Raw genomic sequence first — 56,765 nt, 5'->3', positions numbered from 1 at the left:
TGCGCTCAAGCCCACGGAGAAAACCGTCGGCGTGCTACCAGTGTACAAAGCGCTGGCCGAAACCGGTGGCCTGAGCGCCCATGTCGCCGCGCTGCTGGTGGCCAATCCGAAAAGCGTACCGGCCGATCTCGACACGCTGGACAAGGTCCGCCAGCAATTCCAGGGCATCCCCAACCTGACCTTGCCCGGTATCAAGATCTTCGCCGACGGCGTGATCGAGTACCCGGCGCAGAGTGCGGCAATGATCGATCCGTACAACAACTCGCACAAACAGGGCGAACTGCTGATCGATCCGAAGCATTTCGGCGAACTGGTCAGTGCGATCGATAAACGCGGTTGGCTGGTGCACATCCACGCCATCGGCGACCGCGCGGTGCGTGAATCACTGAACGGCATTGCCCAGGCACGCAAGGATCGTCAGAGCGGTGTGACGCACTCGATCACTCACTTGCAAATGGTCAATCCAAAAGAGTTTGCGCGGTTCAAACCGCTCAATGTGATCGCCTCGATGCAACTGCTTTGGGCCTCGGCCGACGAATACACGCTGGACATGATCAAGCCTTACGTCAGCGCGCTCGCCTTCCGTTATCAGTACCCGGCACATTCGCTGCTCAAGCAGGGCGCGACCATTGCTGGCGCCAGTGACTGGGCGGTGTCTTCTCCAAATCCGTGGAACGCCATGGCCCAGGCCATCACTCGAGAAGGCCCACTTGGCGTGCTGAACGCCGATGAACGCATCGACCGCGAAACGATGTTTTACGCCTACACCCTGAACGCCGCCCGCACCATCGGGTTAGAGAAGCAAATCGGTTCGCTGAGCCCCGGCAAGCAAGCCGATTTCATCGTGCTGGACCGTGACGTGTTCAGCGTCGACAACAAAGCCCTGCACGACACCCAAGTGCTGCAAACCTGGTTCGCCGGGCGCGAAGTTTACGCACCGACCCTCTAAGAAAAATCACCTGAAACCACTGCCCGCCCCGCGCTCATCGCCGGGGTTCGGCGCAGCCTTGCCGCAAAAAAACTGCCCAAAACAAACCTGCCCTTAACAATAAAAAACAACGGGACGCACCCCATGAAAGCTTTCACCCTGTTCGCCCTCGGCTCCCTGAGTCTGCTTCCCTTGAGCAGCCAGGCGTTGCCCTTGAATGACGATTTTGCCGTGCTGGTCGACCTGACTCTGGCCAGCGACTACCGCACCCGCGGCATTTCGCAAACCCAGAACGACCCCGCCGTGCAGGCCGGCGTAACCCTGGCCCACAGCACTGGCTTGTACCTGGGCGCATGGAGTTCGAACGTCGATTTCGGCGGCGGCCTGAAAACCCGACAGGAAATCGACTACTACGCCGGTTGGCTCTGGCAAGCCACCGATGCCGTCAGCCTGGACGTCGGCTACCTCAAATACGCCTACCCAAAGGAAAGCCAGTTTAATCAGAGCGAGGTCTACGGCATTCTCAACGTCTATGGGGTGAAACTCGCCGCCTATTACTCCGCCGATGCGCCGGGCATCGACAGCAAACAGAGTTCGCTCTACAGCTACGTCGGTTACGAAACTGAATTGCCTTACGACACAGGCCTGAAACTGCGATACGGCAACATGGATTTCAAAGATCCGCATTTGTACGCGTCCAACGGTCACGCCGAGGACTCATACAACGAATGGGAAGTGAAGCTGACCCACGAACTGGCCGGGGTGATGCTGGGGTTGAGCTACATCGACACTGACCTGTCGCAAAGCCAGTGCATCAGCAACTGGGGGTTTGGTGATGTGTGCACCGCGACCTTGGTCGCAAGTGTCAGCAAATCCTTCTAGCCACCCCATCCCCACTGTAGGAGCTGTCGAGTGAAACGAGGCTGCGATCTTTTGACTTTAACTTTTAAAAACAAGATCAAAAGATCGCAGCCTCGTTTCACTCGACAGCTCCTACAGAGGATCAAGTTAGGCTGGAGAGACAGGGCCACGGATAGATTCCGCGCTCATGGCCATCGCTGACGTTCAGTTGCTCGGCGGGGCATTCAGCAAGCGTTAGTCGCGCTTGAGGATCTGGTCCATCACCCAATCGGTTTTCAATGCCTGCTCGGCCACCGCCGGGTGCTGCGCTTCACCCCGAATGTGCGCGTTCATGCCCAGCACGTGATGCCACTGAATGTGTGGGTGATTGTCGATGTGCAGGCTGAGGTTTTCATCGGCTGCAAGCTGGACCGGCTGCTCATCGAATACGGAAAAGGTAATCCGGCCTTTGCTGCCGATCAGTTCGACCCGATCTTCGCGGCGATCCGCCACAAAATTCCAGCAGCCCATGCCCAAGGCCCCGCAAGCAAACCGCCAACTGGCGCTGACGGCATCTTCAGCAGCATACAAACCAGCTTGTCGAGCGGTAAATCCGGCGACTTCGACGATGTCACCGAGCAGGTACTGAAACAGGTCGAAACCATGGCTGGCCAGGTCGGCGAAATAACCACCCCCAGTAATTGCCGGGTCAGTACGCCAGTTATCGGTGCCATCCTGATCCGCCACCGATGGCGCTTTCGTGAGGGTCCAGGTCAAGTGCCGGACTTCGCCAATCCGCCCCTCTTCCAGCCATTGCCGCACCTGCTGGAAGCGCGGCAGCGAGCGTCGGTAGTAAGAGACAAACAGGTGCAACCCTGTGTCGGCAAAGACCTTTTGCATTTCACGGCTTTGCCCGGCATTCAGCGACATGGGTTTTTCGACGCAGCAATGTTTACCGGCGGCGGCCACCCTCAAGGCGTAAGCGTGATGACTGTCAGGTGGCGTGGCGATGTACACCGCGTCCACTTCGGGATCATTGATCAGCGCTTCGACGTCGGTGTAGAACCGCGCGATGCCGTGGCGCGCGGCGTAATCCGTCACCGCTTCCAGACGCCGGCCCATCACCGCCACCAGCGCCGAGCCGGGAGCCTTGTAGAAGGCCGGCCCGCTCTTGCGCTCAGCGACGCTGCCACAACCGATCATGCCCCAGCGCACCACGTTCATATGCACTCCCTGATGGTTAGCCAACGCGCAGTGCGCGCAGGTCAAGATGACCGTCCTTGAGCGGCGGGCACCAGTAGTAGCCGCCGGTGATCGGCCGGCTCATGCGGTACAAACCGTCGGTGATGCCGTCTTCCAGACCGCTCATGCGCCGCAGTTGGGCTTCGAAGGCGTCGAGGGAGAAACCGAAGGCCAGGAACATCAGGCCGGCGCGGTCGCCTTCGATCCAGGGCATGGAACGGCGCACCACGAATGCCTCCGGGGCGAAGCTTTCCTGGGCGGTGCGTTTGACGTGAGCGGAGATCGGCGCGTCATCGATCTCTTCGTTGTCGCTCAAACGACGGCCCATGATGTTGTCCTTCTCATGGGACGGCATCGCGTGGAAGCCTTTCAGATCATGCTGCCACTGCTGGATCGCGGCGAAGCTGCCGCCGACCATGCCGTCAGCGCCGTCACTGACCAGCGCGGCGGCGACGGCGGCTTCATCGTGAGGATTTTCGGTGCCATCTTCGTAACCGGTCAGGTCATGGCCGGTGAGGTGGCGGAAGGTTTCGTTCATCTGCACCAGGCGCAGGGCGGGTGCCAGCGCGGCTTCGATGGCGTTGCTGCGATTGAGCAATTCGCCACGGTCGACACCATGCAACCAGCACCACAGGGCGTGCTGGGTCGACGGGTTGTCGACGCCGACGCCAGTCAACGCTGGAAAGGCGCGCAGGCCTTGGATCTGACCATCAAGTGCCTTGACCAGGGATTCACCGAAACCGACCACTGCCGACTTTCCGTCCACCAGTTGCATCAAGTTGTCGAGCGCAGCCGGCAGTGCAGCGGCGGATTCGAGTGCGAAGAACATATGACGGGCTTGAGGTGGAACTGGGGTGGCGAGAATGCCCGGCTGGTAGTAACTCATATGAACTCCTTTAGAAAGAGCGCGAAGTTTAACCGCAGCATCAGCCGTTGTGTGTTTTCAGGTCAAAAGATCACGTGTTTCTGGCGTGTATGAAACCCTCGATCCCGTTTCGATTTTCAAGGCCCTGCCCAAATGCGCTCAGTCCGCTAAAAAGCGCAAAGGGCAGGCGCAAGACGAGCCACAAAAAAGCCCACTGACCGTCACCGGTTCAGTGGGCTTTTCGATTACATCTCTACTTACAGAGCCATATCACTAGCAGCGTTAGCCTTCGGCGCCTTAGGCGCTTCAACCGGAGAAGCAGCCGGGGCCACTGCCTGACCCATCACCGGCGGCGGAGTCAGCTGCAACACCTTGGCGGTGTAAGCCCACTCCTGTGCAACCTTCTCAGGACTGCCATTGAGCTGAGTGCCATAACTCGGCACGATCTGGTGCAGCTTTTCCTGCCAGGCAGGGCTAGCAACCTTGTCCTTGAACACTTTTTGCAGCACGGTCAGCATGATCGGTGCAGCAGTCGAAGCGCCCGGCGATGCGCCCAGCAGACCTGCGATGGTGCCGTCTTGCGAGGCAACAATCTCAGTACCCAACTTCAGCACGCCACCGGCGGCTTCATCACGCTTGATGATCTGCACGCGCTGGCCGGCTTGCCACAGGCGCCAGTCTTCAGCTTTGGCGTTCGGGAAGTATTCTTTCAGGGCGTCGAGGCGGTCTTCATCCGACAGCATCAGTTGGCCAGCAAGGTACTCGACCAGCGGGTATTCCTTGATGCCGACTTTGGTCATTGGCCACACGTTGTGCGTGGTGGTAGTAGTCAGCAGGTCCAGGTACGAGCCTTCCTTGAGGAACTTGGTGCTGAAGGTCGCGAATGGGCCAAACAGGATGACGCGCTTGCCGTCCAGGACACGGGTGTCCAGGTGCGGAACCGACATTGGCGGTGCGCCAACGGAGGCTTTGCCGTAGGCCTTGGCCAGGTGTTGCTCGGCGATGGTCGGGTTCTCGGTCACGAGGAACGAACCGCCGACCGGGAAGCCTGCGTATTCCTTGGCTTCAGGAATGCCGGACTTCTGCAGCAGGTGCAGTGCACCGCCGCCTGCGCCGATGAACACGAACTTGGCGTCGGTTTCGGATTTGCTGCCGTCTTTCAGGTTTTTGTAGCTGACGCGCCAGCTGCCGTCGTCGTTCTTGGTGATGTCTTGCACTTCGCTAGACAGTTTCAAGTCGAACTTTGGCGTGGTTTGCAGGTGCGCAACGAACTGGCGGGTGATCTCGCCAAAGTTGACGTCGGTGCCGATCGGGCTCCAGGTGGCCGCGACTTTCTGGTTCGGGTCACGCCCTTCCATCATCAGCGGAACCCACTTCTTGATCACAGCCGGGTCTTCGGAGTACTGCATGCCGGCGAACAGCGGGCTCGCTTGCAGGGCTTCGTAGCGCTTTTTCAGGAACTTGATGTTGTCATCGCCCCACACAAAGCTCATGTGCGGCGTGGAGTTGATGAACGAACGCGGGTTTTTCAGCACGCCTTGCTGAACTTGCCAGGCCCAGAACTGACGGGAGATCTGGAAGGCTTCGTTGATTTCAACGGCTTTCGGGATCTGAACTTTACCGTTCTCGTCTTCCGGGGTGTAGTTCAACTCGGCCAGGGCGGAGTGACCGGTACCGGCGTTGTTCCAGCCGTTGGAGCTTTCCTGGGCGACGCCGTCGAGGCGCTCGATCATTTCCATCGAAGTGCCGGGTTCCAGCTCGTTGAGCCAGACACCCAGGGTCGCGCTCATGATGCCGCCGCCGATCAGCAGTACATCAACTTTCTTTGCCTCTTCCGCGTGAGCGGACGTGATCCCCATCGACAAAGCCAGCCCCAGCAGGGCCGTGTTCATTTTTTTAAACATGTGTAGCACCTTTGATAAAACGCCATCCGCCCTTCCATCTTCACTAACGAGCCCCTTGTTTACGGCATTCAGGCAGGATGTCGTGGGTTCTCGCACATGACGATTGGAGGGTGGGCACACAAGGCCGACGTGTCTCCATCGACCTCAGTTATATGTCCCTACTGAACTGACTTTTTATCTTTATTGGCTTCAGCTACTTGAGCGACAGTGATTCTGTTGGCGCGTCTCAAGGACGCGCAAACTGAATAGGTCAAAGCAAGTTGAGGCGAAGAATATCACGACCGGACAAACCCGCGCGTCTGTTGCCGACTTGATAGCCCGGGCACGGGCGCCGGGTCCACTATACTGATCCTGATTTTTCTCGATGAGCCGGTGAGGAGCAGTCATGAGCGACAAAGACGATTTGCGCAAATATTCCTCCCAAGTGGTCGACGGCGTGGAACGCGCGCCCGGCCGCGCGATGCTGCGAGCCGTGGGTTTCACGGACGAAGACTTCAGAAAACCGCAGATCGGCATCGCCTCCACATGGGCGATGGTCACGCCCTGCAACATGCACATCGACAAGCTGGCCATTGAAGCCGAACAAGGCGCGAATGCCGCCGGCGCCAAGGGCGTCATTTTCAACACCATCACCATTTCCGACGGCATCGCCAACGGCACCGAAGGCATGAAGTACTCGCTGGTGTCGCGTGAAGTGATCGCCGATTCCATTGAAGTCGTCGTCGGCTGTGAAGGCTTTGACGGTCTGGTGACCGTGGGCGGTTGTGACAAGAACATGCCGGGCTGCCTGATCGGTATGGCGCGGCTGAATCGCCCTTCCATCTTCGTCTATGGCGGCACCATCCGGCCGGGCGCCGGCCACACCGATATCATCTCCGTGTTCGAGGCCGTGGGTCAGCACGCGCGGGGTGATATCAGCGAAATTCAAGTCAAGCACATCGAGGAAGTGGCGATTCCCGGCCCCGGCTCCTGCGGCGGCATGTACACGGCCAACACCATGGCTTCGGCCATTGAGGCATTGGGCATGAGCCTGCCCGGTTCCAGCTCTCAGGACGCCGTCGGCAGCGACAAGGCTTCGGACAGTTTCCGCGCTGGCCAGCAGGTGATGGAGCTGCTCAAGCTGGACCTCAAACCGCGCGACATCATGACCCGCAAGGCCTTTGAAAATGCGATTCGGGTAGTGATCGCCCTCGCCGGCTCGACCAATGCCGTGCTGCATCTTCTGGCCATGGCGCATGCCGTGGATGTCGAGCTGACGCTGGATGATTTCGTCGAGCTGGGCAAGGTTTCCCCGGTGGTGGCCGACCTGCGGCCCAGCGGCAAATACATGATGAGTGAACTGGTTGCCATCGGTGGCATCCAGCCGCTGATGAAGCGCATGCTCGCCGCCGGCATGTTGCATGGCGATGCGCTGACAGTCACCGGCAAAACGCTGGCCGAAAACCTGCAGAACGTGCCCGATTACCCCGAGGGTCAGGACGTGATCCTGCCCTTCGACCAGCCGATCAAAAAAGACTCGCACTTGGTGGTGCTGCGCGGCAACCTCTCGCCCACCGGCGCCGTAGCCAAGATCACCGGCAAGGAAGGCCTGCGCTTTGAAGGCACGGCTCGTGTGTATCACGGCGAGGAAGACGCGCTGGCCGGCATTCTCAACGGCGAAGTCAAGGCCGGTGACGTGATCGTGATCCGCTACGAAGGCCCCAAGGGAGGGCCTGGCATGCGCGAAATGCTTTCGCCAACGTCGGCGGTCATGGGCAAGGGGTTGGGCAAGGACGTTGCGCTCATCACCGACGGCCGCTTCTCCGGCGGTTCACATGGGTTTGTGGTGGGGCATATCACGCCTGAAGCTTTCGATGGCGGACCGATCGCGCTGATTGAAGACGGCGACAAGATCACCATCGATGCCGAAACACGGCAGATTACGGTCGATGTCTCCGACGCCGAACTGGCCGAGCGCAAGACCCGCTGGGTGCGCCCGGAATCCAAGTACAAACGCGGGGTGTTGGCCAAGTACGCGAAGACCGTGTCCAGCGCCTCGGAAGGCGCCGTCACGGATAAATACCTCTAACGCCTCAAAGCCGAAACCGATCCACCGACTGCGAGAGTTTGCCCGCCAGGGTGGACAGCTCATCGGTGGTGGTGGCGGTCCGGCCAATGACCTTGCTGGTGCCTTCGGACATGCCGGCAATCATTTCGACCTGATGGGCGATTTCATTGCTGGCCAGGCTCTGCTCACCAATCGTGCGGGTGATGTCATTGACCAGCTGAGTGGTGTTCAGCGTGGCGTCGAGGATTTCGCGGATCGCGCGCTCGACGTCGGCGGTCACGGCCATGCCTTTGTCGACTTGCGCCACGCCCGCCTCCATGCTGGTCACCGCCTCGCGGGTGCTTTGCTGAATGCGTGAAACCATCGTGGCAATTTCCTGGGTGGAGGCGCTGGTGCGTCCCGCCAGGCTCCGTACTTCATCGGCCACCACGGCAAAACCACGCCCTTGCTCACCGGCGCGAGCGGCTTCGATCGCGGCGTTGAGCGCCAGCAGGTTGGTTTGATCGGCGATGCCCTTGATCACCTGGATGATGCTGAAAATCCCCTCGGACTCCTTGTCCAGCGTGCGGATCACCTGGGCCGATTGCTGCGCCGAACGCGCAATACCGTCCATGTCGTTGACCACCTGATGGATCACCCGACCGCCATCCTTGGCCAGTGCCTCGGCCTGGTTGGCCATGTTCAGCGCCCGCTCGGCGTGCCGGGTGATTTCCTCGATGCTCGCGGTCATTTCGCTGGCTGCAGCCGCCATGGTGCTGGCCGCTACGCTTTGCTGCTGGCTGCTACCGGCCACTTCGTGACAGCCACTGCTCAATTGCTCGCTCATGCCACTCACGCCGTGAGCGTTGCTGCGCACGACTTCGATCATGCCGCGCAGGTCGCGCTGCATGGTCGCAAGGCTGCGAATCAGTGCGCTGGCTTCGTCCTGCTGAGTGGGCTCGACAATCGATTCGCTCAGGTTGCCATGGGCGATGCTGTTAGCGATGCGGCTGGCGGTCTGCAACGGCCCCATGATGCTCAGAATTACCCAGCGGCCTTGGGCGAGCAGCAATAACAGGCTGGCAATCAGTACGCCGCCAAGGGCGAAGTTGGCATTGCTGATCGCTTGCTGAGTGCCTTGGCTGGTCTGTTGGGTGTTGGTTTCGATCAGTTCGCTGAGGGCGGCCATCTGGTCTTCCAGCTGGCTGAACGCAGTATTGAAGGTGCCCAGGTCTTTTTGAGCAGCCTCCGGATTTTCCAGCGCCAACCCGACAATCCGTTCGGCTGCGCTGATGTAGTTGTCGAGGCTTGGCTTGATCTTGTTCAGGCCCATTTTGATGGTGTCGTTGACCGGCAGTTTGAGGTTTTCACCGAGCATGTTACGAAAGTGCGCCGCATGTTCCTCGATGGAACTGCGCACCTCTGCTTTGCTGCTGGTGCTTTTGCCCAAGCCCACCACCATCGCGGACAGCACGTCGGCGCGTAACGCGTCGTGCATCATGTCGGCTTCGAGGTGATTGCGCAGCGCGGTCATACTGACCTCGTTGTCATTCACCGCTTCAGCCATCTGGGTGTTTCCCAGATAACCGACCAGGCTCATGATCAACGCGGTGAGCAGGCTGGTGCCAATCAGCAGAATCAAACGTAATTTTATGGACACTCTGTGGATCCTCTCTCGGCACGTTTGTCAGTTGCGTAATGCCAACTGCGGATTGGTTTGCTGAAGAGGCTATCGGCTGGCGCGAGCGGATATTTAAGCGAATTTCCATACGCGCATGTCTTTACGACATGCGGTATGTCTTGCCGGTGTTGATTGCGCCCTGATCAAGCAGCAGAGAAGAAGTATCGCGTGAGGTGAAAGAAGATCGGCGCCGCGAAGCAAATCGAGTCCATCCGGTCGAGCATGCCGCCGTGGCCTTTGATCATGGTCCCCCAGTCCTTGGCGCTCAAACTGCGTTTGATCGCCGACATGACCAACCCACCCAGGAAACCCATCACCACGATGACGAACGACATCATCAGTGACTGCCAGAAGCTGAAGGGGGTCATCCAGAACATGCACCCGCCAATCAGCGTTGCAGACAGGCCTCCTCCCACCAGTCCCTCCACCGTTTTCGACGGACTCACCAGCGGCGCTACCTTGTGCTTGCCGAAGAGCTTCCCGAACACGTACTGCAACACGTCACTCAACTGAACGACGAACACCAGGTAGAACAGCAAAAGCGCGTTTTGCCCCGTGAATCCTTCCAGATCCAACAGCAACAGCGCTGGCGCATGGCTGATGCAGTAAATGCAGATCATCACGCCCCACTGAATCTTTGCCGTCCTTTCCAGAAAGGCGTCAGTGTCCTGGCTCAGCACCGCAATCGCCGGTAGCAGCAGGAATGAATACACCGGGATCAGCAGCGTGAACATCGAATACCAGTGCGTACCGATCAGCATGTATTGCAACGGGATCAGGATGAAAAACGCCGAAAACAGGGCGTTATGGTCACCGAGCCTGGTCGGCGTCAGGGTGATGAACTCCCTGAGCGCGAACAGTGAGATGAAACCGAACAGGACGACCGTTGCATTGCCGCCAAGCAGGTAGGAAACGAAGAAGATGATGACCATCCCCCACCAGGCATTCACTCGCTGATTGAGGTTTTCGATGGTCGAGACAGCGCCTTCTGTTTTGGCCCGCAAGGCCAGCAGCCGACCGGCGAGCGAAGCAATCGCCAGCAAGCAGGCCAATCCAAAAAAGAACCACAAGAACTTACTTTCAAGACTCATTTCGACAGCCCCACAATGGCGTCACGCGCGCGCTCCAGGAACGCCTGTTTTTCCTCGCCAGCAATCCTTTCCATCGGGTTGCCGATACGGATTGTGCAGATGATAGGCAGAGGAACGTGTTTGCCTTTGGGCATGGAGCGATGAAGGTTTTCCAGGTAAATAGGCACCAGATCGACATCGGGAAAGGTCTCGCTTAACCGGTAAAGACCTGATCTGAATTCCCCGGGCAGTGCCTCGGATGACCGAGTGCCTTCTGGAAAGAAGATGATCGAATGGCCCGCCTGCACCACCTCAAAAATGGGCTCCAGCGCGTTTTTACCGGGCGCCGGTTTACGGTCAATCAGCACGGCATTGAGCCCTTTCTGCGAGATGTACGACAGAAACCGGTTCTTTCCCCAGTAATCGGCAGCGGCAATCGGCTTCACATTTAATCGTGCTTCGGGCGGCAGGGCCGCAATGATGGCCAAGGTGTCCATGTGACTGGTGTGATTGGCGAAGTAGATTCGCTGACGCGTGAGATCCGGTGGACTTTCCCACCTGGCCGTGACGCCGATAAGGAGTCGAAGAACAGAAATCAGCGCACTACTGATCCACATGGTCAACCCCCTTGAGCTGCCCGCAGATCACCAGCGTTCGCGTGATGCACGTTGCGACTGATCCAATGGCGATGACCGCCAGCGCGATCAACAGTACGTAATGAGTGCCATATACGCTGGCTTCGACGGTATTCAACAGCAGACCTGCGGTCATCACGGCCATTCGATGCTGCTTGGCCATGGGGCCCATGAAGGTCTGCTTGAGACCCATCGAGCCGCCGAACACCCTCACATACGCCGTCAGTGCAGCGACCAGGGCAGCAAACCACCCCAGGTCCGGGTGCCCAATGGCATATCCGAGCCCGACGATCAGCAGGCTGTCGGCAATCCGGTCCGGGAATTCGTTATAGAGACTGCCGATGTCGGACTTCTTGCCGCCCTCTATCGCCACCATTCCATCGAAGAGGTTGCACAGCAGGCGCAACTGAATGCCGACCGCGCAGCAGATCGACCCAATGACACCGTTATCAATATTGAGCGCCACGACGCCAGCGAGCGCGAAGACGATGCTGGCGACGGATATCTGATTGGGGGAAATGTCTCTTTTCACCAGAACGTCGGTGATGCGTTTTGCCCAGCCCGCAGAACGCGTCTTGATGGGCCGTCTGTTGTCATCCACTGTTTAATATCCCTATAAATGATGAGTTACTGCAGTTGCATTGTAGTGGCGAGTCGCGCTGACGACACCCGCAATATAGTGCCTTTGCTTCGGTCGGTTTTTTTGGGTTTTCCTTAAGCTGTCAGGAACCGTCAGCAATACCTAATTTGTCGATGCAGGCCTGCAGGGTCAGGGCATTGCCCAGTGCAAAACCGCTGGCGGTGTTATCGAAGATGCACCAAGTGGTGATCCCCGCCTGCGCCGAGTTTTGCATTTGCTGCGCCAACGCCTGCAATCGTTCCGGTTCATAGTCACTGTGATAAATACGCGGCGAGCCATGCAGCCGCCAGTAATGGATTCCAGGCCAGCCGCCCGGTGTCCCCCGCCTGTCATCGGCGACGGATCAGCCGCGACCCGCCCGACGCGCTGCTCGATCAACAAAGCGTCTGCGTTCAGCCAGGTTTCATGCCGAGGCTCAAGCACCAATGCCCCTGAGTAACGCTGCCGCAACGCCCTGAAAAATTCTGTGGCGATGCCTTCGTCGTAAGCCAGCGACGGCGGTAACTGAACCAGAAGACACCCCAACGAATCGCCAAGCGCCGTGCACTCGGAGAGAAACTCGTCCAGCAGCTGCTCACAACCCTGCAATCGCTGAACATGAGTGACGAGCTTGGGCACCTTGACCGAAAAACGAAACGGCTCCGGAACCGACTGCGCCCAGCGTAAATACGTTTGCAATCGATGCGGGCGATAAAACGAGCTGTTGATTTCTACCGCCGTCAGACGCGACGCATACCGCTGCAAATGCGTGCCCTGGGCAGGAAACATCGGCCAGTACTCACGAGGCAGATTCCAGCCCGCACAACCGATGTAAAACAACGAACCCGGATTCGACCCAGCCAAGCGTTTTCACCTTCATTTTTCGGAGCACCGTTGCGACCTCAAACTTCGAGATAAGCCCTCAACACAAGTTCGTTTTTTCCTCGCCATCACCGTGTCGGGTGACGTGGCGTTGGTCCGCCATCACTTCTCGGCACAATCGCCAAAGACACGCACCGCGGTTCGCCAGCATCTGGCTGGCGTCTTCCACCGCCTGGCCGGGTCTCAAGGAACCAGAAAACTCAGACCGCACGAGTCTCATTCATGGCCACTCCCTTTCGCCCCAGTTGCTTGACGCCATACATGGCCTGATCCGCAGCTTTGAGCAACGTATCGAGACTCTGGCCATGGACAGGACACAGCGAGACTCCAATACTGCACGATATTGATAGTTCTCCTGCGCTTGTCACGACTGTCTGCGCGATGGTTTCGAGCACCCTCGCCGCCTTCAGTTCAGCACTCTCTGGGTGAGTAAGATCGGTAATCAGAATTACGAATTCATCTCCGCCATACCGTGCGACGGTGTCACACAAGCGAGTGGCCTTTAGCATACGATTTGCGACCGCTTGCAGAACTTCGTCGCCGACCTCATGGCCGTACTTGTCGTTAATTTCCTTGAAGTGATCCAAATCGATCAACAGTACGGAAAACGGCACTCCTTTTACTTTCCAGTCGTTGAAGGCCTGGTCAAAACGATCTGCGAAAAGGTAGCGATTAGGCAGTTGGGTGAGCACGTCATGAGTGGCGAGATAGGTCGAGCGTTCGTGTTCGACCTCTGCCCTTTCAATCGCCTTGAAATGCCGAATCAATACCATCGGCATTAGTACGAGTACCCCTGCCAGAACAGCAAGGATTATCAATGTTTCCGCAGTCAGAACATCCCCTAAACGCAACTGACGCTCAAACAGCAAGGTCATCGGTTGTGAAACACTGCTGATCTCGACCCGATCAGCCAGACGCGGCAAGAACAGGCGATCCAGGAAACCGGCTTGCTGGGTCTGCGTTGAAAACACATTGCTTTCAGACCCTGCAGCGGTTTTCAGGACAGCACTGATGTGAACCAGAGGATCCACGTTCGCATAATTCACCGCATCCAGTAGCGCACCCGTCTTGATCAATAGCAGAGACACCATCGTGCTACCAAAAAAATTGGGGCGGGTGTTCGCTCGCACCTGTTCAGGCCGACTGACTGACTGCATCAGAATGTATGCGCTGCCACCCTCAAACATTGTGAAAACAGGTGATACGACGGGCTTTTGATTATTGTGGGTTCGAGCCAGCGCATAGGACAGATAGGCGACGGTTTCCAGCCTGACGCCATAGATCGAACTGGATTCCGGGAGTAACGGGTACATGAACAACACAGGCCAAGTCTCGCTGAGATAGACCTGATGTTGGGCAGGTTGTTGTGTGAGGCTCGGGAAATCCTTGAGTTCAAAGTCTGGCCGCCAAGTACGGCGCAACAGATCTTCAAAGGCAGCCTGCTCAGCGATGGGTACAGCCCTTGCCGCCTCGAGCATGTAAATATGAGGGTAAGCTGATAAAACGGCTGCCGCGTAACGGGCCGCCGCTTGCGTGTCGCTCTGATCGACGGCCTGGAGAAATGCTGAGAAACCCGCCAACACGGCTTCATTCGTATCAAGCTGATTGCGCACGATGCCGGAAATATTCTGCACGTATTCTGAGAAGCGCGTTTCCCTGCGTTGAGTCTCGGACTTCAGCAGCAACAAGGCCGAAAAACCTACCAGGCCGACAGCCAAAATAATGAACCCCACCAAGGAGCTGCGCCGTTTAGTAAATATCATCCTGATTTCCCGTTGCGCAAAGCGTGCGTAGAGCCTTGGCCAGCCTTTTTGACGTCAGCTGGTGTTGAGTCCTGTAAGACCAGTGTTGTAGATGACGCTAGCCCCAGCCTCACACCAATATTTCGGAATCAGAGTTGGGTCGGACACCCGATAATCAGAACTCATCTTCGGCAAGATTATAGGTGGTCATATTGCCGTTTTGGACCTTATACAACGTCAGTGTGAGGTCACTGTGTTTCGTACCTCGAGCAGTCTTTTTTTCTTCAAGCTTGAACGGTTCAGAGCGCGACAGATAGCCGGAGACTAGATCTCTATAACGCAGATCATAACGACCCGGTGTAACCGCTTTGGCCGTAAAACGTCCGTGTGCAGGAATGAACACGAAGCGGGCCGGCTTGGCTTGTTTTCCGTTTAGGGATACCAGCTTTACAAAGACGTCCGAACTGTTCTGTCCGTTGTCGATGGTGACGGTCGAAAGCCCCTTAGCGTTGGTTTGAGGGAGCCCCTTCAAATAAGAGGCCAACCTCGGCCAAGGTTGCCCGTTTGGTGCTTTCGGTGGTCTGATCCAGGCTTGTTTGACCACCGGAGTGCCAGCGTTCGTCGAGTCCCCCTGGGCCACTGGCTGGCGCGTTGAGCTTGTCCCGACCGCATTCGGAGAAGGTATTTCGGCAGTTGAAGTCTGCTTGCCGTAGTCGACATTCGCCGTAGCTTCAGCTACGTATGACTTAGGGTCTACCGGCGGAGCATAAGTGTTCGTCTGTGCATTCAGTAGTACTGATGAAATGCCAGCGGCCATTACAGCGACTGCCCCTAATTGCACAAAAAACCGTCGCTGTATGAGTTTCCACGCGTTCCTGAGGCGGACACTACTGCCGCCGAGCGCGTCTAAAAACGTTTCAATGTGTACGCGTAACTTGGCCCCTTCGTCATCGACGTAACTACCGTCGGAGTTTTTTTTGCGAGGAATTTTTTGCGCTAGGCCAAGCGCGTCCAAGGCCACTGCGCGCGCCATGTCGGGGCGGCCTGTGGCGGCGAAAAACCGGGCCTGTTGGGCAGCCAATCGCGCGTTAGGCATCACCGGTCGCTTGCCGCCGAGCATATTGACCCATAGGGCCTGGACGGAATAGATCGGGCCCCACGGAAAGCCCCACCACCCCAGGGCCCAGGTAATCGCGGTGGCCTGAAGTGCCTTTTTTTCGGCACAAGGGCTACAAAAAACCCCTTGGGTCATTGAGCGTACCGTGAAAACCAGGAAGCTCTTGGCTTTTAAGAAAATCACGTAACGAGGCTGGGCAGAGACTTTGCCGCAACATGAGCAGACGATGGGCTCGGGCGCCTCGACAGCTTCGGCGCAGACTTCCTCGGGTGCCTTTACCGACTTCGTGTCATATTCGGCTCGAGACGCTGGTTGGGAAAGTACGGCGTAGGCTTCAATGAGGTGCTGAAATTGGCTGGTCGCGCCTGCTGACGCGTTCCGATCAGGATGCAGTTCCATTGCCCGCCGACGGTAGGCGGCTTTGATCAACGCGCCATCAGCGTCGTTATCTACGCTGAGAATCGCATAGTAGCCTTTCGGATCCCTACTCCCCATAGCGTCTCGTCCCGGTCTTATTCCCATACTGCTTGCGTGCCTGATCTAACCCTCTATTGCGCTCGGGCTAAAATCCCGGCCTTTCGAGTGGTCACGTTTTTCAACGTTTGCAAGGTTTCGGACTTCGCTTGAAAAACAACAGAACGGGACAATTCTAGGGCAATTCGCCACTATTCAGAAGAGCAAATTCTACTCCCATGCCATAAGCCCAATTCTGCGCAGTCTGCCAATCAGAAAGTCGGGATTCATCGCGCCAGGTACATACCCCAGTTGGTTTTCCTCATAGAGGCTATTGTCTTCTACGGATGAGCTACCATAGCTACACCGTGTTTTCTTTCAGGGGAAGATTATGCATCGATTGGTGAAGCCGTCGGATTATGTTCTTCAGACTGCAATGGACAGAATGGTTTACATCCTTCCCTGGGAACGTCGACATTGTCCGGGAAACCCTACGGATGAACCCGAGCAAGGCGCTCTGCTCTATAACAAATACATCCTGAATTTCATACTTGGTGTAACACCGCGAGCACCCAGCGAACAAATAATTGAAATTGCGCAATGGTGTCTGGGGTTAGCCGGAGAGCCTGCCAGGGCGTTGGCAGATGATATGTCTGCGGCCTACCTCAGTCGATACAGCTTTGTGCTCGCTGACATTTCAAAATACGATGATGAATCGAAAGAGTTTCGGGGACACCTGGCGCTCTGGCCTGACGAAATTAAAAAAATGCCAGCGAATCTGGTGATGGCTCTACGAGCCCGGGCTGCAGGCCTTTTGTTGCGCTGACACCTGGGATAGCCAAAAATCGGGGCAGGGCTACGAATAGTTATATCTTGACCTGCTCACCCCTCATACGCCGACCGGCAATTGCAACGCTCCGCAAATCTGCGGCACGTTCTTTCTCACCCAATAATGGGTGGGTGGCCGTTGAAGTCTGACGCCAGCGAATTCCCCTCGCTTTCCCGGTACCTTGCCGAGCGTCTACCTTTAATCGAACCCCTCCTGACCAGATTGGTCTGCTCTTGTATGACATCTCTGGAATTAAATACTATGTCCGCGCACAAGAGCCTTGTTGTACTCGCACGGGGGGGTTATGCCGCTCGAGGCGTTCTTTATCTGATCATTGGTATCTTTGCTCTGCTGGCAGCTCTGGATTCGACAAAACCGAAGGATAGCCACAAAAGCCTTGAGGCATTGTTAAGCCAGCCATTCGGTTATGTTTTAGTCGGGCTAGTGGTGGCGGGTCTGCTCGCCTTCGCCTGTTGGCGAGTGTTGCAAGCAACGCGGGACGTTGATCACCACGGTAAAAAAATCAAGGGACTGGTGATTCGTGCAGGTTTGTTGGTCGGAGGCGTACTCAACGGCGCGCTAGCATTTTTTGCTTTGGGCCTACTCATTAGCGGCGTCAGAAGCTCGGGCAAATCCGGAGGGGAACAAACAAAGGATTTACTGGCGTATCTCTTGTCTTGGGAACACTCAAATGTATTGGTGTACCTAGTCGCACTCGTACCACTCGGCGTAGGCATCGCTCACATCATTAAGGGCTGGAAGGCGTCGTTCGAAAAATATTTTGAAGCCGACGAAGACGTTATGCGCTATGTACGTCCGGTGTCCCGGTTCGGCCTTATAGCCCGTGGAGTCGTCTTTATCGAGATTGCCCTGCTGTTGATAATAAGCGGCTTAAATTACAAGACCATGGATCCACCGGGGATGAAGGACGCCCTCGATGCCCTCCAGAACTTACCAGCCGGAGGTGTGGTTTTGATGGTGATGGGCTTGGGGTTGATCGCTTTTTCGGTTTACAGCTTGTCCGAAGCCGTTTGGCGCAAGATAAACATGGACGTGCCTGGAGTACCGAGATCATAGCTGCGTGATACGAATCACCGAGATGGGTTGTGGATTCAACCGGTCGATGCAACAGATTGGCTGAATCGTTCAGTGGCGCAAGGCGATCACGGCCGCTGCACTCGGCAACGCGATGGAGTGGTTCGATTTCGGCGTCTATGGTTTTGTCGCCTATGTTCTCGGCAAGGTATTCTTCCCCGGCGCTGATCCCGGGGTGCAGATGATTGCCGCGCTGGTCACCTTCTCGGTTCCCTTCCTGATCAGGCCTCTGGGCGGTTTGTTTTTCGGTACGTTGGGCGATAAGTACGGTCGGCAGAAAGTCCTGGCGGCCACCATCGTCATCATGTCGCTCAGCACCTTCGCCATCGGGCTGATTCCGTCGTATGCCTCGATTGGCATCTGGGCGCCAATCCTCCTACTGCTCGCTAAAATGGCCCAAGGTTTTTCGGTGGGTGGTGAATACACCGGTGCCTCGATCTTCGTCGCCGAATATGCCCCCGATCGCAAGCGTGGCTTCCTTGGCAGCTGGCTGGACACTCCCAGAAAACATTCGCTACCACATTATTCGTGAGCGTCATGAAACCGGGAATGACCTTCCTTATGTTCCCGAAGCAGCCCGCATTCTTGTCTCAATGGCTCAGGCTTGCGCGGAATTGGTCGGGGCAGCCGACGCAGCACCCGCTCAGAAAGCGATTGCGGGAATGAATCATTGGTACAAGGCCTACGCCGTACCGCATATGACTACCGCCATTGGGCTGGCAAAAAAACAGTCTGACGCTTAGTTTTAGGGGCACTCACCAGGCAGAGACGGATGTGTTTTCTCTGGTTTTGAAGTCATCTATGGGTCGTTTTATGCCGGTCGCGACAGGTAGAAATCGGCCATAAGCAGTCAGTGGACACACTAGGTGTAACCTGATTGCCGCGTTGCGCCATCGTTGTCGACCAACTGGACTGGGGGCAGTTGCTATGTATGGACTCGCCCCCACTGTCTACCCGCTTTTGAAAAAACCGTCGCCCCGTTGCATCTATGTATTAGGCCTATTCGTGGAAGCCGTCTTCGGCTTCTGGCCAAAATTGGAAAAGCTCGTGGTATGCCGATTACAGTCAGGCCTCGAAGGCCAGTAGCAGCTTAGGCATCAATCCACGCCGGTCTTACCTGGGGTCAATTTTCTTCAGCAAAGGGTCGGACAGTCAGTACCTCGGTGGCAGAACTCTGTCGCTCAGTGGCTCATCGTCGCTTGCTGGCCATCACCAGCGTGGCGACGATAAGTCTGGTCATTCTGTAGAAGCACCCAGACGATTCGCAGGTTGCGGTTGGCTAGCCTGATCGCAGCCTCCTTACGACCCAGCCGGCTCATCCAGCGCAACAAGCGGCGGTCATCGGGTTGCTGGGAATCAGGTCGTAGTTGTTGCAGCACCGCATGGGCTCCCTGGATCATCAGGCTGCGTAAATAAACATCGCCTCGCTTGGTCATGTCCCCCAGCCGGACCGTCTGCCCGCTGCTGTGCTGGTCAGGCACCATGCCAAAGTACGCGGCAAACTTGCGGGCATTGGGAAATCGCTCAGGCTTGGTTTCCTTGGCCACCAGTGCCGTGGCAGTGACTGGGCCGATGCCGCGCACAGTCATCAGTCGCTTCGCCGTCATGTCGGCGTTGGCGGCCACTTCCAGGCGTCCCGTCAGCACGCTGATGCGTTCGCCCAAATGGCGCCACTCGGCCAACAGTTCGTCGATCAGTTCACGCAGCAGGCCAGGCACCGGCTGGGTAGCATCTTCCAGTACCCGCGGAATTTTCTGGCTGATCGCAACATCGCCCTGCGCCAAGGCCACGCCGTGCTCGAGCAGCAGGCCGCGCATCTGATTACTTACCGCCGTGCGTCGACGCACGTAGCCCTGACGGGCGCGATGCAGCGCCTGCATTGCCAGCGCCGCAACGCTTTTGACCGGTACTGCGCATATCTTTTCATCGCGACCAGCCCGCAGAATCGCCAGCGCATCGTTGCGATCATTTTTAGGCCCGCTGCGGTGTGTGGCCACCAAACCGGCTGGAAGAATGCGCGCCAGATTGCCTTGGTCTTGCAGCTGCCGGGCCCAGGCTTGAGCGCCCGGACCGGTTTCCATCAAAACCACGACATGAGGCGGCAGCTGTTGAAGAAATTCATAAAACGCCTCGCGCGACTTGATCCGCTGCTCATAGCGCACCTGGCCGAGGACATCTTCACCGGCGACCTGAAAGACCTGCTTGGCCAGATCGACCGCCAAGGTTGTGCAGGCCGACAAATCGGAAGAAGACAGGGATTGATCAATCGAACTATGATTTTTCATGGACTCGCCCTCGCTGTCGTTGGCTGTTTAGACTGCCACCGTGGCGCATTGACGCCTCGGCTTGGGCGAGTCCATCCAATTACTCGTGCATAGGTCATTGCCAGTTTTTTACCGTTGTATTTCGTGTGCGCAATCTGCGCAGTTAGAACCAGTTGCCGCCCACAGGTGATGCCAGCCGCTCGACAGAAGTCGCAATTCAATCCCGAGCAATCTTGTCATTTGCCAAGGCTTAGGGCAGGGTCGATACCACTGACATCTCTGCCAAAGGAGTCACCCCATGTCAAAGCTATATCCCAGTATCGATCCTGAGGGGCTGGTCGAGTACTCAGTGGTCTACACCGACCGCTCGCTCAACCACATGTCGCAGTCATTTCAAGCCGTGATGAAGAACATTTCCAGGACCCTGAAACAGGTCTACAACGCCCAGGCTGTTGCGGTAATCCCGGGCAGCGGCACATTCGGCATGGAAGCGGTGGCGCGACAGTTTGCCACCGACCAGCAATGCCTGGTGATACGCAACGGCTGGTTCAGTTATCGCTGGAGCCAGATCCTTGAGATGGGCAACATCCCGGCGGCCACTACGGTGCTGAAAGCCCGACCGGTCGACACTGGTCGCCAGGCTGCCTACGCCCCACCCCCTTTGGACGAAGTGCTGGCAGCCATTCAGGCGCAGAAGCCGCAGATTGTCTTCGCCCCCCACGTTGAAACCTCATCAGGGATTATCCTGCCCAACGACTACCTGCGGGCCGTCGGCGACGCCGTGCATGCGGTGGGTGGCCTGTTCGTGCTGGACTGCATCGCCTCAGGCACGCTTTGGGTTGATATGCAGAAATGCGCAGTCGACCTGCTGATCAGCGCACCGCAGAAAGGCTGGAGCGCCTCCCCTTGCTGCGCACTGGTGATGCTCAGTTCTTGGGCCCTCGAGCGCATCGAACAGACGCATAGCAGCAGCTTCGCCTGCGACCTGAAAAAGTGGCTTCAGATCATGCAGGCCTACGAACAGGGCGGACATGCCTACCATGCGACCATGCCCAGCGATTCCCTCGCGCGATTTAACGAAGTGATGAAAGAGACGCAAACCTACGGTTTCGACAAGGTCCGCGGCGAACAACAGGCGCTGGGCGATCGGGTGCGCGCAATGTTGACCGGCAAAGGCATCAAAAGCGTGGCCGCAGCTGGCTTTCAGGCGCCTGGCGTAGTGGTGAGCTACACCGATGATGCCGACATCAAGAGCGGTAAGAAATTTGCCAACCGCGGCCTACAGATCGCCGCCGGAGTGCCGTTGCAATGCGACGAGCCGGCCGACTTCCAGACCTTCCGCATCGGTCTGTTCGGACTCGAAAAGCTGCACAATATCGAGCGCACGGTCAGCACCCTCGAGCAGGCACTGGACGAGGTGATGGTTAACTAAGCCCTCATCTTGCCCGCAGCACATACCGAACTTGTGAATTCCAGGAAGGCATCCTGCTCTGGGCACTGCCGGCCCATGGCGCTGATCTTCGACGAGTATGACGCTGGTCGTCCGGACGTCATGTTAGAACCACAAGGGAAAGCCCGTGCACGCGTCATACTGACACGTGCGCCTTTCAGCGCTATCAAAAAAAGGGTTCCAACGAAGCCTTTCACGGGGCGGATGATTGGCGGCTGTATGACTTGGATCGACCCAAAGCTGACTGTGGCGACGGGCAGAAATCGGCCATTTCCGGTCAGTCGTGGCAGATGTAAACTCGCCAGCGTGCCTTGCTGCGGATCCAGATCTTTGCCATGTGTGGGTACCCGAGCGTATCGGATTGACATCCGCTCCTTCTCAATGCCACATCTATCGCATTTCATGTCGCAGATAATTGAGCACCTGCGACAGACTCACGCGACATCGCGAAGCCTTTACCGTCAAGCGCGAGTGAGTCGCCGCATAACTTAGAATTAAAGCGACGACTGTGGCTTCGCGTGATCAAGCGAAGGTGCTATCGTACCAATGTGGCATATTGACATAACTTTTTTTTGGATTGTTATGATTGACTTTTTTAGTTTTGCAGTGTTTTTTCGCACGCAATAATTTTGATTTTAAATCTACCTTTAATTGAATTTATGCCTTCCAATCAATTGTTGTACCTGCTTTACGGTAATAAAACAGTCTACCGGCATGAAGCCAAATTTAGCATCCTATCTGCCCTCCGTCATCAGAAGAAGCTAGGCAGCTTCGTCATCACCTTGATGACAGACTCGCCTGAGCAATTCTCCGGCTGGCCTGTCAACATTGTCGCCCTAGACGAGCAAACTATTACTGCCTGGAAAGGCACTCAAGGGTACACTCACCGTCTGAAGGCTTGTGCCATTGAAGTTGGTTCAAAACTTGCCGACAAAACCATTTTTGTCGACACTGATACCGTATTCCTCTGCGACCCTGCATCGCTATTTGATCAGGTATCAGATCATAAATTCTTGATGGATCGATTTGAATTCACGTGGGAAGAGGCCATTAAGCGGCCCTCCTTCGCAGAGTTTTCGGCGGACGTTATTGTCAAGGGACAAGCACCAGCTGATAACCTGAAATTGTACAACAGCGGTATATGCGGCCTTACTCTTCAGAACTCTAATCTGATCAAGCAAGCGATTGATTTAATTGATGAGTGGTCTAGCTATGGCAAAACCCTACACACCATCGAGCAAATTGCGATTTCTTTCATGCTAGCAGATAAGCAGGTGAGTGAGTCGTATGGCAAAGTGAATCATTACTACGCGTGGAAGCGCTATCATCATGCGATGTTTGAAGTTTTTTTCAAAACGAACGGTGAGGATTATTCTTGGGCATTGCTACAGCGTAGTTATGAAGTCCCAAGCTTCAAGCCTCTCCCCTCTTATTTCGCAAGGTTCAAGGTCAAAATCCAGCTCCTGTCTGTCGATAAAGATCTATTAAAAGCGGCCAAGTGCTACTTGTACGGTAATGCCTTGCGGAATAGTCCGTATATGCATGTCTGTCGTGACATTTGGTGGCAGCGAGCATTGGAATCGATACGCAAAAGAAACCCAAGCCAAGCCAAACTTCGGCGGCTGGGTAATTTCTGGAACGGCAAAAACGAAAACTCTCGTTTCAAGGCGATGCTTGCGGAAAAGCTTAAGGTGGGTTGAGTCGCCCCTATTTTCTAGACGCTTTCACAGGCAGCTTAAAATCGAAAGCTACCAGGACATAGACGCGAGCCGACATAGGCGCGGTCAGTCTTGGCCGGATTTACCATAACTCCCGTTATGAGCAGTCTAGTACCCTCGCTCAGACCCGGTTGCCGCAGTCCGACAGCACCTTGTTGGATCGAGTAAATGGGCCACACATACCATTGCCGCCTGGTGGAAGAATTTCCGCTGACTATGACTGACCGGTATGGGTCGATTTTCGCCTGTCGCCACCGTCAGCTATGGGGCTTGGGGCTGGTGATCAGTTAAACATTGAGATTTTTGGATGGAGTGATGGTGTTAAAGCCAGTCCGCGATACGACTACCGTACCCTAATGTTTGAGGCTTCAATCGACACGAACCGGTCGGGTGACCCGCGGTAACCGAATGCGGTTCAACTCCAGGCGAGCGAGCCAAGTGAGAGTGCCCGCTTACATCGACTTGACCGACACCACTTCCACAAACCTGAATTTTTTTCTGGCCGTCTTAGTAGCTTCTTGCTCTGCAACTAGAGCGCTCAGCGTATCGGCCTCATTTACCATCTCGTGCATCTTGCCTTCAAATTCATTTCCCACCCGCAGCGTGACTCTCAGCCTGGGCGTGAAGTCTTTTGAGACTTTCTTTTTCTTCGCTGCCTTTACCGGTTGCACGAGCACGACATCCGGGGCGGAGTCTTGCACGTGTGAGTTAATTGCCGGCGCAGGGGACTCAGAATCACCGAATAGTGCCCGGCGCATCTCTTCTTCCGTCAATTCTGTATTCATACCATTTCTCAGAAGGGTGTTATCTATAACCTGACCGATTCTATCAGCATGGCCGGACTCAGTAGTAAAGCGCCGCTGGGTCAGACCTGAAGCGGTAGAGGGCCAGCAGATACCGGCGAGCGTCAGCGTCTGGCCAATAGCGGCCTGTAGGAACGGCGCTTTAATTTCTTGAAATCGTACCCAGTCAGTAATTAGGTTGTTCATTTTCCGGGAGCTTTGTGAATGCCAGTTTTTGAAATTTCCCCGCTAAGTGCAGTCGGCCCCGTGATGCTTGGCGCTTCTCGCGCAGCGGCAAGGGAAGCAATGTTTGTAAATGGGTACCCACTTGAGCAGTCCCATGGCGGCGTCGATTATTTCAGCAACGCGTCCATGCAGCTTTCGTACAGCCCATACGATGAAGTCTGGTTCATAGGCGTCTCGGGAAACTCGCCGATTACTTACGTGTTCAAAGGGGTCAATGTTTTTGCGGTCGCTGCGAGTGAACTGTTTTCACTGATGGCCGCCTCGGACGGTTCCGGCCCCCATGATTTCGACCGATACGAGTACTGTTTTCCGAACCAGATACTCACTCTTTGGGATGCGGATGAACAATATGACCGCCAAGGAGGAGAAGAACGAGAGGTGTGGGGGCAAGTCGGAATCGGAAATGATGCTTATGTGGCAGCGATTGACGCGATTGAGAAAAAGCTGTAACGGGTTAGATCGAACTCGCCGAGGGAGCGGGAGCTGGAAAACTCCTGCGGGCGCTGCCAACCATGGCAGGTAATTATCGGCCAAGAGCGGCCTTTGAGTCCAAGGCGCAGCTACCGGCCAAGAGTGGCCACTCAATCTGCTTTTCGGGCACCATAAAGCCGGGCAAAAACGAGCTATGAATATGAAACATGAACTTTGGCTGGAACCCGATGGTTGCCAGACTTTCTGCCTAGCTGGTGCTCACGGTGATGACGCGCGCAATCTTCTTTCAGCAAACTCCAAACTGATCTGGATGGTCGAAGCTGACAGTCACTTTGAAGCGATGACCAAATACTATTACTTCATGGCATGGGGTGAATACCGGACAGACTTCCCCGAACAAGACCAAATATCCTACGCAGAGCTGGGATGGGGTGAGTAACGGGTGCCAAGCGAGAGGACGGGTAGTCCACCGTTTTGAGCTCTAGACCCACCGTCCGCATTGGGTCAATTTCAACCAGTCGCGACAGGCAGAAAACGGCCAGAAGCGGACGTTTAACAAGACAATGTGAGGGCGACATTTGCTTCATCTGCAAATAGCGCAGCAGGCAACAAAAGTTCATTTCTGTGGTGCGGTCTCCCATCAGCCTTTAATTGACCACCCAAAACCTGCACAATTGTCGGCTTTTTTCGCGACAGGAAGTCCCCATGCAACGGATTGTAATTCTGGGCAATGCCGGTAGCGGCAAATCTACCCTCGCCCGCGCCTTGGGCAAGCGCCTCGGCCTGCCCGTGGTGCACCTGGACACCCTGTTTTGGGAGCCCGGCTGGGTCGAACCCGACGCCGAGCAGTTTCGCGCACGGGTCAGCGAAGCGATCGCAGCGGATGCCTGGATTTGTGAAGGCAACTATGCCCGGCGCACATTCGACCTCCGCCTGCCCCGTGCCGACCTGATCATTTGGCTCGATACGCCGCGGCTCACCTGCTTCACCCGGGTGATCATGCGCAGCGTAATGAACCGCCCTCGCTCAGACCTTCCAACAGGCTGTACAGAGAAGCTCGACCGGGCGTTCCTGACCTTCCTGAACTTTGTATGGAATTTCGATGGTGGCTACCGCCCAGGTATCGATGCGGTGCGCCAGGCCATTGGCCCGCAGATTCCTACGGTGCACTTGCGATGCAGGTGGCAGATTGGCGCATTTCTAGACAGCTTGCTCGCGACACCTGAAACCTGCCTTGAATAGATGGACACCAGTTTCAGCCAGCTAAAGCGGGCATGGTCAGAGCTGTTTGTCCCGCTGATTCCGGTCATGGTGGTGGGCTTCCTGGGGGTTATGGCGCTGGCTGACTTCATCGGTATTACGCTCTTGGTGGTACTTGGCGAACTGGCGCTGGCTGGGACCTAGCCTTGGATTCGGCGGCGGTCAGCAGAATCCACCCTAAACCCTTGTTGCTGCCGACAGAGCCATTTGTCACCGCAATGCGCGCCTTAGGGTTTGGCACCCCCAACGCCAGCCTTAGCATGTCGTTGTTTTGCTCGGCGCGCATCACTCTTCGTTTTGGATAGGGACGGTTAGCTCTTGTCGATACTTTGTCTCTGGACAGTATCGTAATCGAAGGGTTTAGTTCCATAGAAAGAATGGATTTCTGTTGCCCAAGACTTGTCGGCCATATTAGGCCAACTGTCCTTGTCAAAGCCTGGTGCATTTTCCAAGCGCTCTTTCTCTATATTTAGTACGAAGCGCTTATTGAGTGTATCGAGTGACAATGCATTCCAAGGTACCGCAAACAGTTTTTCTCCCATGCCAAGAAAGCCACCAAAGGATAGAACGGCATAACTCACTCTACCGCTGCGAACATCAAGCATGATTTCCTTAATATCTCCCAAGTCCTCTTCATTATGGTTATAAACATCATTTCCAATGAGCGTGTCTGCACCCATCAGGTCGGGCCCAGGCCCCTGTTCCTCGGAGCCGGCATCTCGTAGGAGGTTGGTTTTGTAAATGCCATAGGTATCGCGATCTTCATAGTTCATTGCTATCTCCTATCAACAATCAACAATCAATCAGAAAATGTATATGCAGCCTTTATGACTGTATTGATGAGAGTCACCCGCTTTTGAAAAGTTTGATTTTTTTTTCGCGTGACGACAAATGGTAGGTTGGAAATGAAACTAATATTTAATCAGCTTTTAATTAGGGTGCTACCCATGCATAAAATTGATGCTTTGTGTTGTTTTATATATTGGCATTCACCTACATTGCTTATCGTAGATACCTGAATAAAGCGATTTCCTGTTGTGGCAATTATGTCTCCAGCTTGCATATGACCTCATAAATATGACGATTAAGTTTTGCCCACAACTGTAACCGACCTCGGTCAGCGAGGCGAACTAATTGAGTAATAGTCCATATAGGGAACTACAGTAAAGTCCGGAGCAGGACATGAAAGCGGCAGGCGAATGTCCGCTTTTGGACCCAGAGTGTGTAAAAACGTTTTTCAGCGAGATTGGCGCCCAGTGTTGGAGTGAAAATCGCGTTTCTACGCAAAATCCAGATCGGCTGAGCAGTCGATAATTTTCAGATTTCGCATAGACGCGCAAACTTCAATTTTGACGAAGCGTTTTTTACACACTCTGGGCCAATAGAAGACATTCACACATCGCTAAACATCTTGAATAAACGACGCATTGAGAATGCATGACTCCCGAAAAGCCTCACGGCGGTGAGGCTCAATTGCGAGGAAATCCGATCAATCGTTTACTTCAGGTTGCTCTGAAAAAAGGTCGTCAGCTTGTCAAAGGGAATGAGATTGACGCGGTCATAGAGGTCGACATGGCCTGCGCCTGGAACGATGACAAGCTCCTTGGGTTGACCGGCCAGCTTGTAAGCCTCTTCGCTGAATTCCCTTGAGTGCGCATCTGCACCGGCAATGAACAACATCGGACGAGGCGAAATTGTCTCAATGTCATTGAACGGGTAGAAGTTCATGAACTTGATGTTGCTGGCCAGCGTCGGGTGCGTCGTCAGTTCTTTCGTCGAGTTGAGTGGCGTGTACTCGCCGCGCGGCGTGCGGTAGAAGGCATAGAACTCCCGCTGAATGGGATGCGTATTCTCATCCAGTTGATGCACCGAGCCACTGGTGTAGCGGGTTTCACCACCAGCGAACTCTACATAACGTTGCTGCGCGGCTTGCGCGATGATGTCTTCGCGTTGTTCCAGTGTTTGGGAATGCTTCAGCCCGTTGCGATTGGCTGCGCCCATGTCGTACATGCTCACGGTTGCAATGGCTTTCATTCGTGGATCGATCTTGGCCGCACTGATCACGAAGCTGCCGCTTCCACAAATCCCGATGGCTCCAATACGCTCCTTGTCTATGAAAGGCTGGGTGCCCAGAAAATCCACCGCCGCGCTAAAGTCCTCGGCATAGATATCCGGCGAAACAGCGTTGCGAGGTTGTCCCTCGCTTTCGCCCCAAAACGAGAGATCCAGGGACAGCGTCACGAAGCCCTGCTCGGCCATTTTCGTGGCATAGAGGTTCGCACTCTGCTCCTTGACCGCGCCCATTGGGTGGCCGACAACGATAGCGGGACTCTTCGCTTTGCGATCCAGATTTTTGGGCGTGAAAAGATTCCCGGCCACGTTCATTTGGTATTGGTTTTTGAACGTGACTTTTTGCACAGTCACTTTCCCGCTCGTGTAAAAATTATTGGCGCCGTTAGACATATCCGCTCCTATTGCTGAAAGTGAACTGACCAGAAGCGCGAGTAGAAGAATGATTTTTTTCATTGGAAACCCTGTTCATACGCAGAAATTAGTCTTTGGAAAACACAACCCGCACATCACGCGGACCTAGCGCCTGAGACAGGCCGGCAGGGTCGTCCACACGACCGATACGCGTGTACGAGTACGACGAGTTAAAGGTCAGATAGAAGACCACCAGCGTGTCCGTGCCATACAACACGAGATCGCCATTGCGCAGCGTTCCTGGGACACTCGCCTGGATAGGCAGCGCTTCAGGAAGACTGGCGAATTTCTCATTACTGTTGAGATCGCTCATCTCCAACGTCAGCGGCAGCATCGCGACAAATGCACGAGCGGAAACGGAGTCGGTCAAAGTAATGGCGAAGCGATGCTCGCCGACGTTCATCCACATGTGTGATTTCTCCGAGATCAACGACGCCGATGCGGCATCTTTCGCAGCTGTTTCATGTAAGCCAGATGCGGGATGTTGGCGGGTTTCGTAACCGCCGAGTAAAAGCATTCCATACAGCAATCCCAACCAGCGCAGGCCCCAGACTCGGCGGTGCCCGATTGCCGAGGCGAAGGTGCGCATTTCACAAATGGGGGCGCTTAAGTAGCTCATGGTCATGACGCGTCTCCTTGCTCTTCTCGCAGTTCAGGCGGTCCGGGGCGTCTTGGAGCGTGATGCCAGAACAGTCAGGAAAGCCGCAAGCAGAAGCACGGCGGCGCTCGCCACGAACGTGCTCTGGTAGCCGCGACTATCGAACAGCAGACCTCCAACGGTAGACCCCAAAGCGATGGCCAACTGAATCACCGCCACCATCAGGCCGCCTCCAGCCTCAGCATTCCTTGGCAGGACTTGCGCAACCCAACTCCACCAGCCCACAGGCGCGGCCGTAGCCACACCCCCCCAGAAACCGAGCAGCACAGCAACGGCAAAGACCGAGGTTCCGAAGGGGATCAGCGTCAAGGCGATCCCGGCCATCAGTAAGGGAATGGTGACGAGTGTCCGGAATAGCCCACGCCTCAGGAACGTTCCGATAATCAGGGTGCCGATGAAGCCTGCTCCGCCAATCACGAGCAAGATCAGCGACAGCGTGGTTACGTCAACTTTCGTCACCGTTTCGAGGAACGGCCGCAGATAAGTGAACAGAGCGAACTGCCCCATGAAGAAAGCGGCGCAACCGGCCATGCCCAGCGCCACGGACCGGTGCTTCAGCAGTTTGAAGACATTGCCGGAACCCGGCGTGCGCTCATCCGCCTTCATGGTCGGCAGGCTGGTCCATAGCCATATCAGGGCAATCGCCGCTACCGGCACCAGGCAGAAAAAGGCGCCGCGCCAACCCATGACCGAACCCAGATAGCTGCCCAGTGGTGCGGCAATCACAGTCGCCAACGCGTTACCGCCGTTGAAGATGGTCAAGGCCTTGGACAACTGGTTGGCAGGCACCAGGCGCATGGCCGTTGCCGCGGACATCGACCAAAAACCACCGATGACCACGCCGATGAGCGCACGGCCGACCATGTACATCAGATAATTTGGCGCCATCCCGACGACAACACCGGATAGAGCCATCAACCCGGTCAGCGCCAACAACAGCCTCTTGCGGTTGAGGGCTCCTGCCAGCCTCGAGATCGACAAGCTCGTCAAGACCGCGAATGCCCCGGAGATCGCGATGCCTTGCCCTATCAGCCCTTCGGTGACATGAAGATCATCGGCTATCGGTGTCAGCAGGCTGACGGGCATGAACTCCGACGCGATCAGCGCAAAAACGCAAAGCGTCATTGCAAAGACCCCGCTCCAGTAAGCGGGTTGCTCATTTGCCTCAGCTATCGGGAAAACAATGGCCATCGGGGCCTCACCTTCATTCAAATTCATGAATGGAATGGTGAGGTAAGGACTTTCCTCTGACTAGCTAATGAATACTTAATAAGGCTATAAGTAGAGCTAATCAATAGACTGCAAGGGCGGTTGCATTATGGTCAGAAGGAACCTCAACGATCTGCTGTCCTTCGTCACCGTGGCGCGCGAGGGCAGCTTCACACGCGCCGCCTCGATCCTGGGTGTCAGCCAATCTGCCCTGAGTCAGGCCATCAGCGGCCTGGAAGCGCGCCTCCAGATCAGGTTGCTGACACGGACCACGCGCAGCGTCTCGCCTACGGTAGCTGGCGAGCGACTGTTGCAGGCCATCGGTCATCGCTTCGATGAAATCGAAGCGGAATTGGATGTACTGACGGAATTGCGCGACAAGCCAGCGGGCACAGTACGAATCACCTGCGGCGATCACGTTCTGCGCAAAACGTTGCTGCCCAAGCTCACACCGTTGCTACACGAATACCCGGATATCGAAATCGAATTCGACGTCAATTATGGCTTCAGAGATATCGTGGCTGATCGTTTTGACGCAGGTGTGTGTCTGGGTGACACCATCGATAAAGACATGATCGCAGTACCCATAGGACTGCCGTTACGGATGGCTGTCGTTGCCGCGCCAACGTACTTTGCCACCCGTGGCATTCCCAAAAATCCGCGCGACTTGATGGACCATAGCTGTATCAACCAGCGCATGCAGACATCTGGCGGGCTTTACGTGTGGGACTTTGAGCGGCGCGGTAAGCAGTTGAACGTCCGCGTAACCGGACAGCTCACTTTCAATACGTCTGTTCACATAGTGGATGCAGCATTGTCGGGGTTGGGAATTGCCTACCTGCCCGAGGAGGAATTTGAACCCTATCTTCAGGAAGGCAGGCTGATGCGAGTACTCGATGACTGGTGCCCCCCGTTCGCTGGATACTATTTGTATTACCCCAGTCGACGGCAACCTTCTCCGGCATTTTCGCTTGTTTCCAATGCGCTGCGCGAAGGAGTCTAGAAGCGGAGAATTGCAGACTCAGTACCTGAGTAGAGCAGAATAGATCGTCCTTCTTCGTTGATGTCGGAGCATTTCTGGTGGCCGAGAAGACATAGTTCATGAGTGGGAGTATTTATGGCCGTTCCTCATGCTGGTTGAGCGCCTGGCTTATAAGCGCCTTTGGTTCGTCATTCTCCGGTGAGCAGGTCATGATCCTCCTTGGCTGGCATGCAAGGTGTGCTGGGCAGGTCTTACGAATGAGGGACTGGACGCTATGAGTCAGCCACTTTCCGCAATGGGTCCGATAACAGCGACAGGCCGAATTCGGCCAGCAACGGACGCGGCGATATCACTTGAATCTGACCGCCCGTTTGAATCATTCCGTCAGTTGTTAGCTGGCCTTAAAACATTTGTTACTGCACGACGGGGCAATCACCAGATGTCCTACCGGAAGCCTCACTGATTAGGGCGGCCAGGCGTTTTACATTGTCTTGATGAGCTATCACCAAGTCATCGATGGTGGGGCCGGATGACGAGCGGAGGGTCGTTCGGCAAGTCATCAGCGAGTTATTACTCTCACCTGTTTTGCGCAGTCGCCATTTGACGTCGATCAACGCGTATTGACCGGGAATGGAGTCAAAGCGCTGCACATCCAGGCGCAACGACACTCTGCGTTGCAGATTGCTATTGACCAGTTGATCGACCAGGGCGCTGCGCAACTCATCCACCAGACTCGCCGCCCACCATTGGGTTTCGAGGATCGCCAGGCCACTGTTGCCTTCACGAATGACGATCTGAGGGCGATCGACCTGGGGCGGCACCGTGATGCCTTCGATCGAAATTTCCTCACCGTTGCTTTGCGCCGTCGCCGGTTGTGCCGGGGTCAGCGTGTGAAATTGAATCGGATCACTGCGGCAAGCGGTGAGCAGTAACAGCGCGGTAACCACGGTGATCTTCAGCGGAAAAGCCATGGGGTGTTGCTCCTGTGGTCAGTTGCGCGGTGGCGCCTTCAAATCTATTGGCGCGGCATTGTCGGGACGACCACGAAGCAGCGACTCCGGATGCCGGCCCAGGTAATCCGAGAGTTCACGCAAGGAGCGCGACATGCGCCCGAGTTCATCCATGGTCTGGGTCAACTGCTCCCGTTGCGGCGAGTCTTCAGCGAGAGTCGAACTGGCCGATTGCAAGGTCTTGCTGACGTCCGCCAGGGTGGTCTGCACGCCGGGCAGGGTCTTGGCATTGAATTGTGTCAGGCCTTTGCGCAGTTCGACGAGGTTGCTGTCGAGGTTGCCGGCAATGCGTTCGATTGGCAGCTGGTTGATCTTGTTGACCATGCCCTCCAGTTTTTCCTGCAACTGCTCGAGGCTGCCAGGAATGGTGGGAATAGTGACGGGACGGGCAGTTGGATCAAAAGCGACTTTCGCTGCTTTGGGGTAGAAGTCGAGCGCGATGTAAAGCTGGCCGGTCAATAGATTGCCGCTACGGGCCTGGGCCCGCAGGCCGTTTTCGATGAAGGTGCCCATCAGCCTTATGCCAGCGGTTTCGTCCTTGGGGTCATGCTTCAAGACCTTAAGCATTTTGCCGTGGGCCTGGCCGAGGCGTTGTGGGTAGATCACGATGCCGACATTGAGCGGAAAACTGCGTTTTTTTGCGTCGAAATCCAGATTGACCGACACGACTTTGCCAATTTCCACGCCGAGAAATTCCACTGGTGCATCGATCTTGAGCCCGCGCAATGCCTGATCGAAACGCAGGCTCAAGTACTGCCCCTTACCGTTGGGCGGAGCGAGGGCGGTTTGCTGATCTTCGAACAGGTCGAAGGCTTTATCTTCGCTGGCCGACAAATCGTTGGGACTGTATTCCGGCGCGCGAAACGCGATGCCACCCACCAACAACGAAGACAGGGATTCGGTCTTCACCGCAAAACCATTGGCACCGACGCTTACATCGATACCACTGGCGTTCCAGAACCGGGTGTTTTCAGTGACGTAGGCGTCGTTGGGCGAATGCACGAAAATTTCGATGTTCACCCATTTGCCCTCGGCATCCAAGGCGTAGGTCACCACTTGGCCGACTGGAATCTTGCGGTAGTAAACCGGAGAACCGATGTCCAGCGAGCCCAAGTCTTGGGTGCGCAGTGTGAAGCGCTTGCCCGGCTCGCCATAGGTAATGGGCGGAGGGTTTTCCAGGCCTGTGAAATGTTTGGAGCGGGCATCAGCCTGACCGATGTCGGCACCAATGTAATCGCCTGACAGCAGGGTATCGATGCCCGAGACACCGCCGGCACCGATGCGTGGCCGCACGACCCAGAATTGCGAATCTTCACGGGTGAAGCTTTCAGCCTGTTTGTCGAGTTTGATCGTGGCGTTAACGCTTTTTTGATCGTCGCTCAGCTTTACTTCCGAGACATGGCCGATGACCACATTGCGGTATTTGACTTCGGTCTTATTGGCGGTCAGGCCACTGCCGGTCTTGAACATAATGGTAATGGTCGGCCCTTCCTGCATGAGGTTGTGCACCACCAACGAAATCCCCACCAACACCGCGATGATTGGAACGATCCACACCAGCGAAACGCTGAAACGGAGGGTCTTGATTGGGGCTTGCCCCGGGACTAGCGGCCTGTCAGTGACTCGCAGCGTCATTCGTTTGCTCCTTTTTTTGTGGGTTATCCCAGATCAGACGCGGGTCGAAACTCATGGCAGACAGCATGGTAAATATCACCACCAGACCAAAAAACAGAATGCCTGCGCGCGGTTCGATATCGCCCAGGGCCTGGAATTTCACTAGCGCTGCGACCAGCGCGACAACAATCACGTCGAGCATCGACCAGTAGCCGATAAGTTCGACGAAACGGTAAAGCTTCGACCGTTCCTTGCGCGCCCAAAGGCTGCCGCGTTGCACGGTAACCAGCAGCATCGTCAGGGCGACGAACTTGACGCCTGGCACTGCGATACTGGCAATGAAGATAATGAGGGCGATGTCCCAGGCGCCGTGCTGCCAGAACTCCAGCACACCGCTCATGATGGTGCTGTCGGACCCGGAGCCGAGCATGGTGGTATTCATCACCGGCAACAGATTGGCCGGGATATAAAACACCAGTGAGGCCAAAAGGTAGGCCCAGGTCCGTGTCAGCGAGTTGGCTTTGCGCTGGTGCAGTGGCGCGCCACAGCGTTCGCATTCGTGAGCGTTGTCCGTTATGTCGCAGGCCATGCCGCAGCTATGGCACAGGCACAGGTCGAGTTCGCTGGCGATCGGTGGTGTCTTCATGAAATGTCCCACAGCTCGCGGATATCGCGCCCGGCGATTCGGATCATCATCAAGCTGAGCACAGCCAGGGCAAACAGGCCGATGCCGGGCAGTACATCAAGCAAACCGGCGAGTTTGAACACCGCCACCATTGACCCCAGCAGACAGACTTCCAGCATGCTCCAGGGCCTGAGGCCCTCCAGCCAGCGCATGCACCACTTGAACGCCGGCGAACGTCGCTTCACGAGGGCGAAACTCAAGACCCACACTAATAACATCAGCTGAAAAATGGGGGCGATGATCATGGCAATTGCGGCCACCAGCGCGATGAAGGTGATGGGTCCCACGCTGAGTGCCAGCACCGAATCCCATAACGTTGCACTACTATTCAAACCTTGCAGACTGATGCTCATGACCGGGTAGAAGTTGGCGAAAATCCACAGCACTGCCGCGGTAAAAGTCAGCGCCAGGCGCTGTTCCACCGACAGACCGTTAAAGCGCTGAAGAACGCCATCGCAACGTGAACAATAAGAGGTTTGATAGTTGACGAGCGTAACTTTTTCATACACGCAGTCGCAGTGCTCACAGATGACCAATTGGTCACGATTCGCCATGGATCTTACTCGTCAAGAAGTCGAAGAATACCGAAGGTGTGCCAATATAGAGATGTTGGGGAAATGAGCAAATTTTATTGAAAAAATGACTAAACCTGTGAGTCGGTTCAACACAGGCGCCAGAAATTTTGGTATACACCTTGGCGCTCTAGTGCCTGATCATTAAAAATCAGGAGTGAGAAATACCTGCTTGCTTTTCATTTTTCAGGTTGACTGAGCGGCCATTGCCTCGCGACAGTCAAGGAGATTCAAAGAATGAGATTCGCGTTTTTGTTGAGTTCGCTCTGTGTTGTTTCCCTAACTATGACGGGGTGCGCGAGCAAGTTGAGTGAGCCTGATGAGTATTCCGGTTTTCTAAAGGACTACAGTCGACTAACCGAAGCTCAATCTGCATCCGGTGTGCCGGTTATGCGTTGGATTGATCCCAAGCTCGACCTGAATCGTTTCACCAGCTTTTATGTTGAGCCGAGCCAACTTTTCCCTAGGCCGAAAGCGACCGAAAAAATACCGCAAAGCACTCTGCAGGGCATCACTTCTTATTATGATCAGGCACTCAAACGTGAACTAGGGAAGTCGTTACCTGTGACGACATCGCCTGGTCCGAAAACGCTTATAGTTCGGCCTGCCATTACTGCAGTTAGTAGCAAAACGCAAGGATTACAATTTTACGAAGTGCTTCCGATTACCTTGGTAGCAGCTGCCGTCAGCACTGCCTCTGGCATCCGCGATCAAGAAACCAATATTGCGACTGAGGCTGTATTCCTTGACGGGGCGTCGAATCAGATCGTTGCGCAGGTGGTGCGTAAGGGGGCGGGGGCGCCATTGGAAAATTCCAGTCAAGTCATGAAAGCAACTGATATGAAAAAGGTGCTTGATGGCTGGGCGAGCGATTTGAACCAGACTTATGTAAAGCTCAAAGGAAATTGATCCCGTAAAAAGAGGGAGGCGAATTTTCCTTGAATCAGCACGTTTTTAGTGAGCTGATTCCGCTTCTCGCGAATCCAGGCAACTTTTACGAGTTGCCTGGATGTGTAAGGAGGACGCAGTCCAGTACAGAAATTCCTGTTTCTAAATCAGATCGCTTCTGTATTGCTAACCCGAGCGGTTCGAATAAATAACGCGCGCACCTTCTCCCAGAAATTACCCCCTAGTACGAAGAAACTGCCAATCAACATGGCATCGCCAAGCGCTTGAAGCTGCCAAAGGTTGGGTCTAAGACCAGGCCAAATGGTATCGATGTAGGGTTCAAGAAATGCGGAAATCAATGGCAAACAGAACATGACGATACCCACTCGGTGACGAACAGGACCTACGTCAAAATCGGCTTTTGGTGCAAGGTTGGAGACGTAACCGAATGCAGTGCGTTTCAGTTGTTGGAACCCTGACTTGCCCAGGATGGCGATGACTAGAATCAGCAGGATTTTGTTACTGATAAACAAGATGCCCGTGAATGCTGCGATCTTGGATCCTGGTACCCCGGTCGCTGCAAGAATGGGCACCATCAACCAGGAACCTGCCATTAAACAAATAATCGCAATACCCAATTTGAAACGCCAGCCGGCAGAATGAGGCGTCGCAGTGATCGGTGTGGAATTCATTAATGTTTTACCTTATTTATCATTTTTAGCGGATTTTACAGCGCCGAAGAGTAGCATCGGGCACGATAAAAAGAGTGCCTGTTTACGTTTTTCAATAGCGCAGATTGACAACTCCGCGTGGTGATGGACATTACTACACGCCCCAAATGGGCGGCTATGCACCACTGAACTTTTTATGGAAAAAACCAATGCTTTCACGTGCAGCCATGTTGATACGCCCAAGCCAATTTCTCTTGATGGGGGCTCTAGGCCTCAGCGGCTGCGTACAGCTTGGACCGAATTTCCAGGCGCCTGGAGAAGCATGGGTCGAACACTGGAACACACCCGCCCTCGAGCAATCCAGCCAGCGCAGTTTGAACCCAGACATTCGTCAGTGGTGGCAAGTCTTCGCCGATCCGGTCCTCGATCATTTGATAGCCGAGTCGGACGCCCGCAACTCCAGCCTCAAAATCGCCGGCCTGCGCGTCATGGAAGCCCGTGCCCAACTCGGCATTGCTCAAAGCGGTCTTTACCCGCAACTGCAGCAAGCCAGTGTCGACAGTCTTTACTTTAACCGCAGGCAATCCGGCGGGACCAATCCGCAAGACAGCCATTTCTGGCAACACAGTGCGGGGTTCGATGTGGGGTGGGAGCTGGACTTCTGGGGCCGCTTCAGTCGCGCCATCGAGTCGTCCGATGCCAGTTACTTCGCCGCCCAGGCCAACTATGAAGACGTGCTCGTCCTGCTGCGCGCGCAAGTGGCCGATACCTATTTTTCGCTGCGCACCACCGAAGCCCGTTTACGCGTCGCTCGGGAAAACGCCAAACAGCAAAAGCGCAACTTCGAGATCACCGAAAAGCTCTTCAACAGTGGCCAAACTGCCGAGCTCGACCTGCAACAAGCCCGAACCCAGTACCTGGGCACGCTGAGCACCATCCCCAACCTTGAAGATCAGATCCAGCGCACCCGCAATGCCTTGGCCGTGTTGATCGGCCAGCCTCCCGGCGGACTGCCGCAGTTGCGCGAAAATGAAGGGCTGATCCCGCTGGTGGACCGCGCCGTGCTGCAAGACGTGCCGGCCAGTCTGCTGCTACGTCGGCCCGACGTGCGCGCCGCCGAGCTGAATGTCGCGGCTCAGTCGGCGCTGATCGGCGTAGCCGAAAGCGATTTCTATCCATCGCTGACCTTGCTGGGCAGCATCGTCTGGTCGGCCGACACACTCAACGGTACTTCCAGGACTCTGGATTTGATCGGCGGACCCAGCTTGCGCTGGAATGTGTTCGATCATGGCCAGATCAGCAACAACGTGCGCGTGCAGGATGCACGTTTGCAGCAACTGATCGAGGCCTACCGCGACAATGTGCGACAGGCTGCACGCGAGGCTGACGATGCCGCGAACGGCCTGATCAAATCACTCGAACGAGAACGCATCCTGCAAGAGGCCGAAGTGGCCGCCAAACGCTCGCTGGTGTTGGCCAGCGCGCAGTACCGGGAAGGCTATTCGGATTTCCAGCGGGTACTGGATGCGCAGCGTGCCTTGCTCGAACAACAGGACAATTATCTGGTCGCCCGCAGCAATGCCGTGAGTAATGTCATTGCCTTGTACAAAGCCGTGGGCGGTGGTTGGTACAGCGCCCAGCCGAAAGTTGATCCGACCACCCGCCAACAGATGGAAAAACGCACCGACTGGGGCGATCTGCTGAAAGAGCCCGCCCCCGCACAGCCTGCCATTCCAATGTCTTACAAGGTAAAAGACCAATGAGTGAAGCCGCCAAGCCCACGCCCGAGACACCGGTCACCCAGGCGCCAGCACCGGCTGCCGACCCGGCGAAAAAAGGCATCAAGTGGGTGTTGCTACTTATCCTCCTGAGTCTGACCTGGTACCTGTTGGCCGATCGTTTCACCCCCTATTCCCAGCAGGCTCGGGTGGGCGCCTTTGTCATACCCGTGGCCTCGGAAGTGGCTGGGCGAGTCACCCGTGTCAATGTGCGCAACAACCAGGACGTCAAGGCGGGTGATGTCCTCTTCGAGGTGGACCCGCAGCCGTATCAGATTGCCGTCGAACGTGCGCGGGCAGACCTTGAATCGACACGCAGACAGATCGGTGCAAGCACCGCCGGAATCGCTTCGGCGCAAGCCAATTTACGCGCCGCCCAGGCCAACGAGCTCAAGGCGACGCAGGACAATCAGCGTCTGGAAGGTTTGTATCGCGAAGACCCCGGAACCATCTCCGTTCGCCTGCTCGAAGTGTCTCGCGCCAATCGCGAACAGGCTGTGAGTCAGGTGGCGGCTGCCCGCGCCGAAGTCCAGCGTGCACGCGAGCAGGAAGGTGGCAGCGAGGATGACAACGCCCAACTACGGAGTGCCGCCACGGCGCTGTCAAAAGCCGAACTGGACTTGTCCAACACGCAGGTACGCGCACGTTCGGCGGGGCTGATTACCGATCTGCGCACCGACGCCGGGCAGTTCGCCGCTGCAGGCAGCCCGGTCATGACGTTGATCACCATCCATGATGTGTGGATCACCGCAGACATGACCGAAAACAACCTTGGCCTGGTCAAGCTCGATACTCCAGTCTCGATCGTCCTGGATGCGTTGCCGGGCGAGGTTTTCGAGGGGCGCGTGCGCAGCGTCGGCTACGGCGTCAGCGTGGGCCAGACACCCGCGCCTGGCACCTTGCCCAGTGTGCAGAACAGTCGCGATTGGTTGCGTCCGGCCCAGCGTTTTCCGGTGATTATCGAGTTTTCCGAGGATTCGAGAAACACCCTGCGTGACAGCGGCGCCATACGCGCCGGTGGGCAGGCCGAAGTCATGGCCTTCCCTACCGAGGGCAATCCGCTGAACCCACTCGGCCGCGTGTTTGTGGGGTTCATGAGCTGGTTGAGCTATGCCTATTAAGGGTATGTCTACTCGGCGCACGCCGCGGGATCAACGCGCACTGCGCCTGGCCACCGGCACGGCGTTGAGCCTCACCGCCAGTTTCGGCCTGGGCTTGCCGATTCCTTTTATGGCGCCGGTGCTTTGCCTGCTGTTGCTGGCCTCGGTCAATCGCCCGTTGCCGTTCAAGGCCGGGCTGGTGCTCGCACTGGCCGCCATGTTGACCACCGGCATCGGCCTGCTATTGATCCCGGTCCTGCGTTATTACCCCATTAGCGGCGTGCTATTGATCAGCGTCGGTCTGTTCCTGGCCTTCCGCTTTGGCCTGCGCGGCGGCAACACCTTGATCATGACCTTCCTGGTGATTGGCCTGACCATGATTTCCTCGGCCGGTATCGCCGAATTCGATCTGGCGGCGATGGTTATCGGCGCACTGGTCAAGGGTTTGCTGCTCGCCGTTGTCGTCGTGGCGTTCAGTCATGGATTATTCCCGGATCCACCCAATGCCCCTTCACCGCCGCCTGCCCCACCCCTGCCGGCAGAAGAAGTCAGTCGGATTGCGCTGCGTGCAACCCTGATCGTGTTACCGGCATTTCTGCTGGCGCTGATCGACCCGGCCGGTTATCTGCCCATCATCCTGAAGGCCGTCGGCCTGGGTCAGCAAAGCTCCACGACAAACGCCCGTATCGCCGGTCGCGAACTGCTCGGCTCAACCTTGCTCGCAGGCCTGTTGGCGATCCTGTTCTGGAGCGCCCTCAGCCTGTTTGTGCATCTGTGGATGTTCTTTCTGTGGATGCTGCTGTTCGGCCTGGCGCTGGCGCGCAAGCTGTATGCCCTGAGCCCGACCCGGTTTACCCCGGGGTTTTGGCTCAACACCCTGATCACACTGATTATCCTGTTGGGTCAGTCGGTACAGGACAGCGCAGCAGGCAAGGACGTTTACACGGCCTTCGCCGTGCGTATGGGCCTGTTTATCGTCGTGACGCTTTACGCCTGCCTGATGGTTCATTTACTCGATCAGCGGCGTGAGTCGCAGATTTTACCGACGACTAACGAATGAACGCACTCAGATCAGCGCCCAATCCATTGATTGCCTGGGTAAAGTCCTCAGTCCTAATCTGCGTTGAAGCGTTTTCCAGTTTTTTCCCAAACACCTTGCGCACGGCTCTTGCTACCGGCTCATTCGTGGCTGGATCAAGCAACACGGCCTCAATATACAACTCGGTGTTTTGATCGCGATGTCCGGTGACGGCACCGACTCCTCCCACAACTGCTGCTACAGGGATGATTTCATACCACTTCATGCCTTCGTTCGAGGCATTGACACCGGTAATCGCAGCTTTCATGACCAAAGGATGCGCATTGGGAGGCAAGGGCTGCAGGGTATTGGATACCCGGTATCGCTTGGACAGTGCTGTAACGACAGCCTGGTTGGCAGTCTGCTGAAGTTGCACGAATGTCTGCATATTGACGCGATCGGTTGCCCTGGGCGCAGGAAACAATTCCAATCCGTCGAAATCGACTGTATCAAATGCCGCCGGATTAAAAGTCGGGGAAATCCAGCGAAGTGTCGGCGCGCCTGTGGCAGAAACCGACGGCTGCAAAACGTCATAACGATCTAGGTAACCAGAGTACTGGTCTACTTCAGTGACCTTGGAAACGCAGCCGCTGAGCAAAATTGCGCTCAGTACGGCACCTGAAAGCCAATAGCGTGATTTATCCATGATGAATCCTTTGTTAATAAAGAGCATCGACCCATTAAATAGGTGAACAAATGTCCATCCTTGGTAGGAGCGACAAATTGACCGCTGTACAGCATAACTTTTTTACACACTCTGGCCGACAGCTGCCCGCCATGATAGGCGGCAGATGGGCAGACGCTGACGCTCGCCGGTATCTGCTGGCACTTTACCACTTGAGGTCTCACCCCAGCGACGCTTTACAACAGAGTCCGGCCATCCTGATAGAATTGATCAGGTTATAGATAACACCCTTCTGAGAAACGGTATGAATACAGAATTGATGGAAGATGAGATGCGCCGGGCGCTATTCGGTGATTCTGAGCCCTCTGCGCCGGCAATTAACTCAGACGTGCAGGACACAGTCCCGGATGTTGTGATCGTGCAACCGGTGAAGGCCGCGAAGAAAAAGACAGTCTCAAAAGGCTTCACACCTAGGTTGAGAGTCACGCTCCGTGTGGGAAATGAATTTGAAGGCGAGATGCACGAGATGGTACATGAGGTCGATACGCTGAGCTCCCTAGTTGCAGAACAAGAAGCTACTAAAACAGCCAGAAAAAAATTCAGGTTTGTGGAAGTGGTCTCGGTCAAGTCGATGTAAGTGGGTACTCTCACTTAGCTCGCCCGCCTGGCATTAAACCGCATTCGGTTACCGCGGCTCACCCAACAGGTTCGTGTCGATTGAAGCCTCAAACATTAGGGGGCGGTAGTCGTATTCCTGACTGGATTTAACACCATCACTCCATCCAACTCTCAGTGTTTAACTGGTCGCCAGCCCCAAGCCACATAACTGTGGGTCGCGAAAGGCAGAAATCGGCCAAAAACGGACACTCGGAAACTCAGCCGCGCACCAGGTAGGCCCCTGAGGGAACCCGATATCGCAGCTTCTTGCATTTGCCGGGTGCAGGCTGATGCCCCGGCGGACGATCAGGAAACCAAATTCGGCATTTGCCCGGAGGTGGCATATGGCCGCGGGGAATCTCAACCTCAGCGTACGCCCGCTCTCGCTCGACATTAGCCATTTGCAATTTTCCTTCGGGCCCGACTCTGCCAGCCGTTGGTGCATCTGAAACCCGATCTGCCTCTGCGCTAGCGAAGTTTCCAGCGTCGCGCCCAGTGTCCGGAGTGGATTGCTCAACAACCGCCATTTCCGCTTCGTGGCGCCTTTGGGTCTCCTCTTCCAGCCCCTTCTGAACTGCGACCAGATCCTCTTTGGCATTGGGTGGGGTACCCGAAGATTGGGCCTGCTGCGCCGCCTGGATCAATTGGAAGTTGCGGTTACGCAACTCGACGTTGCGACCGACCCGCATGTTCGAGCGCGCCGCCAAGGTTTCAGCCTGCTGGTACTGCCCCTGCTGAAGACGCAACACACCAAGGTAATGCAGTGTCGCGGGATTGTTCGGCTGGATATGCAGGGCACGCTCCAGCGTGGCGGCGGCCTGGTCCAGTTGGCCATTTTCATACTGCCGCGAGGCTGTTTCGATCAGGGTGGTTGATGCGCTGTTGCTTTGCGCGGGCGCTCTTCGCTCTGCAGCGACAGAACAAAACGACGCGACGACGCAGAATACCAGGATAAGGCCCGGCAGAAAATTCTTGGTTGGCATCAGGGGGCGGACTCGACTGAACTCGGACGGCACTGCCGTAAAACAGACACAGCGCTGCTCGGCATTACCGATACAGGGCCGCTATTGACCTGGCCAATACCCTGAAGTTCCTTGTGAGACCGTTGACTATTCAAGCAACGGTTCCCTAGAACTTTTCCCTATTTATCGGTCTATGTGGATAGGCACATCCGCTCGGTAAGCACGCCCCCCCGCAGGCTTCCCGCCGCCAGATGGCCACACGTCCAATTGTCAATCAGAGGTTGTCTTCGCACATGAAATTCCATGTCCCACGGATGGTGCTCTTCGGCCTATTCGCGTTCGCGGCAGTGGGCTCGGCATCAGCCAAACAGATGAAGACCTCAACCCCTGTTTTCACAACTGAAGTCACAGCCGTTCAGGTTCCTGTCCAGGCCGCCGGCCGCCCCTGGCCGACCTTGGCCAGCATGGCCGTCAAGCAGCCAGGGCCGTTCCTAGCCCATGACGACCGATACTGGCATGACGGCCGTTGGCACAATCGTAGAGACGATTGGCGCCGAGACGACTGGCGCAGAGATCAGTGGCGTAGAGAGCAAGCCCGCCGAGAAGCTGAGCGCCATCGTGATTGGGAGCGCCACCAGGATCGGGCCATGCGGCACCGTTACGAGGACGATCACCGTTACTATCGTCGCTAGTGCGAAGCCACGGAACAATCCGCCTGCAACACGCCTTCTGCTTACACAAAATTTAGTTGCGTTGCATCGACCGGTTGAATCCACAGCCGATAGCGGTCTGTCGGGGTAACTTGCTAGCTCAACACTGGCCCGCGGCCCCCGTACACCTTTCGTTTATGTGCAGGCTCTACTACGGTGAATACATGACTGCTTTCCAACGCAGGAGCACAGCGCATGCCCAGAGTCCTCTTTTTGATGTTCGCCAGCCTGGTCCTGTGCGCCAGCCAGGCGATGGCGGACACCCTTAAGATCAGTGTGATCGGCGCCGGTAAGGTCGGCGGTACGCTGGGTACGCTATGGGTAAAGGCTGGGCACTCGGTGATGTTTTCGTCACGCCCCCCCCCCGAGGAGCTGACGGACCTGGTCGAGACCGCCGGCCCCAACGCTCAGGCGGGCTCGCGGTTTTTAGTTCTGCCTATCTGGGTCGTTAGCAGCCTGTCTTCTGGAAGAAAAACCAGGCGCCTTGATATTCTGTGTGACCGATCGACGAAGGACACCAACGCACATGGACATTGCACCACGATTCATCATTCATGAAACCGATCATTGGATACTCAATCATCACATGTCATCCGCGCTCCCTGGTTATTTGATGCTGGGTTCGCGGACTCACGCCAACTCGCTGGCCGATCTTCCGGACTGTGCCCTGGCAGAGTTGGGTGGCCTGCTCGCAGCAGTTCAGAAAGCCATTGAATCGCGACTAAAGCCGAAGTGGATCTACATCAGTCGATTCGGCCATGTTCCTGGTTATCCCATTCATTTCCATTTCATCCCTGTGTATCACTGGGTCGAAGAACTGTTCTGGAAGGATGCGAGATACAGACTCTTGGAGACCTTCACTACAGCTGAAAACGCTCAATCACTGACTGACGGAGCAGAACTGACACTGTTCATCTGGCGCGAATTTGGGGAGAGACCGGAGCCACCAGCCAACCAAGGACCTTCCATCAACCAAGTCATTAATGATTTTCGCGGATCATTCAAATAGGACGACGAGTCTGTCCGCTTTGGGTTGTGGATTCATCCGGTCGATGCAACACAGCTATATTCTGTGTAAGCAGAAGGAGTGTTGCAGATGAAGCAGAGACCTCGGATCTATTACACCGACAGCCAGAAAAAATGAAAGGAACGAGCGACAGCGATGATTCAAACGACCGCTCCCCTTTCACTTCGCGAGCGTATGCTCTAGCACAACCTCCAATGGATGGCGCAATTGCATGTTGGCAAAGCGCTTCACCTGACTGCGACAGGAGTATCCCGTTGCCAGCGCCTCGCTCTTTTGTTTCAGCTTGCCGGACCAAGACTGCTCAAAAATGGTCCGTGAGTTGCCTTGGTTACGTGCTTCATGGCCGAAGGTTCCGGACATGCCGCAGCAGCCGGTCGCCTCAGTCGTCAACTTGAGCCCGAGCCGGGCAAAAACGGCTTCCCATTGCGAAGTGCTGGCCGGGACATTGGTTTTCTCGGTGCAGTGCGCCAACAAACGGAATGTCTCTGTCGCGGGATGCGGGTTTTCCGGTAACACATCGCAGAGCCACTCCTGAGGCAGCAAGACCTTCGGGCAATCATTCAGCCCCGGTACTTTCTGATATTCCTGGCGGTAGACCAGCGTCATCGCCGGATCCAGCCCCACCAGCGGCACTCCAAAGTCGGCGAGCGCACTGAGTTGACGGGCGTTGCGGATCGCCGCCTTGGCAAACGCCCCGAGAAACCCCTGTACATGCAAAGGCTTGCCGTTGGCGCTATAGGGCGCCAGAAACACCCGATAGCCCAACTGATGCGCCAACTGTATAAAGCTCGCCAGCAACGGTGTTTCGAAGTAACGGGTGAAGGCGTCCTGCACCAACACCACGCTACGCACGCGTTGTGCGACGGTGAGTTCGCGCAGGGCTGGGACGCTGGCGACAGCGACGTTGCAGCGGGTCAGCGTGGCCTGAAAGTCATGACGATTGATCAACGGACTGTCGAGCATGCCGACCTGTCGCTCAAGCAGACGGCTCATCCATTTCGAGCCCATCACCGCGTTGTACAAACCTGGCGCGTAGGCCATGTAAGGAATGGTGAACTCAAGCGAGCCGATTAAATAGTCGCGCAGCGGACGTTGATAACGACCGTGGTACAGCTCCAGAAATCGCGAACGGAATTCCGGCACGTTGACCTTGACCGGGCATTGCCCCGCACAGGATTTACAGGCCAGGCACCCCGCCATCGCGTCGTAGACTTCATGGGAGAAGTCCGCCTCGCCGCGCGAGCGCGCCAGGTTATTGCGCAACCTCGTCGGCAACCCGCTCAACCACGACAACTTGCCTCGGGCCGCTTGCAATACATCGATATTGGCCGCGCCTTGCAAACGCAACCACTCGCGGATCAACGACGCCCTGCCCTTCGGCGAATGCTGGCGTTCACGGGTGGCTTTCCACGACGGGCACATCGCATCGTTGGGATCGTAGTTGTAACAAGCGCCGTTACCATTGCAATGCACGGCGGTGCCGAAGCTTTGCCAGACTCGCTCATCGATTTGCCGATCCAGATCACCGCGTAGCGTGACTTCGTTGACCTTGAGCAAGCCCTGGTCGGCATCCGGCGGGGTGCAGATCTTGCCGGGGTTGAGCTGATTGTGCGGGTCGAACGCACCCTTGAGCAATTGCAGCGCCGGGTACAGCTCGCCAAAAAACTCGGGGACATATTCCGAACGCAAACCCTTCCCATGCTCGCCCCACAGCAGACCACCATACCGCCTGGTCAGCTCGGCCACGGCATCGGAAATCGGCTTGACCAGAGCGGCCTGGGCCGGATCTTTCATATCCAGCGCCGGACGTACATGCAACACACCGGCATCGACGTGACCGAACATGCCATACGCCAAGTTATAGCTGTCCAGCAACGCACGAAACTCGGCGATGTAGTCGGCCAGTTTCTCCGGCGGCACGGCGGTGTCTTCGACGAATGGCTGCGGGCGAATCTCGCCTTCGACGTTGCCCAGCAGCCCGACCGAGCGTTTGCGCATGGTGTATACGCGTGTCACAGCTTCGGCCCCTTCGGCCAGGGTATGGCCCAGTCGCTCGATCGTCGTATCGGCCTGCAGATGCTCCACGAATGACGCCACGCGAGCGTTCACGTCCGCCAGGTCTTCTGCGCTGAACTCCACCAGATTGATGCCCAGCGTCGAGCGCTCGGCGTCCGTCGGGAAATACTCGGCGACGCTGTGCCAGACAATGTCTTTCATCGCCAGCATCAACACCTTGGAGTCCACGGTTTCGATGGACAACGGCTTGTGCACCAGTAACGCGTTGGCGTCGCGCAGCGCATCCATGAAGCTGCTGTAGCGCACGTTCACCAACACGGAATACTTGGGAATCGGAAGCACGTTGAGTTTGGCTTCGACGATGTAGCCCAGCGAACCTTCCGCACCGCACAGCACGCTATTGAGGTTGAAACGCCCGTACTCGTCGCGCAGGTGCGCCAGGTCGTAACCGGTCAAGCAGCGGTTGAGTTTGGGGAACACCGACTCGATCAGGCCGGCCTGGGTTTCCTGGATGTGTCGCGCTGTCCGGTACACCTCGCCGATGCGGCCGGGTTGCGTGCACGCCACTTCCAGCTGCGCGTCGGACAGCGGATGGCTGTGCAGGCGCTCACCGCCGAGCAGCACGCTGTGCAGCTCCAGTACGTGATCGCGGGTCTTGCCATAGGTGCAGCTGCCCTGCCCGCTGGCGTCGGTGTTGATCATGCCGCCGACGGTGGCGCGGTTGGACGTCGACAGCTCCGGGGCGAAGAACAGTCCATGGGGTTTGAGCGCGGCATTGAGCTGGTCCTTGACCACGCCCGCCTGCACCCGCACCCAACGCTCCGCGACGTTGATTTCGAGGATGGTGTTCATGTGCCGCGACAGATCGACCACGATGCCATCGGTCAATGACTGGCCGTTGGTGCCGGTGCCGCCGCCCCGCGGGGTCAGCTTGATCTGGCGAAAGCGGGGTTTGGCCATCAAGGTCGCGATGCGCGCGATGTCGTCCGCGTCCAGGGGGAACACCGCCGCTTGCGGCAGGCGCTGGTAAATCGAGTTGTCGGTCGCCAGCACGGTGCGGGTGGCGTAGTCGGCGCTGAGCTGACCGCGGAAGCCGCTGGCGCGCAGGGCTTGAAGAAATTCCGGGTACTGTGCCGCGAGTGCAACGGTGGGCAACTGAGCGATCATCGCAGCCTGTTCTCTTGTCGGTCTAATCACGGAAAAAATCAAAACACTTGTCGCCTGAGCATTAATGGGTCAGCCTCAGGTCGTCGTTTCGCCAATGATCCTGCAGGCTCTGGCGCTGGACAAACGGATAATCCTGCCGCTATCGATGACTTTTACGAATGAATTACCGTCACCTCACGCCCTCGATGTCGTTGCTGCTGGCCTTTGAAGCCGCCGCCCGCCATGAAAGCTACACCCGAGCCGCGATGGAACTGTCACTGACCCAAAGCGCCGTGAGCCGGCAAGTCCAGGCGCTGGAACAGCAACTGGGCCTTACACTGTTTCGCCGTGAAGGCAGGCAAGTGCAATTGACCGATGTCGGCCGTCTCTACCAGCGGGAAATGAGCGAAGCGCTCGGACGCATCCGCAGCGCCACGTTGCAAGCCATGGCTTATCAATCCGGCAGCGGCACCTTGCGCCTGGCCACCTTGCCGACCTTCGGCTCGAAGTGGTTATTGCCGCGCCTTCATGACTTCTACAAAACCCATCCCGGCATGCTGGTGCACATCAATTCCCGGATCGACGCCATCGACTTTGAAACCACCGGCATTGATGCCGCGATCGTCGTCGGCAATGCCGATTTGCCGGGCCTGATCAGCCATCGCCTGCACACGGAAGAACTGATGGTGATCATTTCTCCACAAGCGGCCGAACTCCATGACACCTGGACGCCGGAGCGCATTGGCGAACAGACGCTGCTCAACGTCGCAAGCAATGCCAACGTCTGGGGCGAGTGGTTCAGCCACCACGGCCTGCCCCATCGAATGATGCGGCTGGGGCCGAGTTTCGAACTCACCTCGCACTTGATCCAGGCCGTCAGGGCCAGCATCGGCATCGGTCTGGTGCCACGTATTCTGGTGGTCGACGAGTTGGCCAACGCAGAGCTGATCAGCCTCGACCTGCCGTTCGCCAGTCAGCGCAGCTACTACCTGACCTACCCGCCGCGCAACGAAATGCTGCCATCGCTCGTCGCGTTCCGTACCTGGTTGCTGGAACAGATCTGAACGGCCCGCCCCTCTGATCAGCGCTCGAGGAACGCGTAGCCAAAACCCACCACCTTGGCGTCTTCGCCGTAGCCACCCAGGAACGAAACGCCGACCGGCAGGTTGCCCTTGATGATGCCTGCCGGCACCGTAATTTCGGGAAACCCTGTGGCGGAGGCAATGTACGACGATGCGTAGGTGTCACCGGAATTGCACACGTAACTGTCGTCGGTCACGCCGTGAACCACTGACGCCGGGCAGTTGATGGTCGCGAAGAACAGGCTGTCGACTTTGTTCTGCTTCATGATGCCCGTCAGCTCCGCGCGCAATTGCGGGATCTTCCGCGACAGGATGGAGATGTATTGCGGCGAATCGGTGCTGGTGGCATTCGCCACGGTTTCCAGTCCGGCCAGGCGTGCCGGGTTCATGCCATGCGGTCCGTTTTCAGCCTGATTCTTTTTGGCCAGGTCGAGAAATTGCGCAAGTGTTCGCGGTTGGCTTGGGTTGAGCGTAGCCAGGTAGCGTTCAAATTGCGGTTTGAATTCGCTCTCTCCCACTGGGCCGAGCACGTCGCCCCATAGGGTTTCAAAAGTTTTTGGCAATTCGATGGAGACGACTTTTGCACCGCGTTTGCCGAGGGTTTCCTGCGCAGTTTTAAAGACCGCATCCACCTCCGGGTTGGCGCCTTTGAAATTGGTGATCACCCCGATGGTCTTGCCTTGCAGCGAGGTACGGCTCAGCGCGGTTTCGAACTGTACTTTGTCCGCGGCAATATCCAGGGTCGCCGGATCCGTTTTGTCCTGGCCCTTGATCGCATCCAGCACGATGGCCTGATCCAGCACGCTGTTAGTAATGACGCCACCGGTATCGAACGCAAGTGACAGCGGAATAATGCCGCTACGACTGATCAAACCCAGCGAGGGTCGAAAACCCACCGTACCGGTGACGCTGGCCGGGGCACGGATCGAACCGCTGGTATCCGACCCCAGCGCAAAGGGTGCAAACGCTGCTGCCACCGAGGCAGCAGAACCGCTGCTGGAGCCAGAAGCATCACGCTTGGTGTTTCTCGGATTCAGCGTCTGGCCGCCAAACGAGCTGTAGCCAAACCAGCCAAAGGACGCGGCCAGTTCCGACAGGTTGGTCTTGCCGAGAAGAATCGCTTGCCCGTCGATCAACTTCTTGACGGTGAAGGCATCCTGGCTCGGCACCGACGAACGCAGAACGTAGGACCCACCGGAGGTGACCATTGCGGCGGTGTCAAAGTTGTCCTTCACTACGAAAGGAATGCCGGCCAACGGTGCGAATTTGATATTTGGATTTTTCGCCCGTTCAGCATCCCACTTCCGGGCCTGATCGATCGCCTGTTCATTGATAGTCACCAGCGCATTGATGTTTTGGCCCTGGTGATTGTTCGCCTGGATGTTATCCAGATAGTGCTGGACCAGTTGCTCAGAACTGAGGGTCCCGTTATTCAACGCATGACGCATATCGGCGAGGGTCATGCGGTCGATACTGTCATCCGCCTGAGCACTTGCCGCCAGTAGCAAAAACGAACACGCCACGAACTTTTTATTCAACTGCATTTTTTATTCTCCGAGTGGGTACAGGCGAACGAAACCAGCTCGCACCTCAAGTGGGTGCAAGGGAATGGGTGGGAGGCAGGGGTAAAAAGGCCGGCGTTACTCTGCCGGCCCTGGAAGGTTGTAAAGGCAACGTTGAAGATCGCAGCCTTCGGCAGCTCCTACAGCAACTGGTTCTTTTGCAGAAATTCCTTGGACACGCTCTCGATAGATTCACGGCCAACGTCGACCCGAGAGTTGAGACCCGCAATGGTGTCATCGTCCAGTTTTGAAGACAGGGCGTTAAGCAACTCGCCGATCTTCGGATTCTCTTTAAAGACTTCAGTGCGAATCACAGGTGTCAACGCGTAGCTGGGGAAGAAGCCTTTATCGTCCTTCAGCACCACAAAACCGAAGGCCGGAATCCGCCCATCGGTCGACAGGACCAATGCCAGATCGACCTGACCGTCCCTGAGCGCCTGGTAGGTCAGCCCGCCGTCCATACGGACGATGTTCTTGCGCTCGAATTCAAACTTGTACGTCTCTTGAAGAGGACGCAGGCCATCGGGCCGGGAAAAGAATTCAGCATTCGATGCGAATTTATAGGATTTGCCCGTTTCGATGTTTTTTGCAAGATCGCTGATCGTGACGATGCCATCCTTCTCGGCCTCTTCCTTGCGCATGGCAAATGCGTAGGTGTTGTTGGCCTTGGAAGGGTTCAGCCAGGTGATGCCCTTCTGGGCGTCAAGGGTGCTGATCCTCTTATACGTTTCGTCAGCGTCCAGCTTGTCCGTGACTTTGTTGTAAGTAATCAGGGAAGTGCCGGTGTATTCCCAATACACATCGACCTGACCGTTCTCCTGCGCCGCACGCAATACCGACGAACCCAGATCCGGGCGTTTATCGACACTGTAACCATTGGCGCGCAAGAGTTGAGCGGTCATCTCGGCAACCAGTTGCTGCTCGGTAAACTTCTTGCCGCCCACCACAATCGTGCTGTTGGCAGAAGCGCTGCCCACAACACCTGAAACAAGACTAAAGCTAAAGATCAGACTGGCTAGCATTCGATAAATCATCGTGCACCTCATATTATTGGTTTAGGTCTATGGTCTTCAGATTCATTCGCGTCCGGCCAACCTCAGTCCCCGTGACACTGCAATGTTTTGAATCAAGCCGCAGCCCAGATCGACTGCAATCGCCAGGAGCGCGGTCGATGCGGCACCGGCCAGCATCATGCCGAAGTCGTTCAAGTCGATCCCTGTAAAGATCAACTCGCCCAGCCCGCCGCCGCCGACCAGGAAGGCCAGCGGCGCGGTACCGACGTTGATCGCCAGCGCCGTGCGGATGCCCGCGAAAATCACATTCATCGCGTTGGGAATTTCGACTTTCCACAGCGTCTCCCGCGGCGTCATGCCCATGGCCTCGGCCGCTTCGACCAAGTGCTGCGGCACCGCGCGCAAGCCTTCATAGGTGTTGACCGCCACAGGCAACAACGTCGCGACAAACAAGCCGATGATGGCCGCGCCGCTGCCGATGCCAATAAAGCTCATGGCCAATGCCAGCAACGCGAGCTTGGGGATCGCCTGCCCGACGTTAAGAACCTGCATGCTGGCCATGGCGTAACGCTGGTTCGCCGGACGGCTCATCCAGACACCCAACGGCAGCGCGATGGCCAAGGCCAGCACCCCGCTGACTGCCACGATCTGCAAATGCTGGACCGTCAGGTAGCTGATGTCGCTCCAGTAAAACTGCAGCCCTTCCCAAAATCTGCTCAGTAAGTCAGGCATGGTCAGTGCACCACTGGAGTAATGTTTTCAACCAGCCGCGCCAGAATGTCAGCCTGGTGGACATAGCCGATAAAGCGTCCGTCGCTGTCGTTGCACAGTGCCCAATCCTGGCCACGGCCCAGCAGTTGCGAGAGCACTTGGCGTAGATCATCTGCGGGCTTGACGACCAGGTGCGTGTGCGACGTAACGCCGCTGTTGCCACCCACAACCAGCATGTGTTCCCGTGGCGGGACCTTGCTGGCCACGTCAGCCGCGCGCAGTAGACGCAAGCGTTTCATGATCCGGTCGCCACCCATGAAGTTCGCCACGAACTCGCTGTTGGGCCGGGCCAGCAAATCATCCGAACTACCGAATTGCTGGATTTTTCCGTTGTGGAACAGAGCGACACAGTCCGCCATCTTCACCGCTTCATCGATGTCGTGACTGACAAACAGTACGGTCTTGTTGACGAGGCGCTGGATGCGCATGAACTCGTCCTGGATCACTTCCCGGTTGATGGGGTCGATCGCGCCAAACGGCTCATCCATCAACATGACTGGCGGATCCGCTGCCAAGGCTCGGGCCACACCTACTCGCTGCTGTTGGCCGCCGGAGAGTTCGCACGGGTAGCGCTTGAGGAATTTGGACGGATCCAGCGCGACCACTTCCAGCAACTCCGCGGCGCGCTTGCGGCTCTTGGTTTTGTCCCATCCCAACAGATTTGGGACGACGCAGATGTTTTCCTCGACGGTCATGTTCGGGAACAACCCGACTTGCTGAATCACATAACCGATTGAGCGCTTGAGGGTGACGCTGTCCAGTTCGGACGTGTCGCGACCACCGATTCTGATCGTGCCGGAGGTGGGCGTGATCAGTCGGTTGATCATTTTCAGCGTCGTGGTTTTACCGCAGCCCGACGGCCCAAGCAGTACGCAGATCTGCCCCTCTTCAACATTGAATGAGACATCTTCTACTGCAGTGATTGAGCCGAATTGCTTGTTCAGGTTTTCGATCTGGATCACGTCGTGGCTTCCTTCATTCGGCCAGTGGCCAATTTGTTCTTGTTCAAGCCTTTTGGCGTCAGGAGGCGTTGCAAGCCGTACAGCGCGTAATCGGCCGCAATGGCAATGACACTGATGACGATCGCGCCGGCTAACAGCTGTCGGGTATCCGATTGAGCGATGCCGCGAATGATGAGACTTCCCAGGCCGCCGGCGCCGATGTAGGCCGCGATGGCCGCAATGCCGATGTTGATGACGGTCGCCATCCTGACGCCCGCCATGATCAGCGGGACCGCAATCGGCAGCTCAACCTTGCGCAGTCGTTGCCAGGTGGACATGCCCATCCCGATCGCCGCTTCGCGCAAGGCGGGATCGATGTTGGAGATCGCGGTGGTGGTGTTTCGAATGATGGGCAACTGGGAGTAGAGAAACAGCGCAATGACCGCCGGCACGACGCCGATTCCATAACCAATCAGGGACAGAGCCGGAATCATCAGCCCGAACAGCGCGGCAGAAGGAATGGTCATCAGGACAGCGGCGAAAGCCAGGACCCAACGGCGCGTTCTGGGGTGCTGGGATATTGCGATCCCGACAGGCACGCCGGTCAGAATCGCCAGCCCCACCGCTACTGCCACGATGAGAAGGTGCTGCCCGAGTAGCAGACTGATCAGCCCGCCGTTTTCCAGAATGAAACTCAAGGTTTCCATGGTTGATATGCCTTCTGTACGTCATTGTTATTTTTGTCGGCCGTGCATCTGGAAGTGAACGCCGGATCTTGTAGCAAACATTACCGCGCTACCGTAGGCAGCTTGAGCTTTGAGTTCGACGATTTCTATCAAAAAACCGACGTCACGAGGCACGTCAACGGGCAATGCAAGGTGAAGGGTTGATTGAAGAAGGAAGTATGCAGGATCACCAAATTTCCAAGGCTAGTCGGAGCGCACCGCCTGTCGGGCCGAGTCATTAGCTTGCTATGCGGTTTTGCGGGGAGGATCGGCTCAGCCGTTTTTCGGGGGGAACAGCCGTTATTGAGCGACGCGCTCAGTGACCGCAATCAGGAATGAGCATCATCAAATTTCCGCCGCTCTTCTCCAGGTGTGCAGCCCCGCACCCGACGGTAAGCCGCGCCCAGATGTGATGCCGAGACGAACCCACAGCTGTAGGCAATGGACGCAATGGGCTGGGTACTCTCACGCAGCAATCGGCGTGCTTCGTTAAGCCTGAGTTCCAGATAGAATTTTTTCGGTGTCATTGCGAAGTGCTGATGCCACAACCGCTCCAATTGACGGTGCGACAGATTGCACCGGTCGGCGATTTCTTCGATGCCGACAATGTTCTCCAGATTGTCTTCCATGAAGGCGATGGCGGCCGTCAGCCTGCGATCGTGAATCCCGAACCGCCACTGAATCGACATCCGCTGATGTTCTTCCGGGGCTCTTATCCTGGCGTGCAGAAATTGCTCGGCGATGCTTGCGGCCAGCTGATTGCCGAAATCAAGCGCGATTTGCGCCAGCATGAGGTCGATGGCCGCCGTCCCCCCGGCACACGTCCAGCGGTTGCCATGGTTGACGTACAGCTCTTTGGTCACTTCGATCGAGGGGAACTCCTCCGAAAATTGACCGATGGACTCCCAGTGCAACGTGCAGCGCTTTCCTTCGAGTAGCCCGGCCCGTGCGAGGATGAACGTACCGGTGCTCAGTGCGCCGACAGTTATCCCGCGAAACGCTGCGCGTTGTAGGAAGCGCAGCATTTTCGGCGGTTTCTGATGTTCGATGTCGAGGCTTGCCAGGACAAAAACGCGATCCAGCTCCGGAGCCTGATCAACCGGCATGGTCTGGATTTCGATGCCGCTGCTGGAGCTGACCGGCCCACCGGATTCCGTGAGCAGGGTCCACTCATAAAGTGTTTTTCCGGACAACCGATTCGCCGCCCGCAAAGGCTCGCTGGCTCCTGCCAGGGCCATCATGGAGAACTGAGGGAGAATGAGCAGCCCGATTCGCTTAGTTGTGTAGCTATTCACAGACGTCGCTGATTCGCTGGGGGCTGCCATCGCCAGATCCTTTCATGGGTATAGGCCAGCCCGAGAGAGTGGCTTTGGACACGCCATGTTAGGGGTTGATCACGCATTCAGCCAGACTCAATCGTTGCGACAGCGAACGAGCCAAGCCGAAGCGTTACGACAGATCGCAATGACGGGGAAATGCAGCGCGACGACTTGAAAGCCGCTGTGAGACCTCGTCGCCCGAGGTCTCACATGATAATGGGAGCGGATCAGCCGCGCGCTCGGATGGCCTCATCGATGCTCTGGATCATCGACTTGAACACAGGGCTGTCGACCTGATTCTGCTGGCCATGTTGCATGTGGGAAATGATCAGCGCGCTCGGGCCTGCATCACCCGGATAGTTCTGGTGCAGACGCACAGACTCAGAGGGCATGTGCAACGTGTTGTCGGCGCCGTGGATGATCAGCGCAGGCGGGAAGCCTTTTGCACCTTCGATGGACTGCTCCGGGTCATACGCCACATACGACTTGTAGGATTTTGCCGTCACGTGCGTGCAGCCAGGCCAGCGATCCGCGCCGCCCGCTTCGGTGTAGCCGCCCAATTGTTGATCAACGTAAGCCTGAGTCTCGGGATCAAGTGGGTAGTAGCCGAGGCGGGTCGCGTCGGTCCCGGTGTCGAACGGAGGGATCGGCGCGTCATCCGCGAGTTGGTTAATGGCGGCATCAGCCGCGTCTTTGTCTGCACGCAAGGCTTGCAGCTTATGAATGTTGGTGTAGCTCATCGGCACCCAGAAGCGGATCTGTTCACCGCCTGCAGCGGCCAGTTCAGCCACTGCACCAAGGCTCGCCACCGAACCCATCGCCCAGGACGCGACCACCGGCATTTCACCAAAATTCTCGCGCGCCCATTCAACGGCACCGAGGACTTCATCTTTCTGGTCTTCCAGAATGACGTTGGTGATCTCAATGTCTCCTGCCTGGATCGTATTGCGGATGTGCTTGTTGGAAAAGAAGCCCGCCACATCGTAGGTCATGACGCGATAACCGCGGGCTGCCAGGGCACGACCGAACAGCTGACCGTACATCGTGACCCCGCCGGTGAAGCCGGAGTTGAAAATGACGGGCGGAAGTGCCGAGTCGATTTTTTCTGGCTGAAATACCGTGCCTTTGAGGGTCAGGGTTTCATCGCCGTACTTGACGGTGAAGTCGATTTCTTTCGTTGTAATGTTCGTCATCGCTAATTATCTCGAAGTTAGAGCGTGGGCGTAGATCAACTTACCAATTGGCCAGAAGCTCCTCGGAGAAGTTGGCCAACGGGAATTCGGGTTTCATTGGAAACATGATTTGCGACGGCACCAACGAAGTTGAAAGCCTTGTTCAAATCAAACAGCTCGGAATACGGCACACCCAGGTTGTCAGTTCCAACATGAGGTGCATCGGTG

Annotated in this window: 52 protein-coding genes and 3 pseudogenes (2 of these 55 running past the window's edge); 22 read left to right on the top strand and 33 right to left on the bottom strand. The window is 56.4% G+C overall.

What is annotated here, in order from left to right; all coding sequences use genetic code 11:
* Positions 1-949: the 3' portion of an amidohydrolase gene (locus ACYZTX_RS14600; RefSeq protein WP_462034642.1), read on the top strand. 794 nt of this gene lie to the left of the window's left edge; 949 of the gene's 1,743 nt are visible here — the last part of the coding sequence; its start codon lies beyond the left edge, outside the window; its stop codon occupies positions 947-949.
* A 123-nt stretch (positions 950-1,072) separates the two neighbouring features.
* A complete protein-coding gene (locus ACYZTX_RS14595) occupies positions 1,073-1,810 on the top strand; it encodes a TorF family putative porin (protein ID WP_462034641.1) in 738 nt (245 codons plus the stop codon).
* Positions 1,811-2,023: 213 nt separating this feature from the next.
* On the opposite strand, the gene ACYZTX_RS14590 is transcribed toward ACYZTX_RS14595, so the two are convergent.
* The 3 genes from ACYZTX_RS14590 to mqo all read right to left on the bottom strand — a co-directional run bounded on the left by ACYZTX_RS14590 (position 2,024) and on the right by mqo (position 5,779).
* A complete protein-coding gene (locus ACYZTX_RS14590) occupies positions 2,024-2,992 on the bottom strand; it encodes a Gfo/Idh/MocA family protein (protein ID WP_462034640.1) in 969 nt (322 codons plus the stop codon).
* Between the two features lie 16 nt (positions 2,993-3,008).
* Entirely contained in the window at positions 3,009-3,896 is an 888-nt protein-coding gene (locus ACYZTX_RS14585; RefSeq protein WP_462034639.1) for a Dyp-type peroxidase, read from the bottom strand.
* Between the two features lie 236 nt (positions 3,897-4,132).
* The gene (gene mqo / locus ACYZTX_RS14580; RefSeq protein ID WP_462034638.1) at positions 4,133-5,779 is read right to left on the bottom strand and encodes a malate dehydrogenase (quinone); all 1,647 of its coding nucleotides are present in this window, start codon (positions 5,777-5,779) and stop codon (positions 4,133-4,135) included.
* Positions 5,780-6,164: 385 nt separating this feature from the next.
* Here mqo and ilvD point away from each other — a divergent pair, with 385 nt between their 5' ends.
* Positions 6,165-7,847: a dihydroxy-acid dehydratase gene (gene ilvD / locus ACYZTX_RS14575; RefSeq protein ID WP_462034637.1), complete on the top strand. Its 1,683-nt coding sequence runs from the start codon at positions 6,165-6,167 to the stop codon at positions 7,845-7,847.
* 4 nt (positions 7,848-7,851) lie between these two features.
* On the opposite strand, the gene ACYZTX_RS14570 is transcribed toward ilvD, so the two are convergent.
* The 8 genes and pseudogenes from ACYZTX_RS14570 to ACYZTX_RS14535 all read right to left on the bottom strand — a co-directional run bounded on the left by ACYZTX_RS14570 (position 7,852) and on the right by ACYZTX_RS14535 (position 16,046).
* Positions 7,852-8,577, bottom strand: a complete 726-nt coding sequence (locus tag ACYZTX_RS14570; protein WP_462037045.1) for a methyl-accepting chemotaxis protein — start codon at positions 8,575-8,577, stop codon at positions 7,852-7,854.
* A gap of 132 nt (positions 8,578-8,709) precedes the next feature.
* Positions 8,710-9,465 (bottom strand): annotated as a pseudogene (locus ACYZTX_RS14565) (MCP four helix bundle domain-containing protein); the annotation flags it as partial.
* Between the two features lie 164 nt (positions 9,466-9,629).
* A complete protein-coding gene (locus ACYZTX_RS14560; RefSeq protein WP_462034636.1) occupies positions 9,630-10,577 on the bottom strand; it encodes a phosphatidate cytidylyltransferase in 948 nt (315 codons plus the stop codon).
* Positions 10,574-11,173 carry a lysophospholipid acyltransferase family protein gene (locus ACYZTX_RS14555; protein ID WP_462034635.1) on the bottom strand — a complete coding sequence of 200 codons (600 nt, stop codon included), beginning with the start codon at positions 11,171-11,173 and terminating at the stop codon, positions 10,574-10,576. The genes ACYZTX_RS14560 and ACYZTX_RS14555 overlap by 4 nt, the downstream gene beginning before the upstream one ends.
* A complete protein-coding gene (locus ACYZTX_RS14550; RefSeq protein ID WP_462034634.1) occupies positions 11,160-11,792 on the bottom strand; it encodes a CDP-alcohol phosphatidyltransferase family protein in 633 nt (210 codons plus the stop codon). Before ACYZTX_RS14550 ends, ACYZTX_RS14555 begins: the two co-directional genes overlap by 14 nt.
* 121 nt (positions 11,793-11,913) lie before the next feature.
* Positions 11,914-12,599: pseudogene (locus ACYZTX_RS14545) on the bottom strand (DUF72 domain-containing protein).
* 293 nt (positions 12,600-12,892) lie between these two features.
* Positions 12,893-14,455: a diguanylate cyclase domain-containing protein gene (locus ACYZTX_RS14540; protein WP_462034633.1), complete on the bottom strand. Its 1,563-nt coding sequence runs from the start codon at positions 14,453-14,455 to the stop codon at positions 12,893-12,895.
* Positions 14,456-14,609: 154 nt separating this feature from the next.
* Positions 14,610-16,046, bottom strand: a complete 1,437-nt coding sequence (locus ACYZTX_RS14535) for a J domain-containing protein (protein ID WP_462034632.1) — start codon at positions 16,044-16,046, stop codon at positions 14,610-14,612.
* Between the two features lie 349 nt (positions 16,047-16,395).
* Between ACYZTX_RS14535 and ACYZTX_RS14530 the strand changes: the two genes are divergently transcribed.
* The 3 genes and pseudogenes from ACYZTX_RS14530 to ACYZTX_RS14520 form a co-directional block, all read left to right on the top strand.
* Positions 16,396-16,830 (top strand): hypothetical protein, encoded by a 435-nt coding sequence (locus ACYZTX_RS14530; protein ID WP_462034631.1) that lies wholly within the window; start codon positions 16,396-16,398, stop codon positions 16,828-16,830.
* Positions 16,831-17,094: 264 nt separating this feature from the next.
* On the top strand, positions 17,095-17,910 hold the full coding sequence (locus ACYZTX_RS14525; RefSeq protein ID WP_462034630.1) for a DUF1206 domain-containing protein: 816 nt from the start codon (positions 17,095-17,097) through the stop codon (positions 17,908-17,910).
* Between the two features lie 76 nt (positions 17,911-17,986).
* Positions 17,987-18,424 (top strand): annotated as a pseudogene (locus ACYZTX_RS14520) (MFS transporter); the annotation flags it as partial.
* 685 nt (positions 18,425-19,109) lie between these two features.
* Here ACYZTX_RS14520 and ACYZTX_RS14515 read toward each other — a convergent pair.
* On the bottom strand, positions 19,110-20,168 hold the full coding sequence (locus ACYZTX_RS14515; protein ID WP_461972970.1) for an IS110 family RNA-guided transposase: 1,059 nt from the start codon (positions 20,166-20,168) through the stop codon (positions 19,110-19,112).
* Between the two features lie 322 nt (positions 20,169-20,490).
* Between ACYZTX_RS14515 and ACYZTX_RS14510 the strand changes: the two genes are divergently transcribed.
* Positions 20,491-21,624 (top strand): aminotransferase class V-fold PLP-dependent enzyme, encoded by a 1,134-nt coding sequence (locus tag ACYZTX_RS14510; protein ID WP_462034629.1) that lies wholly within the window; start codon positions 20,491-20,493, stop codon positions 21,622-21,624.
* Positions 21,625-22,301: 677 nt separating this feature from the next.
* Positions 22,302-23,342 (top strand): hypothetical protein, encoded by a 1,041-nt coding sequence (locus ACYZTX_RS14505; protein WP_462034628.1) that lies wholly within the window; start codon positions 22,302-22,304, stop codon positions 23,340-23,342.
* 470 nt (positions 23,343-23,812) lie between these two features.
* Here the strand turns inward: ACYZTX_RS14505 and ACYZTX_RS14500 are convergent, their stop codons facing one another.
* Complete coding sequence (locus tag ACYZTX_RS14500; protein ID WP_462037044.1) at positions 23,813-24,145, bottom strand: hypothetical protein; 333 nt, start codon at positions 24,143-24,145, stop codon at positions 23,813-23,815.
* A 222-nt stretch (positions 24,146-24,367) separates the two neighbouring features.
* On the opposite strand from ACYZTX_RS14500, the gene ACYZTX_RS14495 reads away from it, so the two are divergent.
* The 4 genes from ACYZTX_RS14495 (at position 24,368) to ACYZTX_RS14480 (ending at position 26,224) form a co-directional block, all read left to right on the top strand.
* On the top strand, positions 24,368-24,838 hold the full coding sequence (locus tag ACYZTX_RS14495) for a hypothetical protein (RefSeq protein WP_462034627.1): 471 nt from the start codon (positions 24,368-24,370) through the stop codon (positions 24,836-24,838).
* Positions 24,839-25,019: 181 nt separating this feature from the next.
* A complete protein-coding gene (locus tag ACYZTX_RS14490; RefSeq protein WP_462034626.1) occupies positions 25,020-25,259 on the top strand; it encodes a hypothetical protein in 240 nt (79 codons plus the stop codon).
* 266 nt (positions 25,260-25,525) lie between these two features.
* A complete protein-coding gene (locus ACYZTX_RS14485) occupies positions 25,526-26,062 on the top strand; it encodes a P-loop NTPase family protein (protein WP_462034625.1) in 537 nt (178 codons plus the stop codon).
* Positions 26,063-26,224, top strand: a complete 162-nt coding sequence (locus ACYZTX_RS14480; RefSeq protein ID WP_462034624.1) for a hypothetical protein — start codon at positions 26,063-26,065, stop codon at positions 26,222-26,224.
* Between the two features lie 167 nt (positions 26,225-26,391).
* Here ACYZTX_RS14480 and ACYZTX_RS14475 read toward each other — a convergent pair whose 3' ends face one another.
* From ACYZTX_RS14475 to ACYZTX_RS14460, 4 genes are all read right to left on the bottom strand, one after another.
* Complete coding sequence (locus ACYZTX_RS14475; RefSeq protein WP_462034623.1) at positions 26,392-26,853, bottom strand: PRC-barrel domain-containing protein; 462 nt, start codon at positions 26,851-26,853, stop codon at positions 26,392-26,394.
* Between the two features lie 724 nt (positions 26,854-27,577).
* Entirely contained in the window at positions 27,578-28,606 is a 1,029-nt protein-coding gene (locus ACYZTX_RS14470; RefSeq protein WP_462034622.1) for an alpha/beta hydrolase, read from the bottom strand.
* Between the two features lie 25 nt (positions 28,607-28,631).
* Positions 28,632-29,183 carry a cyclophilin-like fold protein gene (locus ACYZTX_RS14465; protein ID WP_462037043.1) on the bottom strand — a complete coding sequence of 184 codons (552 nt, stop codon included), beginning with the start codon at positions 29,181-29,183 and terminating at the stop codon, positions 28,632-28,634.
* A 33-nt stretch (positions 29,184-29,216) separates the two neighbouring features.
* The gene (locus tag ACYZTX_RS14460; protein WP_462034621.1) at positions 29,217-30,413 is read right to left on the bottom strand and encodes an MFS transporter; all 1,197 of its coding nucleotides are present in this window, start codon (positions 30,411-30,413) and stop codon (positions 29,217-29,219) included.
* A 127-nt stretch (positions 30,414-30,540) separates the two neighbouring features.
* Between ACYZTX_RS14460 and ACYZTX_RS14455 the strand changes: the two genes are divergently transcribed.
* Positions 30,541-31,434 (top strand): LysR family transcriptional regulator, encoded by an 894-nt coding sequence (locus ACYZTX_RS14455; RefSeq protein WP_462034620.1) that lies wholly within the window; start codon positions 30,541-30,543, stop codon positions 31,432-31,434.
* Positions 31,435-31,826: 392 nt separating this feature from the next.
* Here the strand turns inward: ACYZTX_RS14455 and ACYZTX_RS14450 are convergent, their stop codons facing one another.
* From ACYZTX_RS14450 to ACYZTX_RS14435, 4 genes are read right to left on the bottom strand one after another with little or no spacing between them, the layout of a single operon-like run.
* The gene (locus ACYZTX_RS14450) at positions 31,827-32,384 is read right to left on the bottom strand and encodes a PqiC family protein (RefSeq protein WP_462034619.1); all 558 of its coding nucleotides are present in this window, start codon (positions 32,382-32,384) and stop codon (positions 31,827-31,829) included.
* 18 nt (positions 32,385-32,402) lie between these two features.
* Positions 32,403-34,058 carry a PqiB family protein gene (locus ACYZTX_RS14445; RefSeq protein WP_462034618.1) on the bottom strand — a complete coding sequence of 552 codons (1,656 nt, stop codon included), beginning with the start codon at positions 34,056-34,058 and terminating at the stop codon, positions 32,403-32,405.
* A complete protein-coding gene (locus tag ACYZTX_RS14440; RefSeq protein ID WP_462034617.1) occupies positions 34,039-34,683 on the bottom strand; it encodes a paraquat-inducible protein A in 645 nt (214 codons plus the stop codon). The genes ACYZTX_RS14445 and ACYZTX_RS14440 overlap by 20 nt, the downstream gene beginning before the upstream one ends.
* Positions 34,680-35,276, bottom strand: a complete 597-nt coding sequence (locus ACYZTX_RS14435) for a paraquat-inducible protein A (RefSeq protein WP_462034616.1) — start codon at positions 35,274-35,276, stop codon at positions 34,680-34,682. Before ACYZTX_RS14435 ends, ACYZTX_RS14440 begins: the two co-directional genes overlap by 4 nt.
* Positions 35,277-35,531: 255 nt before the next feature.
* Here ACYZTX_RS14435 and ACYZTX_RS14430 point away from each other — a divergent pair, with 255 nt between their 5' ends.
* A complete protein-coding gene (locus ACYZTX_RS14430; protein ID WP_462034615.1) occupies positions 35,532-36,203 on the top strand; it encodes a DUF3313 domain-containing protein in 672 nt (223 codons plus the stop codon).
* A gap of 146 nt (positions 36,204-36,349) precedes the next feature.
* On the opposite strand, the gene ACYZTX_RS14425 is transcribed toward ACYZTX_RS14430, so the two are convergent.
* On the bottom strand, positions 36,350-36,874 hold the full coding sequence (locus ACYZTX_RS14425; protein ID WP_462034614.1) for a transporter suffix domain-containing protein: 525 nt from the start codon (positions 36,872-36,874) through the stop codon (positions 36,350-36,352).
* A 206-nt stretch (positions 36,875-37,080) separates the two neighbouring features.
* Between ACYZTX_RS14425 and ACYZTX_RS14420 the strand changes: the two genes are divergently transcribed.
* From ACYZTX_RS14420 to ACYZTX_RS14410, 3 genes are read left to right on the top strand one after another with little or no spacing between them, the layout of a single operon-like run.
* Positions 37,081-38,616 carry an efflux transporter outer membrane subunit gene (locus tag ACYZTX_RS14420; protein WP_462037042.1) on the top strand — a complete coding sequence of 512 codons (1,536 nt, stop codon included), beginning with the start codon at positions 37,081-37,083 and terminating at the stop codon, positions 38,614-38,616.
* Positions 38,613-39,752 carry an HlyD family secretion protein gene (locus ACYZTX_RS14415; protein ID WP_462034613.1) on the top strand — a complete coding sequence of 380 codons (1,140 nt, stop codon included), beginning with the start codon at positions 38,613-38,615 and terminating at the stop codon, positions 39,750-39,752. Before ACYZTX_RS14420 ends, ACYZTX_RS14415 begins: the two co-directional genes overlap by 4 nt.
* 4 nt (positions 39,753-39,756) lie before the next feature.
* Positions 39,757-40,791 (top strand): DUF2955 domain-containing protein, encoded by a 1,035-nt coding sequence (locus ACYZTX_RS14410; RefSeq protein WP_462037041.1) that lies wholly within the window; start codon positions 39,757-39,759, stop codon positions 40,789-40,791.
* Here ACYZTX_RS14410 and ACYZTX_RS14405 read toward each other — a convergent pair.
* Positions 40,781-41,455 (bottom strand): DUF3313 domain-containing protein, encoded by a 675-nt coding sequence (locus ACYZTX_RS14405; RefSeq protein ID WP_462034612.1) that lies wholly within the window; start codon positions 41,453-41,455, stop codon positions 40,781-40,783. The genes ACYZTX_RS14410 and ACYZTX_RS14405 overlap by 11 nt on opposite strands.
* Before the next feature lie 283 nt (positions 41,456-41,738).
* On the opposite strand from ACYZTX_RS14405, the gene ACYZTX_RS14400 reads away from it, so the two are divergent.
* A complete protein-coding gene (locus tag ACYZTX_RS14400; protein ID WP_462034611.1) occupies positions 41,739-42,071 on the top strand; it encodes a hypothetical protein in 333 nt (110 codons plus the stop codon).
* A 238-nt stretch (positions 42,072-42,309) separates the two neighbouring features.
* On the opposite strand, the gene ACYZTX_RS14395 is transcribed toward ACYZTX_RS14400, so the two are convergent.
* Entirely contained in the window at positions 42,310-43,074 is a 765-nt protein-coding gene (locus ACYZTX_RS14395) for a tetratricopeptide repeat protein (RefSeq protein WP_462034610.1), read from the bottom strand.
* A 272-nt stretch (positions 43,075-43,346) separates the two neighbouring features.
* Here ACYZTX_RS14395 and ACYZTX_RS14390 point away from each other — a divergent pair, with 272 nt between their 5' ends.
* From ACYZTX_RS14390 to ACYZTX_RS14380, 3 genes are all read left to right on the top strand, one after another.
* Complete coding sequence (locus ACYZTX_RS14390; RefSeq protein ID WP_462034609.1) at positions 43,347-43,745, top strand: hypothetical protein; 399 nt, start codon at positions 43,347-43,349, stop codon at positions 43,743-43,745.
* 213 nt (positions 43,746-43,958) lie between these two features.
* Positions 43,959-44,321, top strand: a complete 363-nt coding sequence (locus ACYZTX_RS14385; protein WP_462034608.1) for an NAD(P)-binding domain-containing protein — start codon at positions 43,959-43,961, stop codon at positions 44,319-44,321.
* Entirely contained in the window at positions 44,290-44,772 is a 483-nt protein-coding gene (locus ACYZTX_RS14380) for an HIT family protein (RefSeq protein ID WP_462034607.1), read from the top strand. The genes ACYZTX_RS14385 and ACYZTX_RS14380 overlap by 32 nt, the downstream gene beginning before the upstream one ends.
* 177 nt (positions 44,773-44,949) lie before the next feature.
* Here the strand turns inward: ACYZTX_RS14380 and ydiJ are convergent, their stop codons facing one another.
* A complete protein-coding gene (ydiJ, locus tag ACYZTX_RS14375; RefSeq protein WP_462034606.1) occupies positions 44,950-47,973 on the bottom strand; it encodes a D-2-hydroxyglutarate dehydrogenase YdiJ in 3,024 nt (1,007 codons plus the stop codon).
* Positions 47,974-48,131: 158 nt separating this feature from the next.
* Here ydiJ and ACYZTX_RS14370 point away from each other — a divergent pair, with 158 nt between their 5' ends.
* Positions 48,132-49,016, top strand: a complete 885-nt coding sequence (locus ACYZTX_RS14370) for a LysR substrate-binding domain-containing protein (RefSeq protein WP_462034605.1) — start codon at positions 48,132-48,134, stop codon at positions 49,014-49,016.
* Between the two features lie 17 nt (positions 49,017-49,033).
* Here ACYZTX_RS14370 and ACYZTX_RS14365 read toward each other — a convergent pair whose 3' ends face one another.
* From ACYZTX_RS14365 to ACYZTX_RS14330, 8 genes are all read right to left on the bottom strand, one after another.
* Complete coding sequence (locus ACYZTX_RS14365) at positions 49,034-50,578, bottom strand: amidase family protein (RefSeq protein ID WP_462034604.1); 1,545 nt, start codon at positions 50,576-50,578, stop codon at positions 49,034-49,036.
* A 158-nt stretch (positions 50,579-50,736) separates the two neighbouring features.
* Positions 50,737-51,618: a glycine betaine ABC transporter substrate-binding protein gene (locus ACYZTX_RS14360; protein WP_462034603.1), complete on the bottom strand. Its 882-nt coding sequence runs from the start codon at positions 51,616-51,618 to the stop codon at positions 50,737-50,739.
* Between the two features lie 54 nt (positions 51,619-51,672).
* Entirely contained in the window at positions 51,673-52,341 is a 669-nt protein-coding gene (locus ACYZTX_RS14355) for an ABC transporter permease (RefSeq protein ID WP_462034602.1), read from the bottom strand.
* Positions 52,342-52,343: 2 nt separating this feature from the next.
* Positions 52,344-53,342: an ABC transporter ATP-binding protein gene (locus ACYZTX_RS14350; RefSeq protein WP_462034601.1), complete on the bottom strand. Its 999-nt coding sequence runs from the start codon at positions 53,340-53,342 to the stop codon at positions 52,344-52,346.
* Entirely contained in the window at positions 53,339-54,028 is a 690-nt protein-coding gene (locus ACYZTX_RS14345) for an ABC transporter permease (protein WP_462034600.1), read from the bottom strand. Before ACYZTX_RS14345 ends, ACYZTX_RS14350 begins: the two co-directional genes overlap by 4 nt.
* A 347-nt stretch (positions 54,029-54,375) precedes the next feature.
* Positions 54,376-55,371: a GlxA family transcriptional regulator gene (locus ACYZTX_RS14340; protein ID WP_462034599.1), complete on the bottom strand. Its 996-nt coding sequence runs from the start codon at positions 55,369-55,371 to the stop codon at positions 54,376-54,378.
* A 221-nt stretch (positions 55,372-55,592) separates the two neighbouring features.
* A complete protein-coding gene (locus tag ACYZTX_RS14335) occupies positions 55,593-56,558 on the bottom strand; it encodes an alpha/beta hydrolase (protein WP_462034598.1) in 966 nt (321 codons plus the stop codon).
* 35 nt (positions 56,559-56,593) lie between these two features.
* Positions 56,594-56,765, bottom strand: the end of a protein-coding gene (locus ACYZTX_RS14330) for an amidohydrolase family protein (protein ID WP_462034597.1). Its footprint extends 722 nt past the window's final position; 172 of the gene's 894 nt are visible here — the last part of the coding sequence; the start codon falls outside the window, past its right edge; it ends in the stop codon at positions 56,594-56,596.

This window comes from Pseudomonas sp. MDT1-17 (genome assembly GCF_054898105.1).
The sequence above is the reverse complement of the archived record's forward strand: the minus strand, read 5'-3'. Positions and strand labels throughout refer to the sequence as shown.

Bases quoted from the DNA above. Each gene is read 5' to 3' on its own strand.
- ACYZTX_RS14595 (WP_462034641.1), top strand. From the start codon at position 1,073: ATGAAAGCTTTCACCCTGTTCGCCCTCGGCTCCCTGAGTCTGCTTCCC.
- ACYZTX_RS14590 (WP_462034640.1), bottom strand. From the start codon at position 2,992: ATGAACGTGGTGCGCTGGGGCATGATCGGTTGTGGCAGCGTCGCTGAG.
- ACYZTX_RS14585 (WP_462034639.1), bottom strand. From the start codon at position 3,896: ATGAGTTACTACCAGCCGGGCATTCTCGCCACCCCAGTTCCACCTCAA.
- mqo (WP_462034638.1), bottom strand. From the start codon at position 5,779: ATGTTTAAAAAAATGAACACGGCCCTGCTGGGGCTGGCTTTGTCGATG.
- ilvD (WP_462034637.1), top strand. From the start codon at position 6,165: ATGAGCGACAAAGACGATTTGCGCAAATATTCCTCCCAAGTGGTCGAC.
- ACYZTX_RS14570 (WP_462037045.1), bottom strand. From the start codon at position 8,577: ATGGCGGCTGCAGCCAGCGAAATGACCGCGAGCATCGAGGAAATCACC.
- ACYZTX_RS14560 (WP_462034636.1), bottom strand. From the start codon at position 10,577: ATGAGTCTTGAAAGTAAGTTCTTGTGGTTCTTTTTTGGATTGGCCTGC.
- ACYZTX_RS14555 (WP_462034635.1), bottom strand. From the start codon at position 11,173: ATGTGGATCAGTAGTGCGCTGATTTCTGTTCTTCGACTCCTTATCGGC.
- ACYZTX_RS14540 (WP_462034633.1), bottom strand. From the start codon at position 14,455: ATGATATTTACTAAACGGCGCAGCTCCTTGGTGGGGTTCATTATTTTG.
- ACYZTX_RS14535 (WP_462034632.1), bottom strand. From the start codon at position 16,046: ATGGGGAGTAGGGATCCGAAAGGCTACTATGCGATTCTCAGCGTAGAT.
- ACYZTX_RS14530 (WP_462034631.1), top strand. From the start codon at position 16,396: ATGCATCGATTGGTGAAGCCGTCGGATTATGTTCTTCAGACTGCAATG.
- ACYZTX_RS14525 (WP_462034630.1), top strand. From the start codon at position 17,095: ATGTCCGCGCACAAGAGCCTTGTTGTACTCGCACGGGGGGGTTATGCC.
- ACYZTX_RS14510 (WP_462034629.1), top strand. From the start codon at position 20,491: ATGTCAAAGCTATATCCCAGTATCGATCCTGAGGGGCTGGTCGAGTAC.
- ACYZTX_RS14505 (WP_462034628.1), top strand. From the start codon at position 22,302: ATGCCTTCCAATCAATTGTTGTACCTGCTTTACGGTAATAAAACAGTC.
- ACYZTX_RS14500 (WP_462037044.1), bottom strand. From the start codon at position 24,145: ATGAATACAGAATTGACGGAAGAAGAGATGCGCCGGGCACTATTCGGT.
- ACYZTX_RS14495 (WP_462034627.1), top strand. From the start codon at position 24,368: ATGCCAGTTTTTGAAATTTCCCCGCTAAGTGCAGTCGGCCCCGTGATG.
- ACYZTX_RS14490 (WP_462034626.1), top strand. From the start codon at position 25,020: ATGAAACATGAACTTTGGCTGGAACCCGATGGTTGCCAGACTTTCTGC.
- ACYZTX_RS14485 (WP_462034625.1), top strand. From the start codon at position 25,526: ATGCAACGGATTGTAATTCTGGGCAATGCCGGTAGCGGCAAATCTACC.
- ACYZTX_RS14480 (WP_462034624.1), top strand. From the start codon at position 26,063: ATGGACACCAGTTTCAGCCAGCTAAAGCGGGCATGGTCAGAGCTGTTT.
- ACYZTX_RS14475 (WP_462034623.1), bottom strand. From the start codon at position 26,853: ATGAACTATGAAGATCGCGATACCTATGGCATTTACAAAACCAACCTC.
- ACYZTX_RS14470 (WP_462034622.1), bottom strand. From the start codon at position 28,606: ATGAAAAAAATCATTCTTCTACTCGCGCTTCTGGTCAGTTCACTTTCA.
- ACYZTX_RS14465 (WP_462037043.1), bottom strand. From the start codon at position 29,183: ATGAGCTACTTAAGCGCCCCCATTTGTGAAATGCGCACCTTCGCCTCG.
- ACYZTX_RS14460 (WP_462034621.1), bottom strand. From the start codon at position 30,413: ATGGCCATTGTTTTCCCGATAGCTGAGGCAAATGAGCAACCCGCTTAC.
- ACYZTX_RS14455 (WP_462034620.1), top strand. From the start codon at position 30,541: ATGGTCAGAAGGAACCTCAACGATCTGCTGTCCTTCGTCACCGTGGCG.
- ACYZTX_RS14450 (WP_462034619.1), bottom strand. From the start codon at position 32,384: ATGGCTTTTCCGCTGAAGATCACCGTGGTTACCGCGCTGTTACTGCTC.
- ACYZTX_RS14445 (WP_462034618.1), bottom strand. From the start codon at position 34,058: ATGACGCTGCGAGTCACTGACAGGCCGCTAGTCCCGGGGCAAGCCCCA.
- ACYZTX_RS14440 (WP_462034617.1), bottom strand. From the start codon at position 34,683: ATGAAGACACCACCGATCGCCAGCGAACTCGACCTGTGCCTGTGCCAT.
- ACYZTX_RS14435 (WP_462034616.1), bottom strand. From the start codon at position 35,276: ATGGCGAATCGTGACCAATTGGTCATCTGTGAGCACTGCGACTGCGTG.
- ACYZTX_RS14430 (WP_462034615.1), top strand. From the start codon at position 35,532: ATGAGATTCGCGTTTTTGTTGAGTTCGCTCTGTGTTGTTTCCCTAACT.
- ACYZTX_RS14425 (WP_462034614.1), bottom strand. From the start codon at position 36,874: ATGAATTCCACACCGATCACTGCGACGCCTCATTCTGCCGGCTGGCGT.
- ACYZTX_RS14420 (WP_462037042.1), top strand. From the start codon at position 37,081: ATGTTGATACGCCCAAGCCAATTTCTCTTGATGGGGGCTCTAGGCCTC.
- ACYZTX_RS14415 (WP_462034613.1), top strand. From the start codon at position 38,613: ATGAGTGAAGCCGCCAAGCCCACGCCCGAGACACCGGTCACCCAGGCG.
- ACYZTX_RS14410 (WP_462037041.1), top strand. From the start codon at position 39,757: ATGTCTACTCGGCGCACGCCGCGGGATCAACGCGCACTGCGCCTGGCC.
- ACYZTX_RS14405 (WP_462034612.1), bottom strand. From the start codon at position 41,455: ATGGATAAATCACGCTATTGGCTTTCAGGTGCCGTACTGAGCGCAATT.
- ACYZTX_RS14400 (WP_462034611.1), top strand. From the start codon at position 41,739: ATGAATACAGAATTGATGGAAGATGAGATGCGCCGGGCGCTATTCGGT.
- ACYZTX_RS14395 (WP_462034610.1), bottom strand. From the start codon at position 43,074: ATGCCAACCAAGAATTTTCTGCCGGGCCTTATCCTGGTATTCTGCGTC.
- ACYZTX_RS14390 (WP_462034609.1), top strand. From the start codon at position 43,347: ATGAAATTCCATGTCCCACGGATGGTGCTCTTCGGCCTATTCGCGTTC.
- ACYZTX_RS14385 (WP_462034608.1), top strand. From the start codon at position 43,959: ATGCCCAGAGTCCTCTTTTTGATGTTCGCCAGCCTGGTCCTGTGCGCC.
- ACYZTX_RS14380 (WP_462034607.1), top strand. From the start codon at position 44,290: ATGGACATTGCACCACGATTCATCATTCATGAAACCGATCATTGGATA.
- ydiJ (WP_462034606.1), bottom strand. From the start codon at position 47,973: ATGATCGCTCAGTTGCCCACCGTTGCACTCGCGGCACAGTACCCGGAA.
- ACYZTX_RS14370 (WP_462034605.1), top strand. From the start codon at position 48,132: ATGAATTACCGTCACCTCACGCCCTCGATGTCGTTGCTGCTGGCCTTT.
- ACYZTX_RS14365 (WP_462034604.1), bottom strand. From the start codon at position 50,578: ATGCAGTTGAATAAAAAGTTCGTGGCGTGTTCGTTTTTGCTACTGGCG.
- ACYZTX_RS14360 (WP_462034603.1), bottom strand. From the start codon at position 51,618: ATGCTAGCCAGTCTGATCTTTAGCTTTAGTCTTGTTTCAGGTGTTGTG.
- ACYZTX_RS14355 (WP_462034602.1), bottom strand. From the start codon at position 52,341: ATGCCTGACTTACTGAGCAGATTTTGGGAAGGGCTGCAGTTTTACTGG.
- ACYZTX_RS14345 (WP_462034600.1), bottom strand. From the start codon at position 54,028: ATGGAAACCTTGAGTTTCATTCTGGAAAACGGCGGGCTGATCAGTCTG.
- ACYZTX_RS14340 (WP_462034599.1), bottom strand. From the start codon at position 55,371: ATGGCAGCCCCCAGCGAATCAGCGACGTCTGTGAATAGCTACACAACT.
- ACYZTX_RS14335 (WP_462034598.1), bottom strand. From the start codon at position 56,558: ATGACGAACATTACAACGAAAGAAATCGACTTCACCGTCAAGTACGGC.